The 57,671-nt window shown below is 41.9% G+C and carries 56 protein-coding genes and 1 riboswitch (1 of these 57 running past the window's edge); of the genes, 37 read left to right on the top strand and 19 right to left on the bottom strand.

Annotated elements, in window-relative coordinates; genetic code table 11:
- From CWB72_RS07670 to CWB72_RS07640, 7 genes are all read right to left on the bottom strand, one after another.
- Window positions 1-585 carry the 5' portion of a phospholipase A gene (locus CWB72_RS07670; RefSeq protein WP_138630375.1) on the bottom strand. The gene continues 435 nt to the left of window position 1, outside the view, so the window shows 585 of its 1,020 coding nt (coding positions 1-585); the start codon lies at window positions 583-585; the stop codon falls past the left edge of the window.
- A gap of 169 nt (window positions 586-754) precedes the next feature.
- On the bottom strand, window positions 755-1,867 hold the full coding sequence (locus tag CWB72_RS07665) for a succinylglutamate desuccinylase/aspartoacylase family protein (RefSeq protein ID WP_138630373.1): 1,113 nt from the start codon (window positions 1,865-1,867) through the stop codon (window positions 755-757).
- An 8-nt stretch (window positions 1,868-1,875) separates the two neighbouring features.
- Window positions 1,876-3,081, bottom strand: coding sequence for a PLP-dependent decarboxylase (locus tag CWB72_RS07660; RefSeq protein ID WP_138630371.1), 1,206 nt, complete (start codon window positions 3,079-3,081; stop codon window positions 1,876-1,878).
- Complete coding sequence (locus CWB72_RS07655; protein WP_138630369.1) at window positions 3,081-3,821, bottom strand: 2,3,4,5-tetrahydropyridine-2,6-dicarboxylate N-succinyltransferase; 741 nt, start codon at window positions 3,819-3,821, stop codon at window positions 3,081-3,083. The genes CWB72_RS07660 and CWB72_RS07655 overlap by 1 nt, the downstream gene beginning before the upstream one ends.
- Window positions 3,822-3,832: 11 nt before the next feature.
- Window positions 3,833-4,717: a 4-hydroxy-tetrahydrodipicolinate synthase gene (gene dapA, locus CWB72_RS07650; RefSeq protein WP_138630367.1), complete on the bottom strand. Its 885-nt coding sequence runs from the start codon at window positions 4,715-4,717 to the stop codon at window positions 3,833-3,835.
- 114 nt (window positions 4,718-4,831) lie between these two features.
- Window positions 4,832-5,024, bottom strand: a riboswitch (Lysine riboswitch).
- Window positions 5,025-5,218: 194 nt separating this feature from the next.
- Window positions 5,219-5,839, bottom strand: a complete 621-nt coding sequence (locus CWB72_RS07645) for a hypothetical protein (RefSeq protein ID WP_138630365.1) — start codon at window positions 5,837-5,839, stop codon at window positions 5,219-5,221.
- Between the two features lie 139 nt (window positions 5,840-5,978).
- The gene (locus CWB72_RS07640) at window positions 5,979-6,863 is read right to left on the bottom strand and encodes a TraB/GumN family protein (protein WP_138630363.1); all 885 of its coding nucleotides are present in this window, start codon (window positions 6,861-6,863) and stop codon (window positions 5,979-5,981) included.
- 514 nt (window positions 6,864-7,377) lie between these two features.
- On the opposite strand from CWB72_RS07640, the gene ilvG reads away from it, so the two are divergent.
- The 7 genes from ilvG (at window position 7,378) to CWB72_RS07605 (ending at window position 16,141) form a co-directional block, all read left to right on the top strand.
- Window positions 7,378-9,024: an acetolactate synthase 2 catalytic subunit gene (ilvG, locus tag CWB72_RS07635; protein WP_138630361.1), complete on the top strand. Its 1,647-nt coding sequence runs from the start codon at window positions 7,378-7,380 to the stop codon at window positions 9,022-9,024.
- Window positions 9,024-9,269 carry an acetolactate synthase 2 small subunit gene (gene ilvM / locus CWB72_RS07630; RefSeq protein WP_130254386.1) on the top strand — a complete coding sequence of 82 codons (246 nt, stop codon included), beginning with the start codon at window positions 9,024-9,026 and terminating at the stop codon, window positions 9,267-9,269. Before ilvG ends, ilvM begins: the two co-directional genes overlap by 1 nt.
- Before the next feature lie 53 nt (window positions 9,270-9,322).
- Window positions 9,323-10,243, top strand: coding sequence for a branched-chain amino acid transaminase (locus CWB72_RS07625; protein WP_138630359.1), 921 nt, complete (start codon window positions 9,323-9,325; stop codon window positions 10,241-10,243).
- Window positions 10,244-10,362: 119 nt separating this feature from the next.
- On the top strand, window positions 10,363-12,219 hold the full coding sequence (ilvD, locus tag CWB72_RS07620) for a dihydroxy-acid dehydratase (protein ID WP_130254388.1): 1,857 nt from the start codon (window positions 10,363-10,365) through the stop codon (window positions 12,217-12,219).
- A gap of 2 nt (window positions 12,220-12,221) precedes the next feature.
- Window positions 12,222-13,763: a threonine ammonia-lyase, biosynthetic gene (gene ilvA / locus CWB72_RS07615; protein ID WP_138630357.1), complete on the top strand. Its 1,542-nt coding sequence runs from the start codon at window positions 12,222-12,224 to the stop codon at window positions 13,761-13,763.
- A 79-nt stretch (window positions 13,764-13,842) separates the two neighbouring features.
- A complete protein-coding gene (locus CWB72_RS07610) occupies window positions 13,843-14,925 on the top strand; it encodes an ABC transporter substrate-binding protein (RefSeq protein ID WP_138630355.1) in 1,083 nt (360 codons plus the stop codon).
- A gap of 25 nt (window positions 14,926-14,950) precedes the next feature.
- Window positions 14,951-16,141 carry a methyltransferase gene (locus tag CWB72_RS07605; RefSeq protein WP_138630353.1) on the top strand — a complete coding sequence of 397 codons (1,191 nt, stop codon included), beginning with the start codon at window positions 14,951-14,953 and terminating at the stop codon, window positions 16,139-16,141.
- A 68-nt stretch (window positions 16,142-16,209) separates the two neighbouring features.
- Here the strand turns inward: CWB72_RS07605 and ubiK are convergent, their stop codons facing one another.
- A complete protein-coding gene (gene ubiK, locus CWB72_RS07600; RefSeq protein ID WP_130254392.1) occupies window positions 16,210-16,482 on the bottom strand; it encodes a ubiquinone biosynthesis accessory factor UbiK in 273 nt (90 codons plus the stop codon).
- 152 nt (window positions 16,483-16,634) lie between these two features.
- Here ubiK and rep point away from each other — a divergent pair, with 152 nt between their 5' ends.
- Window positions 16,635-18,650 carry a DNA helicase Rep gene (gene rep, locus CWB72_RS07595; protein WP_138630351.1) on the top strand — a complete coding sequence of 672 codons (2,016 nt, stop codon included), beginning with the start codon at window positions 16,635-16,637 and terminating at the stop codon, window positions 18,648-18,650.
- On the opposite strand, the gene CWB72_RS07590 is transcribed toward rep, so the two are convergent.
- The 3 genes from CWB72_RS07590 to elbB form a co-directional block, all read right to left on the bottom strand.
- Window positions 18,639-21,206, bottom strand: coding sequence for a sensor domain-containing diguanylate cyclase (locus CWB72_RS07590; protein WP_138630349.1), 2,568 nt, complete (start codon window positions 21,204-21,206; stop codon window positions 18,639-18,641). The genes rep and CWB72_RS07590 overlap by 12 nt on opposite strands.
- 154 nt (window positions 21,207-21,360) lie before the next feature.
- Complete coding sequence (locus CWB72_RS07585; protein ID WP_130254395.1) at window positions 21,361-21,753, bottom strand: c-type cytochrome; 393 nt, start codon at window positions 21,751-21,753, stop codon at window positions 21,361-21,363.
- A gap of 166 nt (window positions 21,754-21,919) precedes the next feature.
- Entirely contained in the window at window positions 21,920-22,570 is a 651-nt protein-coding gene (gene elbB, locus CWB72_RS07580; RefSeq protein WP_138630347.1) for an isoprenoid biosynthesis glyoxalase ElbB, read from the bottom strand.
- Between the two features lie 419 nt (window positions 22,571-22,989).
- Between elbB and polA the strand changes: the two genes are divergently transcribed.
- The 3 genes from polA (at window position 22,990) to CWB72_RS07565 (ending at window position 27,490) form a co-directional block, all read left to right on the top strand.
- Window positions 22,990-25,737 (top strand): DNA polymerase I, encoded by a 2,748-nt coding sequence (polA, locus tag CWB72_RS07575; protein ID WP_138630345.1) that lies wholly within the window; start codon window positions 22,990-22,992, stop codon window positions 25,735-25,737.
- Between the two features lie 637 nt (window positions 25,738-26,374).
- Window positions 26,375-26,944 (top strand): YceI family protein, encoded by a 570-nt coding sequence (locus CWB72_RS07570; RefSeq protein ID WP_138630343.1) that lies wholly within the window; start codon window positions 26,375-26,377, stop codon window positions 26,942-26,944.
- A 27-nt stretch (window positions 26,945-26,971) separates the two neighbouring features.
- Entirely contained in the window at window positions 26,972-27,490 is a 519-nt protein-coding gene (locus CWB72_RS07565; RefSeq protein ID WP_138630341.1) for a DUF1285 domain-containing protein, read from the top strand.
- 5 nt (window positions 27,491-27,495) lie between these two features.
- Here CWB72_RS07565 and yihA read toward each other — a convergent pair whose 3' ends face one another.
- The gene (gene yihA / locus CWB72_RS07560) at window positions 27,496-28,158 is read right to left on the bottom strand and encodes a ribosome biogenesis GTP-binding protein YihA/YsxC (protein WP_138630339.1); all 663 of its coding nucleotides are present in this window, start codon (window positions 28,156-28,158) and stop codon (window positions 27,496-27,498) included.
- Window positions 28,159-28,465: 307 nt separating this feature from the next.
- Here yihA and CWB72_RS07555 point away from each other — a divergent pair, with 307 nt between their 5' ends.
- The 6 genes from CWB72_RS07555 (at window position 28,466) to CWB72_RS07530 (ending at window position 32,934) form a co-directional block, all read left to right on the top strand.
- Window positions 28,466-29,098 carry a c-type cytochrome gene (locus CWB72_RS07555; protein WP_130254401.1) on the top strand — a complete coding sequence of 211 codons (633 nt, stop codon included), beginning with the start codon at window positions 28,466-28,468 and terminating at the stop codon, window positions 29,096-29,098.
- 653 nt (window positions 29,099-29,751) lie between these two features.
- Complete coding sequence (locus CWB72_RS07550; RefSeq protein ID WP_130254402.1) at window positions 29,752-30,393, top strand: class I SAM-dependent methyltransferase; 642 nt, start codon at window positions 29,752-29,754, stop codon at window positions 30,391-30,393.
- 15 nt (window positions 30,394-30,408) lie between these two features.
- A complete protein-coding gene (gene yihI, locus CWB72_RS07545; RefSeq protein ID WP_138630337.1) occupies window positions 30,409-31,002 on the top strand; it encodes a Der GTPase-activating protein YihI in 594 nt (197 codons plus the stop codon).
- A complete protein-coding gene (locus CWB72_RS07540) occupies window positions 31,002-31,517 on the top strand; it encodes a DUF2489 domain-containing protein (protein ID WP_130254404.1) in 516 nt (171 codons plus the stop codon). The genes yihI and CWB72_RS07540 overlap by 1 nt, the downstream gene beginning before the upstream one ends.
- Window positions 31,518-31,607: 90 nt before the next feature.
- On the top strand, window positions 31,608-32,255 hold the full coding sequence (locus tag CWB72_RS07535; protein ID WP_138630335.1) for a hypothetical protein: 648 nt from the start codon (window positions 31,608-31,610) through the stop codon (window positions 32,253-32,255).
- Window position 32,256: 1 nt separating this feature from the next.
- Window positions 32,257-32,934, top strand: coding sequence for a hypothetical protein (locus CWB72_RS07530; RefSeq protein WP_138630333.1), 678 nt, complete (start codon window positions 32,257-32,259; stop codon window positions 32,932-32,934).
- A 318-nt stretch (window positions 32,935-33,252) separates the two neighbouring features.
- On the opposite strand, the gene CWB72_RS07525 is transcribed toward CWB72_RS07530, so the two are convergent.
- The 3 genes from CWB72_RS07525 to hslR all read right to left on the bottom strand — a co-directional run bounded on the left by CWB72_RS07525 (window position 33,253) and on the right by hslR (window position 36,319).
- A complete protein-coding gene (locus tag CWB72_RS07525) occupies window positions 33,253-34,791 on the bottom strand; it encodes a phosphoenolpyruvate carboxykinase (RefSeq protein WP_058031243.1) in 1,539 nt (512 codons plus the stop codon).
- A gap of 261 nt (window positions 34,792-35,052) precedes the next feature.
- The gene (gene hslO / locus CWB72_RS07520; protein WP_138630331.1) at window positions 35,053-35,898 is read right to left on the bottom strand and encodes an Hsp33 family molecular chaperone HslO; all 846 of its coding nucleotides are present in this window, start codon (window positions 35,896-35,898) and stop codon (window positions 35,053-35,055) included.
- A gap of 10 nt (window positions 35,899-35,908) precedes the next feature.
- Window positions 35,909-36,319: a ribosome-associated heat shock protein Hsp15 gene (gene hslR, locus CWB72_RS07515; RefSeq protein ID WP_138630329.1), complete on the bottom strand. Its 411-nt coding sequence runs from the start codon at window positions 36,317-36,319 to the stop codon at window positions 35,909-35,911.
- Window positions 36,320-36,531: 212 nt separating this feature from the next.
- On the opposite strand from hslR, the gene gspC reads away from it, so the two are divergent.
- The 13 genes from gspC to CWB72_RS07450 are packed head-to-tail and all read left to right on the top strand — an operon-like array spanning window position 36,532 to window position 48,517.
- Entirely contained in the window at window positions 36,532-37,425 is an 894-nt protein-coding gene (gene gspC / locus CWB72_RS07510; protein ID WP_138630327.1) for a type II secretion system protein GspC, read from the top strand.
- Window positions 37,426-37,449: 24 nt separating this feature from the next.
- Window positions 37,450-39,516 carry a type II secretion system secretin GspD gene (gspD, locus tag CWB72_RS07505; protein WP_138630325.1) on the top strand — a complete coding sequence of 689 codons (2,067 nt, stop codon included), beginning with the start codon at window positions 37,450-37,452 and terminating at the stop codon, window positions 39,514-39,516.
- Window positions 39,517-39,550: 34 nt separating this feature from the next.
- Window positions 39,551-41,059, top strand: a complete 1,509-nt coding sequence (gene gspE, locus CWB72_RS07500) for a type II secretion system ATPase GspE (RefSeq protein WP_171037245.1) — start codon at window positions 39,551-39,553, stop codon at window positions 41,057-41,059.
- A gap of 2 nt (window positions 41,060-41,061) precedes the next feature.
- A complete protein-coding gene (gene gspF, locus CWB72_RS07495; RefSeq protein WP_138567524.1) occupies window positions 41,062-42,291 on the top strand; it encodes a type II secretion system inner membrane protein GspF in 1,230 nt (409 codons plus the stop codon).
- A 55-nt stretch (window positions 42,292-42,346) separates the two neighbouring features.
- Window positions 42,347-42,775, top strand: a complete 429-nt coding sequence (gene gspG / locus CWB72_RS07490; RefSeq protein WP_130254414.1) for a type II secretion system major pseudopilin GspG — start codon at window positions 42,347-42,349, stop codon at window positions 42,773-42,775.
- Between the two features lie 5 nt (window positions 42,776-42,780).
- The gene (locus tag CWB72_RS07485) at window positions 42,781-43,377 is read left to right on the top strand and encodes a prepilin-type N-terminal cleavage/methylation domain-containing protein (RefSeq protein ID WP_130254415.1); all 597 of its coding nucleotides are present in this window, start codon (window positions 42,781-42,783) and stop codon (window positions 43,375-43,377) included.
- The gene (gspI, locus tag CWB72_RS07480; protein WP_171037241.1) at window positions 43,374-43,751 is read left to right on the top strand and encodes a type II secretion system minor pseudopilin GspI; all 378 of its coding nucleotides are present in this window, start codon (window positions 43,374-43,376) and stop codon (window positions 43,749-43,751) included. Before CWB72_RS07485 ends, gspI begins: the two co-directional genes overlap by 4 nt.
- Window positions 43,751-44,494, top strand: coding sequence for a type II secretion system minor pseudopilin GspJ (gene gspJ, locus CWB72_RS07475; RefSeq protein ID WP_436409849.1), 744 nt, complete (start codon window positions 43,751-43,753; stop codon window positions 44,492-44,494). Before gspI ends, gspJ begins: the two co-directional genes overlap by 1 nt.
- A complete protein-coding gene (gspK, locus tag CWB72_RS07470; protein WP_252371509.1) occupies window positions 44,491-45,495 on the top strand; it encodes a type II secretion system minor pseudopilin GspK in 1,005 nt (334 codons plus the stop codon). The genes gspJ and gspK overlap by 4 nt, the downstream gene beginning before the upstream one ends.
- A complete protein-coding gene (gene gspL / locus CWB72_RS07465) occupies window positions 45,492-46,697 on the top strand; it encodes a type II secretion system protein GspL (protein WP_130254417.1) in 1,206 nt (401 codons plus the stop codon). Before gspK ends, gspL begins: the two co-directional genes overlap by 4 nt.
- Window positions 46,694-47,167 (top strand): type II secretion system protein GspM, encoded by a 474-nt coding sequence (gene gspM / locus CWB72_RS07460; RefSeq protein ID WP_130254418.1) that lies wholly within the window; start codon window positions 46,694-46,696, stop codon window positions 47,165-47,167. Before gspL ends, gspM begins: the two co-directional genes overlap by 4 nt.
- Window position 47,168: 1 nt before the next feature.
- On the top strand, window positions 47,169-47,927 hold the full coding sequence (locus CWB72_RS07455; RefSeq protein WP_130254419.1) for a type II secretion system protein N: 759 nt from the start codon (window positions 47,169-47,171) through the stop codon (window positions 47,925-47,927).
- A gap of 8 nt (window positions 47,928-47,935) precedes the next feature.
- Entirely contained in the window at window positions 47,936-48,517 is a 582-nt protein-coding gene (locus CWB72_RS07450) for a YecA family protein (protein ID WP_138630321.1), read from the top strand.
- Between the two features lie 28 nt (window positions 48,518-48,545).
- Here the strand turns inward: CWB72_RS07450 and CWB72_RS07445 are convergent, their stop codons facing one another.
- Together CWB72_RS07445 and CWB72_RS07440 are read right to left on the bottom strand one after the other, a co-directional pair.
- Complete coding sequence (locus tag CWB72_RS07445) at window positions 48,546-48,755, bottom strand: hypothetical protein (protein WP_130254421.1); 210 nt, start codon at window positions 48,753-48,755, stop codon at window positions 48,546-48,548.
- Window positions 48,755-49,114, bottom strand: coding sequence for a hypothetical protein (locus CWB72_RS07440; RefSeq protein ID WP_138630319.1), 360 nt, complete (start codon window positions 49,112-49,114; stop codon window positions 48,755-48,757). Before CWB72_RS07440 ends, CWB72_RS07445 begins: the two co-directional genes overlap by 1 nt.
- A gap of 233 nt (window positions 49,115-49,347) precedes the next feature.
- On the opposite strand from CWB72_RS07440, the gene ccoG reads away from it, so the two are divergent.
- From ccoG to CWB72_RS07415, 5 genes are all read left to right on the top strand, one after another.
- The gene (ccoG, locus tag CWB72_RS07435) at window positions 49,348-50,772 is read left to right on the top strand and encodes a cytochrome c oxidase accessory protein CcoG (RefSeq protein WP_138630317.1); all 1,425 of its coding nucleotides are present in this window, start codon (window positions 49,348-49,350) and stop codon (window positions 50,770-50,772) included.
- A gap of 68 nt (window positions 50,773-50,840) precedes the next feature.
- The gene (locus CWB72_RS07430; protein WP_138630315.1) at window positions 50,841-51,815 is read left to right on the top strand and encodes a serine/threonine protein kinase; all 975 of its coding nucleotides are present in this window, start codon (window positions 50,841-50,843) and stop codon (window positions 51,813-51,815) included.
- 16 nt (window positions 51,816-51,831) lie between these two features.
- Entirely contained in the window at window positions 51,832-52,461 is a 630-nt protein-coding gene (locus CWB72_RS07425; protein WP_130254425.1) for a thiol:disulfide interchange protein DsbA/DsbL, read from the top strand.
- A 13-nt stretch (window positions 52,462-52,474) separates the two neighbouring features.
- A complete protein-coding gene (locus tag CWB72_RS07420; RefSeq protein ID WP_138630313.1) occupies window positions 52,475-53,104 on the top strand; it encodes a thiol:disulfide interchange protein DsbA/DsbL in 630 nt (209 codons plus the stop codon).
- Between the two features lie 57 nt (window positions 53,105-53,161).
- On the top strand, window positions 53,162-53,626 hold the full coding sequence (locus CWB72_RS07415) for a DUF523 domain-containing protein (RefSeq protein ID WP_138630311.1): 465 nt from the start codon (window positions 53,162-53,164) through the stop codon (window positions 53,624-53,626).
- A 5-nt stretch (window positions 53,627-53,631) separates the two neighbouring features.
- On the opposite strand, the gene trmA is transcribed toward CWB72_RS07415, so the two are convergent.
- Complete coding sequence (gene trmA, locus CWB72_RS07410; protein WP_138630309.1) at window positions 53,632-54,729, bottom strand: tRNA (uridine(54)-C5)-methyltransferase TrmA; 1,098 nt, start codon at window positions 54,727-54,729, stop codon at window positions 53,632-53,634.
- Window positions 54,730-54,909: 180 nt separating this feature from the next.
- Between trmA and CWB72_RS07405 the strand changes: the two genes are divergently transcribed.
- Together CWB72_RS07405 and murI are read left to right on the top strand one after the other, a co-directional pair.
- Window positions 54,910-56,010 carry a DUF5610 domain-containing protein gene (locus CWB72_RS07405; RefSeq protein ID WP_138630307.1) on the top strand — a complete coding sequence of 367 codons (1,101 nt, stop codon included), beginning with the start codon at window positions 54,910-54,912 and terminating at the stop codon, window positions 56,008-56,010.
- 61 nt (window positions 56,011-56,071) lie between these two features.
- Complete coding sequence (gene murI / locus CWB72_RS07400; protein ID WP_138630305.1) at window positions 56,072-56,842, top strand: glutamate racemase; 771 nt, start codon at window positions 56,072-56,074, stop codon at window positions 56,840-56,842.
- Here the strand turns inward: murI and CWB72_RS07395 are convergent.
- The gene (locus CWB72_RS07395; protein WP_138630303.1) at window positions 56,839-57,312 is read right to left on the bottom strand and encodes an RNA recognition motif domain-containing protein; all 474 of its coding nucleotides are present in this window, start codon (window positions 57,310-57,312) and stop codon (window positions 56,839-56,841) included. The genes murI and CWB72_RS07395 overlap by 4 nt on opposite strands.
- Window positions 57,313-57,671: the final 359 nt, after the last annotated feature.

Below are 57,671 nucleotides of genomic sequence, written 5' to 3'. Positions count from 1 at the left end.
TATGGCCATTTCGTCTCCCCAAAGTACATTTTCATCGTCTAAAAAGTTAATCCAGAATATTTCGGGTTCATAATCCGTTTCTCTGAAAGGAGAAGAGATTTCTTTGTTATAAAACTGCCAATATGATTGTAAAGTAAAAGCTGTGAAGATTGCTTGGTCTGGATCGGCAAAACCTGTATAGACTGGTACTTTTAATGAAAGCTGATACTTAACTTCAAAGTTATCTAGCTCCTCAGTCTGAGTTGGTGCACCTTTTATTTGAAAAGGTGTGTTGTTTGGCTCCGTAATATATGACACAGGTAGCATATAATTTCTTCGATGTGGCGTGAGCACATTACGGTTATTTTGTGTAATTTTCTCTCTTAAGATACGCTCATCTAATGCACTGATATGGTGATCTTTTTTAATATTTTCACACTGCTGTTTGATATCCGCTACTTTAGTATTGTCATCGCTGATAACAAGTGCGTTCAAAATACATTGCTGTACCAAATCTAATTCGTTATCAGTGGTCGATGTATCTGCAAAAGATTGCAAAGAAAAGCAGGCTACTAGGGCTATTGAAATTAATGAATATAATTGCATAGAGTTTACGGTATTTGTCCTTGCCATAGGGCAGTATACATCGGGTAATTGGGGTTGGGGTAGATCAATTACATACTTTTTATTTAAAAAGGCCGGCGGCAAAAGCCGCCATACCTTAGTAAGCGACACTCAATAAAAGGTGCTTACTCTCACGCAATAAGGTGAAGCCTTACAGCTCGAAATAGTTTGTGAAGAACTTATAGAGTTCAGTGCCTTGATTCACGCTGGCCGAAGCAAAATGCAAAATGGTGATGGCATCTGTATCTAACGTGATTTCATGCAATGGCTTTTCTGATAAGTATTGTTCCATGCGTAAAATCTTCGCAATGGTGTCACCGGCTTTTATATGACTACCTAGTTCGGCGTTGTACTCGACCATGCCACCCATAGGGGCATGAAACGCCAAATAGTTATCAAGCATACAGGCATAGCGGGTAATAGGCTTAGGCGTAAACTCAGCACCGATAAACGCTTTTTTGTGGTTTAGGTAACTTAAAATACTTTCGGCATCGAGTTTGGCTTCGGTTAAATTGATTTTCTCTTGTGAGCCAAGTTCAACGGTGAAAGCTTCAACCCATACAGGAATATTGCGACCTTGCGCTTTGTAGGCTTCGCTTAATAGCCACCAAGGACAGAAAGTCGCTTCGTCCATCGCGCCATCAAATTCATTGGGGATCAACAGCACATGTTCAATGTCAAAGTAGCAGGCACTGGCTTTCGCATATTCAGGACAGTACAAATGCTTTGCTGAGATCGGACCGGTATGAAGATCTAACACTATGTCAGCTTCATGCGCTAAACGCTGCAAGGTCACAGCGATCCGTTTGCCGGTATTCACGCGATAAGCGGGTTGATCTAGAAACGCTTGGGTCTGATCAACAAGCAGAGCGCGGAATTTACTTTTGATCTCATCTTCTGGCGCATCTAAATGTTCGCTAACAAATGACTCGATCAGTTTACTGTGATCGTGATACATGCGGTTCCAGTTAGTGCCGGTGATCGGATCAAAACGACCTAAAGTAAACTCCCCCGATTTTTGATTACAGCCGATCGGATTCGCATAAGGCACTAAGGTGATGTCCGAAGCCAGTGTTTGTGTTTTTAGCTGCTCAAGTAATTGGTAAATAACCGCATTACCTTGCACTTCTGCGCCATGCATATTGGCTTGAATATACACTTTAGGGCCACTGCTATTGCCTTGTAAACGATACACAGGAATGGTCAATGGGAGGCCATTGGCAATCTCACCGACTTGAATATGTTCTTCAGTAATTGTGTTCATGTGTTCACCTACACTAAATAACTTGCAGCGTTTTGGCTTTCACGCACGCAGACAACTTGGCCTTGCTCAATCACGTATTCAGCAGGCAATTCATGACATAAAAAGAACGGCATACTTTCGGTATAACCGTAGGCGCCACATTGACTGAACACCACCCAGTCGTGCTCGTTAACATCTTCAGGTAATGAGTGCTTACCCAAACTGTCGAGTGCGGTACATAGTGGGCCATGTACTATGAAGTCTTGTGACGGTGCACTAGATTGGCGTAATAATTCACCCGGAAAAGCTTGGTTTGTCAAAGCAGGGCGTAATACGTGATTAATACCACCTGCGACAATCAGTTGGTGCTCACCATAATTCAGCTTTTGCTCAACAACAGGGTTTATATAATGGCCGATTTCACCTACCGCATAACGGCCAAGCTCCATCCACAGTTCTTCAACCCCAGCCGCGGCTTTAATGGTTGCCAGTGCATCGACTAATTTAGACCAAGCGAGGCGATCAGCATCGGTTGTGTAAGGAATACCTAAACCGCCGCCTAAATCTAAAATTTGGCATGTAAAGCCAAGTTGCTCTGCTAAATTGGTCAGTGGCGTGATCATTTGTGACCATAGCTCAGCCAATTTTTCGGTGCTGAGCATATTGCCCCATTGGAAAATATGCAGGCCAACGAAATTAAGCGCAGGGTAGTCTTGAATACTCAGCTGTTGCCACTCTTCAAGCCCTAAACCAAATGGCGTTAAGCTGTCACCACCAAGTGGGTTCTTTTCGCTATCGGGCCAGCGCAATTGCACACGCAGTAGAATGCGCAACTGCACCTGATGTTCTGTCGCAGTTTGGTTTAACCAAGCTACTTGATTCAAACTTTCTGCCACGAAGGTGCGTACACCTTGTGACAAAAAGTGTTGGATCTGCTTTTTAGATTTAGCAGGTCCGGTGTTGAGCACACGGTTAGCAGCCACGCCTTGACGCAATACTTGGTCAAGTTCGCCACTGCTTGCTACGTCAAAGTCAAAGCCCGCTTTATCTAAAGTTTGAATCACCTTAGAAAGTGGATTGGCTTTAACGGCATACCATAACTTCACCACAGATTGCTCTGTCAGTGGTTTTAAATGCGCGTATAACGCATCTAGGTCATAGACAAAAAACGGTGTGTCGTTCTGTTCACTGATCGCAGTGATATGCTGACGTAGCTGTGTGCTCAAAAAGCTCATTAGCGTAATACCTCTTCAAGGATTAAAGACGCATCGCTTTGCTCATCGCGGTATTTAACAATTAAAGCACATGACATGCTTAAGCCCTGCTCGCGGCCCCATGCACTTGAAGATGGACGAGAACCCGGAATAACAATCGCATTCTCAGGAATTGGCTCGCCTTTTTCTAATACGCGCTCGTTCACACAGTCATAAACAGGAATGGTTGCAGATAAACGGACACCTGGTGCAAGTACAGCCCCTTTCTTAACAACTACACCTTCAACGATCACACAGCCTGCACCGATGAACGCATCGTCTTCGATAACCACTGGGCTTGCGCCAACAGGCTCTAATACACCGCCTAGTTGCACTGCTGCACTTAGGTGAACGTTTTTACCTACTTGTGCACATGAGCCAACTAGCGCATGGCTGTCTACCATAGTACCTTCATCGATGAATGCACCGATGTTTACATACGCTGGTGGCATAATGATTGTGCCAGATGCCACATAGGCGCCGCGACGCACACTTGAACCACCTGGTACCATACGTACGTTTTGTTCTGCATTGAAACCTTGTGGTGCTAGGTTGTCTTTATCAACAAAGCCACCTGGATACTCAGTATTTTTGCCGTTTCTGAACGCTTCTAAAATGCCTTGCTTAACTTCAACATTTGCGTGCCAGTTGCCTTGCTCGTCTTGAGTTGCCGCACGTACGCTACCGTTTTCTAAATTGTTTAATAGTTCTAACCAGCTCATGTTTTACTGCCTTAATTCCAAGATAAAATTGTGTCGTTTGCACGCTCAATCGCTGCATTACATTGCAGTTCTAAGTGCGTAAGAGGAGGACGAAGATTCGGTGTTGCCAATGTTCCCTGTTGGTGCATGAGCACTTTGACAGGAATTGGGTTGGCGACACTAAACAAGCTATTTACGGCTTGCGTCCAGGTGGTGAATAAGTTCGGATAAGTACCTGCTAAAGAGCGGCGGACGAATTCAGCGGTTTGCTCTGGCCAGGCATTGGCAGCAACCGAGACTAGGCCTTTTGCCCCAGCCTGAGCAAAGTAGGGGATCAACCCATCGTCGCCACTGTAAATGGCCAGTTCAGGGGCAGCTTCACGGAATTGCTCAAACTTACTGATGTCACCGCTGGCTTCTTTTAACGCCCATAAGTTGTCGTGGTGTGCGAGGTTCTTTAGTACTTTTGGTGACACTTCGACGGCACTGCGACCCGGTACGTTGTAAAGCATACAAGGTAAGTCAGTGGCGTTAAGTAATGCATCAAACCACTGAGTCTGACCCATTACACCCGGTTTGGCATAAAGCGGTGAACCAAGTAGGTAAGCGTGAATAGGGTGCTGATTGCAAAACTCAACCCAAGCTAATTGTTCTTGTAAGTTGATACCACCTACCGCGACCATAAGGGGTACGTTAGGGGTCAAGTTACAAACAAATTCAACAATCGCTTGTTGTTCAGACAGGGTAAGTGCTAAGCCTTCACCTGTGCTACCAAGCAACAAAATGCCATTGCCTGCTTGTTCTTGCTGACGGACGAGTGTTGTAAGTGTGTCAAAGTCAACTTGGTCTTGCGCGTCAAAAGGCGTCACCAAAGCTGTCCATAAAGGATAGTTGGATAAATCGTATTGTGATTTCATCTCTACCGAACTTATAGCATGTTCGGAGTAAGGAGGGTGTCCATACTTCGAACAATTAAAATTCGAAGAGCAATGGACTTAAAAAAGATAAGGCAAACTGGCCTTATTTATTCTAAGACCAGAAGCTCTCCACCAAAATTCTTGCGTCTTGCGCAATTGGTGACAGTCGCTGGGATTCAGCCCAGTCGCCCGAAGTAAACGTTTAGCAAATACGTTTGCTTCTCGGCGTTAATTCCCCTCGCTACGGCATCAATGGAGTTTGCTCTCCTCAACCGCGCTACCTGAATAACGCACCTCTTCCAGCCCTGGCAGCCGAGCCAATGCTCCACTGCGCTCAAATAGGGTGAGGCGGCATTGAAACATTTTAGCCGTCTAGGTGTCAAGCAAAGGGGATTAAAAAATCATCTCTTTAAAACCTGAGGTTATAACCATGGGTGTAAAAGAGATCAAAAAGCCCGGTGCAAGACCGGGCAAAGGGAGTTTGTAACTTAGGGTCGTGGCTTAGTGGCGCACTTTGATATTGCCTACACCCACTTCAACTTCTAAGTTGTATTGGCCAGAGCCGAAGTATTCTGTTTGTGAGCTGACCATTTTCTTATGAGACTGAGCTTTGCCCGCAAAACCAGATAAACTTGTTTTACCTACACCGGATTCAAGGTTAACTTGTTTGAAGTCATCAATGGCGGTGTCGATACGCACTTTGCCCACACCTACTTCAACATCCGCTGTATTTTCAAGTGCTTGTATTTCAATTTTACCGACACCAACTTCAACATCTAGACGCATACTTTTAGGCACTTTGACCTCCCAAGTTTGCTCTAAATTATCATCATCAATAGACAGTGATAACTCTTGGCGTTGACGCGAAAATTTGAGTTGTACTGCACTTAAGTCTACTTTGTCAGTAAACCAGCCATCATTATCTTTTGGCTCTAAACGAATTGTGACTTGGATTTGATCGCCATCGTAGCTCGTCATTTCTAGGCTGCCGACTGGAAAATCGATTTCTAATTCAGTGCTGTTTTCAAGATTAAATGATTGTTCAATGGTTCTCGTGTCTTCGGCCCAAACTGGCGCAGAAATAACAGCAGAGGTTAAAGCAGCTAATAATAATTTTTTCATCGTCGTCACCCTGATTGATGTTGTTTAATAAGTTAGACGACAGGTGGGTTGAAAAAGGTTTAAAAGAATTTAAAAAATTTTTAAGGCAACAGCGAAAAGAAATGCGATTGCCTTAGCGGTAGCTTTTTAACTGGCTGATTTATAAGCGAGTTACATTAAAGCCTTGTGCTTTTAATTGAGTGATTAAGCCATGCTTTTCAGGTAAGTGCAGGGCACCCACAGCAATAAATAACGACTCTTTTGTTAATCTTGGAGCTAATTGTTCAACCCAATTATTATTACGCTGAGTCAGCATTACCTCTTCACTGAACTTACCATAGTCTGAATCATCAAAGCTAAGTTGGTAATACTTGTTTAAGGTGTCCATATCGCCTTTTTTCCAGGCATTAACCAAATCAAGAAAGTACTGTTCAACATCTTTTAATTGCGCAAGCGTAGTGCTTATCATCAAGTCGCTTTTTACGCCTAGTGAACTCAGCATTTCAAGTTGTTGCTCTAAAGTTTCTAACTCGCCGATAGGTTTATTGTGCTTTTTAGCATGGGCAATGACCTGTTTGTCGATCCCATAGTCTTCTAGATAGCCCAGATTTTGATACTCCATCTGCATTATAGTGACCATCACAGCCCAAGGTGCTAGATTTTCAAAAAGCGCAATATTGATCTGTTTTGCTGCAAAGTACTGTTTTAATGCTTCGAAGTGCTCGGTGCTTATTTCATCTTTTAACGTTCTACCGTGCGGTAAAGTCATAAAAGGAATGGAGCGTTTTTGAACTTCAAACGTATTGAGTGCCTCAATATTTACTTCAACGATGACTTCATCAGTTCGCTCAATCGCTTGTGTGATTTTTTTTGGTAAACCATTCATGTTTTTATCACCAACATGCACCGTGCCAAATAAATAAGATGTGACACCAGCTTTTTCGACCTTGAACAGAGCCGGAGAAAGTGCAAAGGAGTGATTAGAAAAGCCAATTAAAATGATAAAAAGAAGTGTGAAAAATGTGCGGTTGAAAGAGCTGAACATAAGATTCCCTTTTTAGAAAAATTTCCCTGTATGATAACAAGTTTGTTTATAAATGGCAGAAATGGTTATTTTCTGAATAAACAAAAAATGTGTTGTGAAAATTTATATGTACCAGAAAAAAGGGTTTCAATTTAAATTTTTTGGATATTATTTTCTTAAAATTGGCTTTGTTGGATATTATTTTCCTTTTAAGAGCGATTTCACAAGCAAATAACATAGGGTTTGCTGTTGACTTAATAGGCTACTCGCGGTACTAATAGAAAAAGAACGCAACGCTGTCAATTTTGTATACCGTTGCGAAAATTAATTCAGGTGATTTTTAAATGCTCAAAACAGCACATTCTCTACTAGTCGTGATTATCAACGTGGTGATTATTATTACCGCGGGGGCTGGTTAGTGCTGAAAGAAAAGTATTAAGCAAAAAGCCCCCCGCACTGAAAAGTTCGGGGGGCTTTTTCGTTTTAGGGTCGAATTTAAGTTAAACAGCAGTCAGATTGGGAATGAGGAACGAAGATGACAGGCGCAGAGTTACTAATAGATTTACTAGCCAAACATGGCGTTAAAGAGGTATTTGGTTACCCAGGTGGGGCAATCATGCCAATCTACGATGCGTTGTATGGCGCGCCTGTCAAACATTATCTGACTCGTCATGAGCAAGGCGCAGGTTTTGCGGCAGTAGGGTATGCCCGTAGTACTGGTAAGTTAGGCGTATGCTTTGCTACGTCGGGCCCAGGCGCAACTAACTTAATCACCTCACTTGCCGATGCCATGATGGACTCAGTGCCTGTGTTGGCAATCACAGGGCAAGTACCGACGGCGGCTATCGGCTCTGACGCATTCCAAGAAGTCGACGTGTTAGGTATGTCGCTTTCTTGCACTAAGCACAGTTATATGGTTGAACGTGCTGAAGATTTAGCTGAAGTATTGCAAGAAGCCATGCATTTAGCATTATCAGGTCGTCCGGGTCCTGTGTTGGTTGATATTCCAAAAGACATTCAGTTAGCACAAGTACCATTTCACCCTTGGCTTGCGCTTGAAGAAGAAACCCCCGAGCTCGACATGAACGAAGTTGTCAAAGCAGAGCAACTGCTAGCACAAGCGAAAAAGCCGGTGGCTTATGTGGGTGGTGGGGTGCACAACGCCAATGCGCAAGCTGAGCTGATGCAATTTTTAAATAAAACGCAAATGCCAGCTGTTTCAACATTAAAAGCGTTAGGCAGTGTATTACCAGATTATGAATATGACTTAGGCATGTTAGGTATGCACGGTGGTCAAGCTGCCAACATTGCTGTGCAAGAGTGTGACGTTTTAGTCTGTATCGGCGCGCGTTTTGATGACCGCGTAACGGGCAATCTTGCTAAATTTGCCTCGAAGGCGAAAGTGATTCATCTTGATATCGACCCTGCAGAGATCGGCAAGCGCAAGCCCGCTGCGGCATCTATGATTGGCGACCTTAAAGCCACCATTCCTCATCTAGCGTGTTTTGTGACAGATGCGCAGTGGTTAGCACATACTTTGGAAATGAAAAAAACGCATGCTTGGCGTTATGACTATCCAGGCGAAAAAGTCTTTGCGCCTTATCTTCTAAATGAACTAAGCAAGCGTATGCCAAATACTGGCGTGATGTGTTGTGATGTGGGCCAGCACCAAATGTGGGTAGCGCAACATATGAAATTCACCAGCCCTCATAACCATTTAAGTAGTGGCGGTGCGGGTACCATGGGCTTTGGTTTACCTGCGGCAATCGGTGCACAAATCGCGCGTCCTGATGACATGGTGATCACCGTCTCTGGTGATGGTTCAATCATGATGAACATCCAAGAGTTGGCCACCATCCGCAGAAATAATCTTCCTGTAAAGATCTTAATATTAGATAACCAAAGACTGGGTATGGTAAGGCAGTGGCAACAACTTTTTTTTGAAGGGCGCTACAGTGAAACGAATTTATCGGATAACCCTGACTTTGTGCAGCTAGCTGCTGTTTTTGGTATTCCGGGGCAAACCATTACCCATGCAAGTGAAGTAGATGCGGCGGTGGATGCGCTAGTCGCATCTGAAGGGCCTTATATCTTACACGCTTGTATCGATGATAAAGAAAACGTATGGCCGCTGGTTCCACCGGGTGCCGCAAATGATGAAATGATGACGGAGAATGCATAATGAAACACCAACTAAATATTGCTGTAAAACAACAAAGTGTCGCAATTGAACGTTTCTTACGTGTGGTCCGTCACCGTGGATTCCAGTTATTAGATTTAGCCCTGGAAGGACAAGATGAGTTGTTTCAAGTCAAAATGACTGTGGACAGTGAAAAACCCATCTATCTATTAACCTCGCAACTGAGTAAGCTGGTTGAGGTAAAACAGGTTGAGCTGCAACCGATGCAGCAACAGGCTATTGGATAATTGCTCTGCTATAAAGAGCAAGAGAAAAGAATAATTAATACAAGGTAATAAACATGAGTAATAAATCTGACCTGATCTGGTTCAATGGTGAAATGGTACCGTCTGAGCAAGCGACGACACACGTATTAAGCCATGCGCTTCACTATGGTAGTTCAGTGTTTGAAGGTGTGCGTGCCTATGACACACCAAAAGGTCCGGCGATTTTCCGTTTACAAGATCACACTAAACGCTTATTCGACTCTGCAAAAATCTATCGTATGCAGATCCCTTACAGGGTTGAAGAAATCAATGAAGCGTGTAAAGCGGCGGTTCGTGAGAATGGTTTAAAGAATGCCTACTTACGTCCATTCGCATTTTTAGGCAATGTGGGTTTGGGTGTAAATCCTAAATCACACAAAGCCGATGTTGCTGTTGCAGCAATGGAGTGGGGCACTTACTTAGGGGATGGTGCATTAGAGGCGGGTGTTGATGCTTGTATCTCATCTTGGAATCGTTTAGCACCAAACACCATGCCTACGGCGGCTAAAGCTGGTGGTAACTATTTATCTTCACAGTTGATCTCAGGTGAAGCAAAGCGTAATGGCTATGTTGAAGGTATCGCACTAGACGTGAACGGTTACCTAAGTGAAGGTGCGGGTGAAAATTTATTCGTGATTAAAAATGGTGTGTTATTCACACCGCCTACTACTGCGGCAATCTTACCGGGTTTGACGCGTGACACTATGATGCACCTTGCTCGCAAAGCAGGCTTAGAAGTGCGCGAGGAATCAATTGCACGTGAAGCACTTTATCTTGCCGATGAATTCTTCATGACAGGGACTGCAGCGGAAGTAACGCCGGTTCGCAGCGTAGATCAAATTGAAATTGGCACAGGTAAGCGTGGCGAGATCACTGAGCTATTACAAACCGCTTATTTTGATTTAGTAAAAGGTCAAAGTGAAGACGAGAACGGTTGGTTAACTTATATCGACTAAGACGCTTTTGGCGTTTAAGGTCTGGCTGCGACCTTAATAGCAGCCAATGAATTGAATATTGGGAATGAGGAAAGTCGGCAAGCAACCAGAAACTGCCGCATATTATTGAGGGCTAAACCATGGCTAAACTTCGTAGTAAGACCACCACTGAAGGTAGACAACGCGCAGGTGCTCGCGCACTTTGGCGTGCAACAGGGATGACAGACAGTGACTTCGAAAAACCGATTATTGCTGTTGTGAATTCTTATACGCAGTTTGTACCGGGTCATGTACACCTCAATCAGCTCAGCGACTTAATGGCGGATGCCATTCGTGAAGCGGGCGGTGTTCCACGCGAATTCAATACCATTGCTATCGACGACGGTATCGCTATGGGTCATGGCGGAATGCTTTACTCACTGCCTTCACGCGACCTAATTGCTGACTCAGTTGAGTACATGGTGAATGCCCACTGTGCCGATGCCATGGTATGTATCTCTAACTGTGACAAGATCACCCCAGGGATGTTACTCGCGGCACTGCGTTTAAACATTCCGGTGATCTTTGTTTCTGGTGGCCCTATGGAAGCGGGTAAAACCCGTTTAGCCGATATTGATATCAAACTCGACTTAGTAGACGCCATGGTAAAAGGCGCAGATCCCTCGGTGAGCGATGAAGACTCAGAAAAAGTTGAGCGCTCGGCTTGCCCTACATGTGGTTCGTGTTCAGGCATGTTTACCGCGAATTCGATGAACTGTTTAATGGAAGCGCTAGGGTTAGCGTTGCCAGGCAATGGCACGACCTTGGCAACCCATAAAGACCGTCATCAACTTTATATGGGCGCAGCTAAACGCATTGTTGCCTTATGTGACGAGTATTATCGCAACGACAACGATGCGGTATTACCTCGCAACATTGCTAACCAAGCAGCATTCACTAATGCCATGACTTTAGATATCGCTATGGGTGGCTCTTCGAATACGGTTTTACACCTGATAGCAGCGGCGCGAGAAGGTGAGGTTGATTTTGATATGAGTGATATCGACCGTCTATCACGTACTACGCCATTCTTATGTAAAGTTGCCCCTGCGACTCAGCAATATCATATTGAAGATGTGCACCGTGCTGGTGGCATCATGGGCATCCTGAATGAGCTCGCCAAAGCTGAAAAGTTAGACCTGTCAGTAGGCCATGTAGCAGGTGGCTCATTGGGCGATGTGTTACAGCGTTGGGATGCCACTGACAGCAATAATGAACGTGCGCAAACCTTCTACCGTGCAGGTCCTGCGGGTATTCGTACTACACAAGCAATGAGCCAAGAGTATCGTTGGGACACCCTTGATATTGACCGCGAAAATGGCTGTGTGCGCAGTGTTGAACATGCTTTCCGTCAAGATGGCGGGTTAGCGGTACTTTCAGGTAACCTGACCCCAGATGGTTGTATTGTAAAAAGTGCCGGTGTAGTTGACGAAATGCTTGATTTTACGGGTCCTGCCGTAGTGTTTGAATCGCAAGATGACGCAGTTGATGGCATCTTAAATGGTAAAGTGCAAAAAGGTGATGTGGTTATCATCCGCTACGAAGGGCCAAAAGGTGGTCCGGGTATGCAAGAGATGCTTTATCCGACCAGTTATTTGAAGTCGATGGGCCTAGATAAAGATTGTGCACTCCTAACGGATGGCCGTTTCTCGGGTGGCACATCCGGTTTATCTATCGGTCACGCTTCGCCAGAAGCGGCCAGTGGTGGTGCGCTTGCGCTGGTTGAGAATGGTGATCGCATTCACATCGATATTCCGAATCGCGGTATTCATTTATTAATTGATGATGCTGAAATGGCTGCGCGTCGCGAAAAACAAGCAGCCCGTGGCAAAGACGCTTATAAGCCATTAGATAGACAACGCGTAGTGTCGCCAGCATTAAAAGCCTATGCTTTATTAGCAACCAGTGCCGATAAAGGCGCGGTGCGTGACTTAGCGAAACTCGAGGAGTTAAGTTAGTCATGGTGGCACAAGAGCTCGATTACTTTCGGGCCATCATCCAAGCGGATATGGCTCCGCTCGCGAAAGTCACAGAGGTCAGCGAGCTGACCTCGCTTAGCAAGCAACTTAACCAGCAGGTGTTTTTAAAACGCGAAGATCAACAACCTGTTTATTCATTTAAATTACGTGGTGCTTACAATAAGCTTCGCCAATTGCCTAAGGGCAGTAAAGTAATCACCGCATCTGCAGGAAATCACGCCCAAGGTGTGGCGCTGAGCGCGGCGCATTTAGGTCATCAAGCGACCATAGTGATGCCCGTTACAACGCCTGATATCAAGGTAAACTCAGTATGTAATCTTGGTGGTGAAGTGGTTTTACATGGCCATAATTTTGATGCCGCACAAGCTCACGCCTATGCGCTGACTGAACAGCAAGGCGCGGTATTTGTGCCGCCGTTTGACGATCCAGATGTGATCATCGGACAAGGCACAGTTGCTCGCGAATTAATGCAACAATTACACAACCTCGACGCGGTATTTATACCTGTTGGCGGCGGTGGTTTGCTTGCGGGAATGGCGGTTTATATCAAGTCGTTACGACCAGACATTAAAGTCATTGGTGTTGAGTCAGCTGAGAGCGCCTGTTTAGATGCGGCGCTGAAAGCCGGTGAGCCAGTTGAGCTTGAACAAGTTGGCAGCTTTGCAGACGGTGTTGCAGTGAAAATCATAGGTAAAGAAACTTTTCGTTTAGCGCAAAAGTTCTGTGATGAAGTTGTGACGGTGAGCTCAGATGAAATCTGTGCTGCAGTGCAAGATATCTTTGTTGCCACACGCGCTATCGCTGAGCCATCAGGTGCATTGGCCACGGCGGGCTTAACTAAGTGGAGCAAACAATGTGGTCAGACTGGACTTAAACTTGCTGCAGTTTTGTCGGGTGCTAACTTAAACTTCGATCGCTTACGCTATATTGCTGAGCGCACCGCGTTGGGAGCAAAAAGTGAGGCACTTTTTGGTGTCACGATTAAAGAAGAAAAAGGCAGCTTTAAGCGCTTTTGCCATGCTTTAGGGGGCAGAGCCATCACTGAGTTTAATTACCGTTATGCTGGTGAAGGTGATGCTCAAATCTTTGTAGGCGTTGGCTTACGCGGTGGGCAGCCTGAGTTAGATGAAGTGAAGTCAGTCTTGCAAACTAATGGGTATGGCTTTGAAGATCTCTCTGATAACGAGCTGGCTAAATTACATATTCGTTATATGGTGGGTGGCAAGCCGCCAGTTCCTATGAATGAACATTTGTATCGCTTTGAGTTCCCTGAATACCCTGGGGCATTGGCACGTTTCCTAGAGACCCTTGGCAGTGAGTGGAATATCACCTTATTCCATTATCGCAACCACGGTGCTGCTGAAGGTAATGTGCTTGCTGCATTTGATATAGCACCAGAGCAGCTACCTTTGTTTAATCATCATTTAGCAAAGCTGGGCTATAAATACTGGAACGAAACCAATAACCCATGTTTTGCTCAGTATTTACAAAGCCAAGAATCAATACAGCAACAGGCTTGTTAATTGCCTTAGTACTTGCAAATTCTCCTTGTTTTTCTATAGTTTAGTCACTCCTAATTAACTAGAAAAACAAGGGAACTTCATGCTCAAACGGTGTAGCTTCTTGAGCTTACTGTTATTTTTCTTATCTCCAGCTTTTGCATTAGAGTCTGTGGTGCTGCAATTAAAGTGGACCCATCAGTTTCAATTTGCAGGCTATTATATGGCGGTGGAAAAAGGATTTTATGAGCGTGCAGGGTTAGATGTTTCAATTATTCCTGCGGATGTTGAAGATCCAGACACCCATTTTAAAGTTCTCTCAGGGCAAGCACACTTTGGTGTGACTCACTCAGGCATTTTATCAGAACGGCTACAAGGTAAACCCTTAGTAGCCATTGCGGCGATCCTGCAATCATCTCCCTATTGTTGGATGGTCAAAGCAGACAGCGATATCTACAACCCTATAGATTTTAAAGGTAAACGTGTCAGCCATCTAGGTGTGGCAGAGCTCACTGTTATGTTAGCGCAAGCAGGAATTGGCCAAGATGATATTTCTTTATATGCAGGTTTTGAGCCTATCGCTGATTTTAAAGCCGGTAAATTTGATGCCCTGCAAGTATATACCTCGAATGAACCTTTTGAGATGCAGCAACAAGGTATTGCCATTCGGCAAATTTGTCCAAAGCAATATGGTTTGAACTTGTATGCAGATATTCTCTTTACCAGTGAAAACGTATTACAGCATCGACCTGAATTAGTAGAGAAGTTTAAGTTAGCGAGTTTACAAGGGTGGCGATATGCGATGCTGCATTTACAAGAGAGTATTGAACTGACTCATCAAAAATATGCGACGCACAAAAGTATTGAGCAAATTGCTTATGAGGCTGACAAGTTGATACCTTATATTTCACCTCCGGGCGTGACGATTGGAAACATGTCAGAGTTACATTGGCGTTGGATTGGTCAAATCTATGGTTTAGATATGGCACAATACGATAGTGTGCGTGAGCGTTTCATATACGAGCTTAAACAACCAGAACCTTTATTGCCTTGGTCTTGGATGTTAATTGCCGCATTCGCTGTAACGTTTATCAGCATTCCTCTTTATTTGCATCTTATTTTCACTAAAAAGCGTCGTTATAAACTGAATGAATCAGAACAAGAAAATGAAAACGAGGTAGAATAGCGATTTTTACCCCTGGAGAGCAGACGTGCAGCTATCGTCTTTATTCACTGAGTTGGATCAATGTTTACAGCATACTCATAAATATTGGCAATGTGTCGCTTTTGATTTCAACGAGTTTCCTTGGCAAGACGATAAGCTAACGCAATTTCTCACAGAGCTTAGTGATGATCAAGTACGTGAATTAGACTCTGACCAAGCTCGCCTATATAAAGTCTTTGCTGATTTTATTCCAGCAGTCGCAGAGCTATCCAAATTGACTTCCCTTCCTTTTGTTGAAAAGCAAAGAACAGAACTGCCTTTTTGGTTAAGTAACGGCATAAAGGGGCGTAAGCTGCTACAGTTACAAGATTTTGTTTCACACCTCGACAATGGCGAGCAACCAGTCTTAGAGTGGTGTGCAGGTAAAGGACATCTAGGCCGTATATTGGCGCATCAGGGCGCAAAACATGTGCAAAGTGTAGAGTTACAAGCCAACTTGTGTGAACAAGGGCAACATAGCGCAAAACAGCAAGGCTTAAATATGAACTTTCGCTGTGCAGATGTACTGCAAGACGACACTGATGAATGCTTTACCCAGCAGCAGCATGCTGTGGCCTTGCATGCTTGTGGTCGATTGCATCAGGTCTTTATGCAGCAGGCCATCAAAGCTGAGTGTGACAAAATTAGTTTATCGCCTTGCTGTTATCACTTGTTTACCGAACCGGCTTATCAGGCCATGAGTATTGAGGGAAAACAAAGCGCGCTGCAATTGACCCACAGTGATATGAAATTAGCGTTACAAGAAACAGTAACTGCACCAAATCGTGTTGCTAAAGTACGTCAAACAGAAGTCACCTGGCGTTTGGGCTTTGATGAACTGCGCCGCGATGTAACAGGGGTCGAACAATATATTAGTGTGCCCTCTATTAATAAACAGATTTTTTCAGGCGAGTTTGCTGAGTTTTGCCAGTGGGCAGCAGAAAAAAAACAAGTAGAATTACCAACACAATGTGATTACTCACATTATTTAGCGTTAGGTGAGCAGCGAAAGAAAGTGACAGATCGTATTGAGCTTGTAAGACATATTTTTAGAAGAGCTATTGAGCTGTGGTTAATACTTGATAGAGCACTGTATTTACAGCAAGCGGGTTATGAGGTTCATCTAAGTGAGTTTTGTGAAAAGTCACTCACGCCAAGAAATATTTTGATTCAGGCCCATAAGGCAGGAGTTAGTTAAAGCGTTACTTTTAGTAATGAAGAAATGAAAAGGAGCCGATCGGCTCCTTTCTCAATTATAGGATTGGCTTACTCTGCCTTATCAGCTGAATCTTGTTCGGTAAGCTTTGCCTCAAGCTGAGCAACTTTTTCTTCTAGCTGCATCAGCTTTTCACGGGTTCTGATCAGTACTTGTGACTGAATATCAAACTCTTCTCGGCTGACAAAATCCATCTCAGTTAACTTATTCTGGATAGCTTGCTTGGTTTTTGACTCGAAAGTTTCTGCTAGAGTTTTTACACCCTGTGGCATGTTGCTAGAGATCTGCTTGGCGATCTCTTCAATTTTAGCTGGGTTGATCATGATTGATTACCTGATATGGAGGCGATTAATTAAACTTACGCCATAGTAGCAAATTCGGTTTAGTTTCGGCACCTTTCTAGATCAAATGAGTTCTAGAGACTCACTAGGCTTTACGATAGAATTATTGCCCCAGAATTTCGGACCTGCCAAAAATGAAACTCAATCCAAAACAAGATGAAGCGGTTAAATATATCAGTGGCCCTTGCCTCGTTTTAGCGGGCGCAGGCTCAGGTAAGACGCGCGTAATTACCAACAAAATTGCTTACCTTGTGCAACATTGTGAATACCAAGCGAAAAACATTGCTGCGGTAACCTTCACCAACAAAGCAGCAAAAGAAATGCGCGAGCGTGTAAGTCAAACGCTCGGCAAGCAAGAGGCAAAAGGTCTATGGGTTTCTACCTTTCACACCTTGGGTTTAGAGGTCATCAAAAAAGAGCTTAAAACACTGGGATTTAAACCTGGCTTTTCATTATTTGACGATCAAGATACCCACCAACTTTTGGCAGAGTTGACCGAAAAAGAATTAGATAGGGATAAAGATTTACTGAATTTGCTGAAGATGCAAATTGGCAGTTGGAAGAACGAGCTTATTTTACCTGAGCGCGCTATTCGCGAAGCCCGAGAACCACAGAAAGCCTTATTCGCGCAACTATACGCCCGTTATGCGGTGCAGTTACGTGCATATAACGCGTTAGATTTTGATGACTTAATCATGATCCCTACTTTATTGTTGGCGCAAAACCCGGATGTAAGAGAGAGTTGGCAGGCGCGTTTTCGTTATTTGCTGGTGGATGAATATCAAGATACCAATACCAGCCAGTATCAGCTAGTTAAATTGCTGGTGGGTGAGCGCGCGCGCTTTACCGTGGTAGGCGATGATGACCAATCGATTTATTCTTGGCGCGGGGCGAAGCCGCAAAACCTGGTTTTGTTGTCGAAAGACTTCCCTGGATTACGTTTGATTAAGTTGGAGCAAAATTACCGAAGTGCGGGTCGAATTCTAAAAGCTGCGAATATTTTGATCGCTAATAACCCTCATGAATTTGATAAAAAGCTGTTTAGTGAACTCGGTTATGGTGACCCAATTCGAGTGATAGCGACCAAAGACGAAGAGCACGAAGCAGAGCGCGTAGTAGCTGAAATCATCTCCCATAAGTTTATGAAGCGTACCAGCTATAAAGATTACGCCATTTTATATCGCGGGAACCACCAAGCGCGAGTGTTTGAAAAAGCCCTAATGAGTAACCGCATTCCTTACAAAATAAGTGGCGGCATGTCGTTTTTTGCACGCAGTGAAATTAAAGACATCATGGCGTACTTACGTTTGTTAGTGAATCAGGACGACGACAACGCATTTTTACGTATTGTGAATACACCAAGACGAGAAATCGGCCCGGTTACGCTCGAAAAGTTAGGTAGCTTAGCGAACGAAAAACACATCAGTTTATTCGAAGCATGTTTTCAGCCAGAACTGGCAAGCCGACTAGCGGGGCGTGGCTTTAATGCGCTGATGGGCTTCGCTCGTTGGGTGGTTGAGCTATCAGATAGGGCAACGCGTGGAGATACGCTCGAAGCGGTGAAAGACATGGTACGTGAGATCAATTATGAAGCGTATCTATATGAGTCATCGCCTAGCGCAAAAGCAGCAGAGATGCGGATGAAAAACGTCTCTGAGCTATATCGTTGGATCACCGATATGTTAACGGGTGATGCAGACAACCCGCCGATGACTTTACCTGAAGTAGTCAGCAAACTGACACTCCGCGATATGTTAGAGCGTAACGAAGAAGAAGACGACAGCGATGCGGTGCAGTTATTAACGCTGCATGCCTCTAAAGGTTTGGAATATCCGCATGTCTTTATGGTGGGGATGGAAGAGGGCTTTTTACCGCACCAGACCAGCATTGATGAAGACAATGTAGAAGAAGAGCGCCGTCTTGCCTATGTTGGTATCACCCGTGCGCAGCAAACTTTGACCATGACTTATGCGAAAAACCGCCGTCAGTTTGGGGAAGTATCGACGCCCGAGTTGAGTCGTTTTGTGCAAGAACTACCGCAAGACGATTTACAAATTGAAGGTCAGAAGAAAACCGTGCAATCGCAACAAGAGCGTATGCAATCAGGCCAAGCACGCGTTGCAAACTTACGTGCTATGTTAAAGCGATAAGGGTCTAGAAGAGCGTTCTAACAAGGTGTTACCAAGGCTTTTTTTATCGTAATTCACTTGCTTTCCAAAGAATAATTGCAAGCCGTGGTTTTCTAATAAGGTTCTGAAATTTAAAATAGCAGGGCCTTTTGCAATGACTTTACATTGACGTATTTTCGTGACGGCCAACACACCTTGCAATTGAACTTCGTAGCAGGGCTGTTGTAGAACACGTTTGCTGAACGTGGAGCTTAACAACAAATAGCTGAAATCAATTTTACTAATTAGGCTTAAATCACAACGATCTTTACCAAAATCAGTTAAACCTACAACAAACTCCATTTGGGTCAGTGTTTCTAAATTTTGAAGTTGGGTATTAGAAACAAACCTCAGTTCTTCTTCACTAAATAGTAAACACACGTTGTGAGAGTGTTGCTTTAGCAAATGACATAAATGTGAAAAGTTATCGTTTTCTAACAATACAGTAGCACTGCTAAACAACAATTCTTGTTGATGAGTTTCGCTAAGTACTAAAGCTTTTCTAAGAAGAGCAAACTCTAAGTCAATAAGCTCACTTTTCTCTGCGGTAAACTTTTTGAGTACTTCAAAGCTAGTGCTGCCCAAAATGGGATGATCACCAAATATTTCAAGTAATTGTAGTTGTACCTTGTTATTAGAGAAGTCGACCACATCAGTTGAGCGAAAGTGTGTAGATAAACTACTTAGATTATGTTGTTCTGTATCTGCTTTATTACTTGCGCTGCCAGCAGTTAGTAACGGGTGATAAAATTCATAGCGACCTTTACCTGCATTTTTAGCATAATACATAGCTGCATCAGCATCGCGAATTATTTCATCTATGTGTTGATAGCGTTTGTTTGAGTAGGTGATACCAATACTGGCACCACTGTAAACTGTTTGTCCTTTCATAACGAAAGGCTGTTGCATGACTTTGATGATACGCTTAGCAACATCCTCGGCTTGTTGTTTATCACTGAGATGATCTAATAAAACAACAAACTCATCCCCAGCAAGACGAGCAAGTAAATCATGATCTCTAATACATTCTGAAAATGCTTTGCTCACCCAAATTAAAAATTGATCCCCAGCTTGATGTCCAAGTTCATCATTAATATCTTTAAATTTATCTAAATCAATGAATAAGACTGAAAAATTGTAATCAGGATGTCTTTGATACTTATTTAATGTCTTTTCTAACTGGGTTAAGAATAAACTACGGTTAGGTAAACCAGTTAATGGGTCATGATGTGCATCATGGTAGAGCTGCTTTTCGACTTTTTTACGCTCTTCAATTTGCATTTGTAAGTGCAAATTACTTTGCTGTAATGCCTTAGTTTTATCAGCAACGCGCTGTTCTAGTTGTTGGTGACTTTGCTTCAGTGCTTGGTTTGCAAGATGAGTTTGAAGTACAGATGCGATTTGGTTTGAAATGAATGAAATAAGTTCTAAATCTTCATGGGTAAACTCGTACTGATCATCATAAGCTTGACAAGCTATTAGACCGATAACACCATTCGCGGTTTTCAGTGGTGCGCCCATCCAGCTACTTGCTGGCTTCTGACTATCATCATCAATTCTTATCACAACCCCTTGCTGAATGAGTTGTTGTGAACGCGCACTATTAATAAGCTGACTTCTTTCTGTGCTGATCACAAGTTCACTATATCCACTAGCAAAGGGTCGAGGACAATAGTCACCTACTTCATCAATACAATAAGGGAAACTTAACCAATTGGACTCTTTATCATATAAAGCAATATAGAGATTATCGGCAAAGATAATTGAGCGAATAATACGGTGGACTTGTTTGTAAACGTCATCAATATCAGTAAATTGCGTAGCGAGTTCAGAAATCTTGAAAAGAATCTGCTGTCTATCTAGTGCGCGTTTACGGTTCTCAATTTCTTTATTTAGCGCTTCATTACTTTGCATTACCGCACGAGTGCGCATTTTCACTTCTGATTCAAGTAACTCTCTTTTTTTTACACGCTCAATAGCGGTACCTAAATAAAGTGAAATAAATTCAAGGAGATCAACTTGATGTTCGTTGTATGCGAGTGACACATCGTAACTTTGCGTTACCATTACACCAATAATTTGTTGGTTTTGTTTAATTGGTACACCCAACCAGTGCTCAGCCGGTGTGCCAAGCAGTTTAAATTGTTCTTCAGCACTTAAACGAGCCATATCATGTTTATCTATATGGACTGTTTCACCTTTTCTAAAGGTAAAGCCTGTAATTCCTTCAGAGAAGTGATGAGATTCTTGAATAGGAACTGAAATTCCATCTTTTTCATCAACGAAATACGATAGCTCTAGGGATTGGGTATATTGATTTTGTAAAACAACATAGAAGCTGTTGCTCGGTAAATATTGTTTTAGAATTTCATGAATAGCAGGGTAAAGCTGCGTTAGCTCTGCAACAGTATTAGCCAGCTCAGACAATTGTATGAGAGCGTGCTGTAGTTGGTTTCGCTGCTTGTATTTTTGTAAGAGCTTATTGAGCTTCTTATTTTTATACGAGGCGCGATTAGCTAAAGTTGCGGGATCTTCCAATGATTTTACCCAGTTATTATTAATCTTGCTTATTTATTAAACGTATAATTTCACTTTTGCAGAAAGGGGTCAAGGGGAAAATAGGGAACAAAAAGGGGAGTTGAGAAAAATTGAATTTAAATGAGAGGTGATAGACACCTCTCATTAAAAAGTATTATTTTTTAGTCATGAAATCAACGGCTGCCGCAATCTCTTCATCAGAACAATCCATACATGTACCGCGAGGAGGCATTGCATTAAAACCATTAATCGCATGCTCTACTAATAACTCACGCCCTTTGGTTAAGCGCACTGCCCAATCGTCCGCTGTTTTTGGCGCGCCTAATGCACCAGTTCCGTGACATGCAGCACAAGAAACTTGATAAACTTGTTCACCAGAACGAGGGCCAGTTGGCGCTGCTGGTGCAGCAGCTTGTGCACCTGCTAAGTATACAGAACCTACAGGGGCTAAACGTTTTTTAATGGCTTCTTCAGTTAAAGCATTATCAAAAGGTTGTGCGTAAACAGTTGTTGATAGCAATAATAAAGCTGCTGAAAGTTTTTTCATTTGTCTTGCTCACTTCGTTGGTGATGTGCTCAATCACGATAGATGACGGAATAATCACGCGATTATAACGCCACCTATTGATTTATAAAACGTTAACTTGGCAAATTAGACTAAAAACTGATTATTTTTTGCGTTAACGCAATTTTAGTCACTGGCTTAGAGCGGATTAAGCTAACTCTACAAGTTTGGCCATGGCTTTTTGAATACCTGCGGATGCCTCTGAAATAGACTGAGCAAGCATGTAGGCTGGCGTACTAATTACCTTTTGAGCTTCATCAATAACAATGTCATCAACACTACAATTAATATGTTCAGCACCTAATGCAGACATAGCAGCTGCGGTATCTGCGTCATTGCCAATGGTTGCTTTGATGCCTTTAGCATGTATATGGCCAACCAGTGCAGGTGCAATACAGACATAAGCGATAGGTTTATTTTGTTGATTAAATTCCTCGCAAGCCGACTTTAATGAAGCAAGAATAGTTGAATCACCGCCTTTAAACGCAAAGTCACTTAAGTTTTTCGCTACGCCAAAACCACCAGGGATCGCGAGTGCATCAAAGTCATTTGCATTAAGCGTCTCAAGGTCATGTATTTCACCTCTCGCAATCCGTGCAGCTTCAATAAGTACGTTGCGCTTTTGGTTCATTTCTTCGCCGTTAAGATGATTAACCACATGGTGTTGATCAATATTTGGTGCGAAGCATTGGTAGCTTGCTCCTGCCATTTCTAAATGCAACATAGTTAGAACAGACTCATGGATCTCGGCACCATCAAACACGCCACAGCCACTTAGTATTATCGCGACTTTCTTCATGGTTTTTCCTTCTTTAAAGTTGATAAATCTATTTATATTGAAAGTAGTGTATGTTCAGATCAAAAAATTATAAAGGATCTTGTTTGATCTCTGATCAAATCTTGGTAGTATGTCTGCCCGCTTTGGAAGAGTGGTAAATAATAACAGTGGCAATGACCGCCAATAAATTAGCTTTTCCACATTTCGCTTTATATTTCTGTTTAAGCGCAAAATGTTAAACCCCCTTAAAATCAAAGGTTTTAGGGCTGTTTTCTCGATCTTGAAATTTACATCCTGAATATTTACATCTTTATCTACAAAGTTATCCACAGATTGTTCTACTTCTAATAGGCTTTATCTGGACATAATTACTCGAGTTATCCGCTTGCTTATGGCATTCTTACTGGGTTTTTAAAAGTTCATTTAGGATCCACTAAATTATGTCTCAGATCCCCGAAAATCCTTTGATCTTGGTCGATGGTTCTTCTTATTTATTCCGTGCGTATCATGCTCCACCGCATTTAACCAATTCAAAAGGTGAAGCGACGGGTGCCATCTATGGTGTGATCAATATGTTGAAGAGCCTGGTTAGGCAATTTAACCCGAGCCATATGGTTGTGGTATTTGACGCCAAGGGTCCGACATTTAGAAATGAAATGTACAGCGAATATAAAGCGCACCGCCCGCCGATGCCTGATGATCTGCGTACGCAAATTGAACCGATCCATGAGATCATCAAAGCGATGGGTTTACCTTTAGTCAGTATCACAGGCGTTGAGGCCGATGATGTGATTGGTACTTTTGCGCGCATTGCGTCTGAGCAACAGCGTCATGTGTTGATCAGTACGGGCGATAAAGACATGGCTCAACTCGTGAATGAGCATGTCACCTTAATTAATACCATGACTGACACCGTACTAGATCCACAAGGGGTGGTTGATAAGTTTGGTATTGGTCCTGAGCTTATCATTGATTATCTAGCCCTGATGGGTGATAAGGTCGATAACATCCCAGGTGTACCTGGTGTGGGTGAAAAAACTGCACTGGCTATGCTGCAAGGCATTGGTTCTATTAAGTCACTCTATGAAAGACTAGATGACATTGCGGGTCTTGGGTTCCGTGGTTCTAAAACCATGTCCAAAAAGCTAGAAGAACATAAAGCGCAACTAGAACTGTCTTATGAATTAGCGACCATTAAATTAGACGTTGAAGTAGAGCAAAACCTAGAGACTTTCGCGATTGCCGATATGAATAAAGATCGTTTGATCGAACTTTATGGGCAATGTGAATTTAAGCGTTGGCTCAGTGAGTTACTCGACGGAAAAGAAGCGCCTAAAACTGCAGCAGAGCAAGCACAGCCTGAAGCGAAAAAAATCGAAGCACATTACGAAACCATTTTAACTGAAGCTCAGTTAACCGCTTGGGCCGAAAAGCTTAAAAGTGCAGAGCTAATAGCATTTGATACCGAAACAACCAGCTTAGACTATATGCAAGCTGACTTGGTTGGTATGAGCTTTGCCGTGACAGAAGGGGAAGCTGCTTACTTACCGATTGCGCATGATTACATGGGCGCACCGGAGCAACTTTCGAAAGAGCTAGTATTCGACGTATTAGGTCCAATTCTGGCTGACGACAGTGTGAAAAAAGTGGGCCAGAACCTTAAATACGATAAAAGCGTATTAGCTAGAGCTGGTTTAGAACTGAATGGCATCGCTTTTGATACTATGCTTGAGTCTTATGTATTTAATAGTGTGGGCACACGTCATGATATGGACTCGCTGGCACTAAAATATTTAGGCCATAAAAATATCAGTTTTGAAGAAATTGCCGGTAAAGGTAAAGCGCAACTTACATTCAATCAAATTGAGCTAGAGAAAGCTGCACCTTACGCCGCAGAAGACGCAGACATTACATTACGTTTGCATAATCAACTTTGGCCTATGCTGAAAGAGCAATCAGAGCTGCTCCCTGTATTTAACGACATTGAACTGCCGTTACTATCTGTGTTATCAGATATCGAGCGCACCGGTGTGAAAATTGATAGCCAAATGTTGGCCGAGCAAAGTGTCGAAATCGCTGCGCGACTAACTGAGCTTGAAAAAGAAGCGTACGAGATTGCAGGGGAAGAATTTAACTTAAGTTCGACTAAGCAATTACAAGCGATCTTATTCGATAAGCTTGGCTTGCCGGTATTGAAGAAAACCCCTAAAGGTGCCCCTTCAACGGCTGAAGAAGTACTGCAAGAATTAGCACATGATTATCCGTTGCCGAAACTTATCATTGAACATCGTGGTTTAGCTAAGCTTAAGTCTACTTATACTGAGAAGCTGCCTAAGCTTGTGAACCCTGAAACGGGTCGTGTGCATACCTCTTATCATCAGGCTGTGACTGCAACAGGCCGTCTAAGCTCAAGCGATCCAAACTTACAGAATATTCCAATTCGTAACGAAGCTGGTCGTCGTATTCGTCAGGCATTTATTGCCGATGAAGGGCACGTGATCTTGGCGGCGGACTACAGCCAGATTGAATTGCGTATTATGGCGCACTTGTCACAAGATGCCGGTTTATTGAAAGCATTCGCTGAAGGTAAAGACGTACACAGTGCAACGGCTTCAGAAGTATTCGGTGTTCCGCTTGAAGAAGTCACCTCGGACATGCGTCGTAAAGCAAAAGCGGTTAACTTCGGTTTGATCTACGGCATGAGTGCCTTTGGTTTAGCGCGTCAGCTCGATATTCCACGTAATGAAGCACAGCATTATATGGATAAGTATTTTGAGCGCTTCCCGGGTGTACTCGAATATATGGAGCGAACGCGCGAAGAAGCGGCTGAAAAAGGGTATGTCGAAACGCTATTTGGCCGTCGCTTGCATTTGCCAGATATCAAGGCAAGAAATGGTGCGCGTCGCAAGGCGGCAGAACGCGCAGCGATCAATGCACCAATGCAAGGCACCGCTGCTGATATCATCAAAAAAGCCATGCTGAAAGTGGCGGATTGGCTCGCTACACAAACGACCAATGACATCAAACTGCTTATGCAAGTACACGATGAATTAGTATTTGAAATAGCGAAAGATAAAGTTGACGCGTTTAGCGAACGCATTTGTTCTTTAATGAGCGAAGCGGCCAGTTTAGATGTGCCATTGTTAGTTGAAGCTGATTACGGCGATAACTGGGAACAAGCACACTAATTAGCTTACTAGAACTTTAAAAAAGAGGCTTTATGCCTCTTTTTTTATGTCTGAAGAAAATAGAGCAATTAAGTTAGTGCTCAGATATAGCGGGGCTTACAAGGGCTATAAAGTAAAAAAAGCGTAAACTTAGACAACAGAATGTTTAAAAAATATCAAATTGGCCTAAGTTTTGCTTTTTAGCATTTATTTTTTTGTATCCATTTGTTACAGTGCGCGCGTCCTCATCCTGTAGGACATCCTGTTGATGATGTATCTCTCGCAAGAAGATACAGAGTATTGATAGCTTCTCCCCAGAATTGCTATAGCGGCCTTCCTAGTTTTCGAGGGCCGTTTTTTTCTTGGCGACTTTTATTCTTTTTAATTCCTTCATAATTCTTCGACAGTTACACTGTACCGTTCTGACATTAATTCAATTTTTGCGAAATCGGTTTTCAAATTTATACCGTGATACCAATACTCTTAATAAAGCGATCTATTTTGAGGCAAAGAAAACTCGTTGCTAGCAAGGCGAAAATTTTGCTGTTTAGTTGTTCTAAATAAGAAATTTTCAACGTGGGTAGCATCAGTTTTAATCCCTGAAAATGATTGAGGATTGGTATAATCCGCTAACAAATAATTTTAGATAGGACTCGTCATGCTTAAACCTTTACTTCTTTCTCTGTCTTTACTGTCGACTCAAGCATTTGCAGCCTGGCAATTAGATAATGATGCAAGCCAACTGAGCTTCACTTCTATTAAGAAAAACAGCATTGCTGAAAACCATCATTTTGGAAAACTTGCAGCGCAGATAGATGACAATCAATTAAGCATGGTGATTGAGTTGGCGAGTGTTGAGTCGCTGATCCCTATTCGTAATGAGCGCATGCAAAAAATGTTGTTTAATGTCGCGCAATTTCCTAAAGCTGTGATTGAAGCCGATTTAGTGCCGTATTTAGGCAGCTTAAAATTAGGCCATCAAGTACTAAAATCAGTACCAGTGACACTTAACCTGCATGGTCAAAAGCAACAGCTCATGTTAGACCTTGCGGTTGTGCAAACGGCAAGGCAATTAATCGTTAGCCCGACTAAAGCTGTTTTAGTGAATGCCGCTGATTATAAACTTGAACAGGGTATCGAAGCGCTGCGTAAAATTGCAGGGCTAGATAGCATTGCGAAATCTGTACCTGTGACCTTTACTTTGGTATTTAACCAGCAAGATTTTTAGTTATCCCGAGCACCTGGTTAGATAGAAATGCATAGCCTGAATGAATTACAAGCGGCGTTACTGACGCCGCACGCGCCAACCGAAAAGTGGCCACAACAAACTTGCAGTAGCGGTGATATTCGCATTGATAAAGAAGGGCGTTGGTACTATCAAGACTCCGAAATTAAAAGGCAGGCACTTTGTCGGTTATTTGCCAGTGTATTGCAGTGTCAGAATAGTGTTTATACCGTTACAACACCTGCAGAACAATGTGAGGTCGATGTAGAAGATGTGCCATTTATCATTGTTGGTTGGCGAATAATAATTTCAGAGCAAGGTAATGTAATTGTTTGCCAAGATAATCTTGAACGAGAATGGCCAATATTGGGTGAATTTGAAATCGAAATTCGTTTATATCAAGGGCAAGAAGTACCTTATTTAAAGTTGAACTATGGCTTGGCGGCGAGGGTAAATAGGGCGGTTTATTATCAGTGGGCAGAAATCGCTGAGCAAGATAACAAAGGTCTTTATCTTAACTCAGCGGGACAGTCATATTATCTGACTTAAAATACTTATTCAGAGTCTGGCTGCTCAGGCTCTGACTCTGTTTCAACGTCATCTTCAGGCTTATAAGGGCCTAAGTACCAGTCATCAAGTTTCCAAGCTAGCTCTTTTAAGCCAATGCCTTTTAATGAAGAGAAAGCACACACGGTAATGTCTGCGTCGAGTTCAGCTAATTTCTTTTTAATCTGAAGCACTTCAGCTTTACGCTTACCTTGCTTTAATTTATCTGCTTTGGTTAATAGTGCCAATACTGGGATTTCTGAATCGACCGCCCAGTTAATTAGGTCCATATCCAAATCTTTAAGAGGATGGCGAATATCCATGAGTACAACGATACCTTTGAGGCTCTTTCGCTTTTGTAAGTATTCGCCTAGCGCGCGTTGCCACTTTTTCTTCATCTCTAATGGGACTTTTGCAAAGCCATAACCCGGTAAATCGATTAAACGTTTCTCTTCATCTAATTCGAAGGTGTTAATAAGTTGCGTTCGACCCGGTGTCTTACTGGTTCTTGCTAGCTTTTGATCGGTCAGTGCATTTAATGCACTTGATTTACCCGCGTTCGAACGGCCAGCAAATGCGACCTCAATACCAGAATCAATTGGTAGACGGCTGATATCTGGTGCACTGGTAATAAATGTGGCTGTTTGGTATTTCATACGTGACTTGATCACGGGCTCTCCTGACAGATTGAAGATATTAATTGTGCTATTTTATACCAGTTAGTTATTTGGCAAAAGCAAGCATTTACACTTGATATAGTGATTACAGTGGCTTTTTATTGATTTTTAAAATTAATCTAGGTCAAAACCCTATAATTTATAAGTCTAATATGAGTAGAAAACGTGCCAGAAAAAATTAAATCGTGTAGAATAGCCAACTAGCAAAGTAAAAATAGCATTGATTTTTCCCTAGCAACCCTGAAAATAGGCGTTTCAACTGCTAGGTATTAATTACAGGGTCGGAAACAGAGAATTTACCATGAAAAAAATAGCATTAACTTTAACAATGTTGCTTGGTAGCTTGTCAGCGAGCAACGCACTAGCATTTGACGGCGATGCCGAAGCAGGTAAAGCGAAAGCTGCTACTTGTGCCGCGTGTCACGGCCCTGATGGCAATGCTCCTGTAACTATCTATCCAAAAATTGCAGGCCAACATGCAGATTATATCTATAAGCAGCTGAAAGAGTTTAAGCTTGGTATGACTTCTGGTGGTACTGAAGGGCGTATGGATCCAGTGATGAGTGGTATGGCTATGCCACTATCAGATCAGGATATGAAAGATTTATCTGCTTATTTCGCGTCATTGTCAATGAGTGCAGGCACAACTCCTGAAGATGTTGTGGTTGTAGGCAAAAAGCTTTACATGTCAGGTGATGCTGAGCGTGGTATTCCTTCATGTGCAGCATGTCACGGACCAAGAGGTAACGGCACGTCATTAGCTAACTTCCCTAAAATCTCTTTCCAGCACCCTGAATATATCAAAGCACAGCTTGAAAAATTCCGTGATGGTAAGCGTAATAATGACATGAATGGCATGATGCGTGATATTGCTTCAAAGCTAACTGATAAAGATATTGAAGTCTTATCTAAATACTTAGGTGGCTTGCACTAATCGCTAGGCTACTAAAGTAGTATAGTTTAGATATCTTTCTGATAATAAACTATATCTTAGTCAAAAGGCAGCACTGGCTGCCTTTTTTGATCCCTGATTGTTTGTTAGACAATTCCTACCAATAGTGTAAGACATTTGCCATTCCATCCTGTGAGACTTTACTTAATTTCATCCTTTTTTATATTCTATGCTGTTGTTTTTTATGGTTTTCTTAATGGTTAATAAACTTTTTTTTAAAAAAATGTTTATTAACCAGTTGTAACGAAATTATTAAGGAGTAGATTACTACGTGTTGCCAAGACAACAAAACAAAACGGAAACATCGCAACTGGAAGCGTAGGCAGCAATAGTTAGTACTAACTTGGTACTCTATGGATGAACAACAAAGCGTTAGGAAGACCGAAAATAAAAAATAGTCTCATGGAAGTATAAAATAAAAACAATATGGACTATGTATGGAAGCACTAATAAAAATACGGATAGTAAATAAAAATAATAATAAGGCTTAAAAAAGTCGAAGGGAGAAGTGTCCAAGTTTGTGACGCTCAGATTAGATAGGCGGTAGAGAGCAATCTCTGCCGCCTTTTTATTTGTGCCGCGTTGCTTTGCTGGTACAATAGCCGACCAATTCTAAAGTCGGTATCTTATTTATCATGTCAGTATGTGGTTTATGTGGCTCAGAGGAGTTACAGCCTTATCACCAAGATAAACGTCGCCGTTATATACAATGTACGCAGTGTGCACTTGTGATTGTTGATGAGCGAGATCGTTTATCTTCTGAAGATGAAAAAGCCATCTACGATACTCACGAAAATAGTTTACATGATGAAGGTTATCGCCGTTTTTTATCTCGAGCTTTTGAACCGACGATAAAAAGAGTACCTTCGCGCAGCAAGGGCTTAGACTTTGGTTGTGGGCCAGGGCCTTTATTGGCAAAAATGTTTAAAGAAGTAGGCTTTGAAATGGCTTGTTTTGATTTGTTTTATGCAAACGAGCCTGAAGTGCTGACTAGAACGTATGACTTCATAACGTGCACAGAAGTGATTGAGCATCTATCTCAGCCCGGCGAAGTGTTAGCAAAATTGTTATCACTACTTAATGCTGGCGGTCCTTTAGTATTGATGACTAAACTGATTATTGATCAAAATCGGTTTGCTCAGTGGCACTATAAAAATGATTTAACCCATATCGCATTCTTTAGCCGTGAAACATTTGACTATGTCGCGGCGCGCTTTGACTGTCAGGTTGAATTTATCGGCAATGACGTCATTGTATTAACTAAGTCGAAAAAGTAACGACAGAGAAGATTTATGACTAGAAAGAAAAAATCACGTAAGGTAGCTCAAACGGGTACCCCGCGTTTAAGTAAAGAAAAGCTATTAGAGCTACGCGCTCTAAAAGACCAGCGCAAGAAAAAGTCTAAGGGCGCTAAAGCTGGGTCGCGTAACGCACCAGAAGTGCTCAAAGAAGACAAGCAAGTAACTACTGGCTCGAGCAACAAAGATAAGCGTTTAGGTAGTAAAAAGCCAATTAGCTTGAAACCAGAAGTGGTAAAGCCTGAATCAGCTGAGCCTAAGATGATGCGTCACTTAAAGCCTCAGGTTGAGTTAAAAGAAGTGAAGCCATCACTCACACCTGAGCAAGAGTTAGAGCAGCTTGAGAATGATCCACGCCTAATGAAGCTACTGGAGCAGCATGAACGTGGTGAGTTGATCACAGGTAAAGATGCGAAGTTCTTCAATCGCTCAGTAGCACGCCACCAAGAGCTGTGTGAGCTACTCGGTATTGATGATGAGTTTGAAGAAGACGACATCATTGAAGATGATCCATTAGAGAACTTCATGTCAGACGATTTGGCTAATGAGTGGTTTGATGACGACGGTGAAGAGGAAGAGTATAAATAATGGCAACTGAGTGGATCATTGCACTGGTTATTGGTGCACTTATTATTGCTGGTTTATCTTTTTATGCAGGTAAGCTGATTTGGCAAGTGAAAGCTCAAAATGAACTCATTGCCAAAAAACGTGCAGAACATGAAGCTGAGCAAAAGAAAAAGCGTCAAGAGCGTAATGCCAAGCTTGCTGACAGTATTAATCTTATTGCTAAAGCAATGAATCAAAAGCAATGTGAGTATTCTGAAGGGTGTTTGCGTATATGGGTTCTTATCTCTCAATATGGCTTTGAGAAAGAAGTTAATCTAGAAGAAACTTACCCGGGCATTCATCAAATGTATGAAGTGGTAAAAGACATGCCGACACACGATGCACGTAAGAAGTACTCTAGAAAAGAAGTCTTCAAAATGGACACTGAACGCTGGCGTGCTGAAGAGCGTCTTGAGAAAGATATTCTTAAAGATTGTGAGCAACTGATTAGCGAGTTCCAAGCCTTACCTGGCAGTGAAAATGTGGTATTCCAGTAATCACTTTAAAAAGTAAAAGAAACGCGACCAAGGTCGCGTTTTTTGTGTCTGTTCCTGTAATGATATAAACTAAAAAGAAAAAGTATAAATATGGATCATTTAGCACGACTTTATTACTTTCGTTATTTTCGCCAGCTTATAGAGCTTAAACGCTTTGTGAAAATCAACCCCAGCTTACTTCCGCTCATTGCTTATCTCATCTCAAGTGCAGCCGGTTTATTCTATTTAACGAATTTGTTAGCTTATTTTGGTTTTGATGGTCTGCAACATATTCGACTTGGGGACTTCTTTACAATTATCTTTTCAAGTTTAGGTTTAATGTTAACTTTCGTAGGCATTGTTATTTTTTGCATTTTTATCATCCCCTTAGATAAAAAACTAACAGGCATCAGATTCCTTGGTCTTGGTAAAATATTCTTCAAAATGAATCTCCCTTTTTTGAAAGCACCTTTACTTTCAGCTTTTTGCTCAGCTCTAATTGCTGTATTCGTCAATGCCTTTACTATCGCTAAAATTGATGCGAGTCATATAAAAAACAGTCAGGAAGGTTTTGTGACTGTGAGTTTTAACTACCCTGTGAACTGGCTTGGTAAAACGACAACCAAACTGGAAGAGGCTAAAATAATTGCAAGCACAAGTTACTATGCATTTATCTTTCATCAAACCACCAAAAAATCTGTCGTTGTACCATTAAGTAATATCGCTACAGTATTCAAAGCACAGCCAAAAGGACATTAAAGTGAATAAAATTACCTCGGATATCGCTTATTTAGATTGGTTCAAGCGTTCAAGTCGTAAGCTATTCGAGTTTCTATATTTTCAACCCGGTTTGGTATTATCGATCCTTTACTTGATTATGAGTCTGAGTGGCTTACTGTATTTGTTTGTATTAGGCAGAGAGTTTGGCCTAGAAATTGTTAAGTATCTTGAATTAACTGACTTTTTGATGACCTTTCTTGCTACGCCCAGTATTCCTCTTGCGCAACTTGTAGCAATAACACCTACATTTATTGCTTTTTATTTTAGTTTTAAATTTGTAGAAAAAGAAAAACAAAAGCGGGTAGCCTTAACAGGTTGGAAAAGCTGGCTGCTAACTAATCGACTCTTTTATAAGATCAACCCACTGGTTTTGGTCTTATTTACGACACTATTTCTTCCGCCAATTTTGTATGCCGGGCTTTTTGCAAAGGATGAAGCACAACGTATCATTTCAAGTGAAGGAGAAAGATATGATTTGGACTTGGTCAATCCAGTAATTGTTCATAAGAAAATTATACTTGAAATTAAAGAGTTAAGCGTAATAACTGAAACAGAAAGGTTTATATTCTTTTACTCATCAAACCAAAAGCAATCTTTGATTGTGACTAGAGATAATATTGCAAGCATGCATATTACGAGTCAAAACCCTGATAACTAATATTTCACCTCTCCCTTTGTGGATTCTTGATGTTACTAGCTTTAAAGAAGCGTAGTGTTGTTAGAGAGTGAAAGTCGTATCTCACACTGTTGACATCAATCCGCAATAACACTTAATCATTTTGAGGGATTAAACCTTACGATAGCAGGATGCGTTAGCGGTGCTACTAACAAGATTTTCTTACCTCAAAATAGAATACCTAGCTAAGCGAGCTGGTATTAGTCTTGCGAAGGTATAGAAATATGTTAAGTAGAAATGAAAAGGTACAAAAAAACGCCCAACGAGGGGCGCTTTTGATAAAGGAATTGGTTGTGCTAATTAGCCGCGAGGACCAGCTTGCTTAATCGCTTCTGATACATCGTACTTCTCAAAGTTAGCTTGGAAGTCAGTTGCTAATTTAGCTGCGTACTCAGCGTACTTCTCTTTGTCTTCCCAAGTATTAATGGGGTTAAGAAGTTCAGTTGCAACACCAGGTACTGCTACTGGTACGTCTAGGTTTAGTGACTCGATGTGTTGAGTTTCAACATCAGCAAGGTTACCAGATACGATTGCATCAACAACAGCACGTGTTGTAGGGATGTCAAAACGCTTACCAATGCCGTAAGGACCACCAGTCCAACCTGTGTTAACTAGGTATACTTTCGCGCCAAATTCACGCACACGCTTCATTAGAAGCTCTGCGTAAACGCCAGCTGGACGTGGGAAGAATGGTGCGCCGAAACAAGTTGAGAACGTTGACTCGATGTCAGACGTTGAACCGATTTCAGTTGAACCTACCTTCGCTGTGTAACCACTTAAGAAGTGGTAAGCCGCTGCTTCTTCAGAAAGTACAGATACTGGTGGTAATACACCACTTACGTCACATGTTAAGAACACTACTGCTTTTGGCTCACCAGCACGGTTTTCAACTTTACGCTTTTCAACGTGCTCTAGTGGGTAAGCTGCACGCGTGTTTTGCGTTAGGCTTGTGTCGTTAAAGTCTGGTACACGGTTTTCATCTAGTACTACGTTTTCTAGAATTGTACCGAACTTAATTGCGTTCCAGATAACTGGCTCGTTCTTTTGCGAAAGGTCGATACATTTAGCGTAACAACCGCCTTCGATGTTAAATACGCTGCCTGGTGCCCAACCGTGCTCGTCATCACCGATAAGGAAACGTGTTGGATCTGCCGATAAAGTTGTTTTACCAGTACCAGAAAGACCGAAGAATAGTGCTGTGTCGCCAGCTTCACCAACGTTTGCACTACAGTGCATTGGTAAAACACCTTTTGCAGGAAGTAGGAAGTTCTGCACAGAAAACATCGACTTCTTCATTTCACCGGCGTAATGCATACCTGCCAGTAGTACTTTGCGCTGTGCAAAGTTTATGATAACTGTACCATCGCTGTTTGTGCCATCACGCTCAGGGTCACATACAAATGAAGGTACATTTAAGATCTGCCACTGAGGTAAATCTGATGCATTGTATGATTTAGGTTCAATAAACATGTTCTTAGCGAAGATGTGGTGCCATGCTGTTTCAGTTGTTACAACAACTGGAAGGTAGTGTTCAGGATCTGCGCCTACTTCTAGGTGAGAGACGAAGTGGTCATTTTCCTGTACGTGTGCTTCTACACGTGCCCATAGCGCATCAAACTTTTCAGCATCGAAAGGACGGTTAACATTGCCCCATTGGATTTCAGTTTCGGTGCTTGGCTCTTTAACGATAAAACGATCACTTGGTGAACGACCTGTACGACGGCCTGTTTTAGCTACGAAAGCTCCATTTGCGGCTAAAGTCCCTTCGCCACGGCTAATTGCGTGTTCGACAAGTTCAGCTGCAGTTAAATCGACAAAACGAGTAGCGCTTGATGTCATGTTATTACCTAAATGTGAGAATTGAACGGGATAGCTCTGAGTTCTTAATACTCTTAAGCTGAAATTATAGTAACAGATGAAATTGAGATATTCGAGCTTTTGGAAGGGGGAAAAACGTATAAATTTGTTAAAAAACTTGAATAATTTCAATGATACCGGTGTCATAAAAAAGTCAGTTTCAATGACACCGGTATCATTTTTTAGCCATGAAAAAACCGTCAAAATGACGGCTTTTCAGGATCTGACGAGTCAATACAACTTTTAGTTAAAAATCGCTTTGATTTCTTGTTCGTTAAATCGGTAATTTGTCAGACAGTAATGGCAGCTAATGTTTACTGCACCTTCCTCTGCTACCTGAGCCAGTAACTCATCTTGACCAACATTAACCAGCGCATTAATCGTCTTGTCACGGCTGCAGCCACACACAAAGTTGATCTCTTGTGGTTCGAATAGCTGTGGATTGTCTTCATGATAAAGACGAGTCAGAACAGTTTTAGCATCTAAATCCAGTAGTTCTTCGTCTTTGATGGTGTTACTTAAAGCCTCTAGGTGGGCAAAGTCTTGCTTTGACTTCTCTTTGTTTACAGGTAATACCTGAAGGAATAAGCCTGCTGCTTTTAAGCTCTCACCAGAAGTCTTAGTGGCAAACCAAAGGCGAGTTTTCAGTTGTTCAGATTGTTCAAAGTAATCTTCTAAGCATGCAGCTAGGTTATCAGAAGTGAGAGGTACTATACCTTGATAACGCTCACCCTTAGTTGGCGTTATCGTGATCACCATATAACCTTTGCCCATCAGATCTTGGATACTATTACCTGTGATCTCACCTTGCATACGGGCAATACCACGCATATTTTGATTATGCTCCCCATTGATAACAGCATACTTTACCGGACCATCACCTTGCAGTTGCACCGCAATATCACCTTCAAACTTAAGTGTAGCGGTAAGTAAACTGGTGGCAACAAGCAGCTCTCCCAGTAATTGCTTCACTGGCTCTGGGTAATCATGTTTACCGATAATGTCATTAAACGTTTGCTCAATTTGTACCAGTTCACCACGAACGTCTAACTGGTCAAAAATGTAACGGTGTAATAAATCTGATTGCATTTATAAAATCCTAGCTTGATTTTAACTTTAGTAATTCGCGACGTTGTTTTTTATCCGGCTTGGTTTCCGGGCGCGGCGCAAAAAAGCTGTTATTCTTTCTAGCGATGGCATTTTGCTCTCGCTTTTCTATACTGTGCTCAGCTTCTTCATATAATAGCTGAGCAAGTGGCGAGGCCTGACGCTTGTCATAGACCTTTAAAATCGTCACTTCTTTTTCTTCATAACCCTGAGCCAGGTTGACAGTCGCACCAATTTCAACCGTTTTACTGGGTTTACAGCGCTGACCGTTATAGTGTACTTTACCACCTTGGATCATTTCTCGAGCTATGCTGCGAGTTTTATAAAATCGTGCAGCCCAAAGCCACTTGTCTAAGCGAACAGCTTCGGTTTGGCTGTTTTGTTCGGGAGATTGTTTCTTCACAACGAGAATACCATCAAGGATTGAGGGATTTGTGAGGTGAAATTTATCATATATTAGAGTCCAACAAAAGCGGGCGCTGTTCACCCTCCCTTCAATGTAATGTGGTTAATCTTACGTAATACAAGTGTCACAAAGTTTCACATTTGCACGCTTGTTGAATTAATTTCGTCGCGGTACACTTGGCTGCTCAACAGAATAAGAAAAAGTCTCATATGGAATTACAATTACAACAGTTGACGAGCATATTTCAGAAGTTGCCTCATGCCAAGCTGAGTCGTTTGGTGGTTGTACTGACTGTTGTATATATTGCTTATCTATCAGCTCAGTTGGTTTGGCTATTTTGGCCGCAGCCGCAAAGTGCAAACCTTCCTCAGTTATCAAGTTCAATCAATAGCAAAACGAATAGCGTTAATACCCAAGCAATTATTCAACAAAACTTATTTGGTGTTGCCAACGCAAAGCCAAAAGAGCCAGTAAAGCCTGTGTCTCGAGTATCTGATGCGCCTAAAACAACGTTAAATGTGAAACTGACGGGTATTGTCGCTGTGAGTTTAAATGACACCGCAGGGTTAGCAATTATTGAATCGCAAGGCCGTCAAGAAACGTATGAAGTAAAAGATGTTATTACAGGTACGCGTGCTAAGTTAGCGCAAGTATTACCTGATCGGGTTTTGCTTGATGTCAGCGGTCGCTTTGAGACTCTGATGTTAGATGGCCTTGAATATACTAAACAGGTCGCGATGCCAGTTTCGGGCCCGAGAGAAGCACGCCCATCACCAAAAAAAGCCGATATCGATAGGGCTGAGCTTGCTCAACGTCGCAAAGAGTTATTAAAAGAGCCAGGAAAGTTACTTGATTACATTCGCATTTCTCAAGCTAAAAGAAATGGCGAGTTGATTGGCTACCGCTTAAGTCCAGGTAAAGATCCTGAACTATTTAAAAAAATGGGTTTAAAGAATAATGATTTAGCCATTGCTATTAATGGTTATCAATTAACGGATATGAGACAGGCAATGACGGCCATGCAGGAGCTGAGAGAAGCCACTGATGCCACCATTAGCATTGAACGTGACGGTCGAGTAATCGACGTACAATTTAGCCTGTAAGCACAATTTTTGGAGTTAAAAATAATGAGAAATAAGCTAGACCTCAAAAAAATCAAAAAAGGGTTAGCTAAGTATGCGGCTCTGATGTTTGCAGCTGGGTTATCGTTATCTGTTTCAGCTGTAGAGTATGCGGCGAACTTTAAAGGTACTGATATTAATGAATTTATTAATATCGTAGGAAAGAACCTAAACAAAACCATCATCATTGATCCTAACGTGCGCGGCAATATAAATGTGCGCAGTTATGAGTTAATGGATGAAGAGCTATATTATCAATTCTTCTTAAATGTACTTGAAGTATATGGCTATGCTGTCATTGAAATGGACAGTGGGATTTTAAAAATCTTACGTAGTTCAGATGGTAAAAAAAGTAATGTACCTCTAGTACAAGATAATAAAGCAACCGCAGGTGATACATTAGTCACACGTGTTATCCGTGTTAAGAATGTTTCTGTACAAGAACTTGGCCCACTAATTCGTCAGTTTAGTGACCAAAAAGATGGCGGCCACGTCACTAACTTTAGTTCTGCTAACGTAATGATGTTGACAGGTCATGCAGCTTCAGTAAATCGTCTTGTAGACATTATTAAATCTGTGGACCAAGCGGGTGATACACTCGTTGAGATTATTGAGCTGAAATATGCAACCGCAGATGATGTGGTCAAAGTGGTCGAAAGCATTTATAAAAGCTCAGGCAAAAACAGTATACCTGATTTCTTAATTCCTAAAGTTGTTGCTGATAACCGAACTAATAGCGTCATTGTTAGTGGTGAAGGACAGGCACGCTCTAGAGCGGTTGACTTAGTCAAACGCTTAGATGGTGAGCTTAAGAGCCAAGGTAATACACAAGTGTTCTACCTTGATTATGCGAAAGCTGAAGATCTTGTAAAAGTGCTACAAGGTGTCAGTAAAACGCTGCAAGAAGAAGCGCAAGGCGGTAATAATAAAGCCCGTAGTCGTAGCAACAAAAACGAAACCAGTATTGAGGCACATCCTGACTCAAACTCATTAGTGATCACCGCGCAACCAGATACTATGCGTTCGCTGGCGTCGGTAATTGAAAAGCTAGACATTCGCCGTGCACAAGTTTTAGTAGAAGCGATTGTTGTTGAAGTACTAGAGGGTGATGGTATTAACCTAGGCCTACAATGGATTTCTGAACAAGGCGGCATGCTACAGTTTAATAATGGTAGCAATGTGCCAGTTGGTTCATTAGCGGTTGCAGCAGAGCAAGCACGCGATAAAACCATTGAGAAAACAGTAACAGGTAGTGAAACCGGTACTACAACACCTTATACAGAAACACAAGAAGGTGATTTAGGCCCGCTGGCTGCGTTACTTGGTGGTGTCAACGGTCTTGCTGCTGGCATTATTAAGAATGACTGGGGTGCGATCATTCAGGCGATTTCGACAGATACGAAATCAAACATTCTAGCGACACCTTCTGTAACCACAATGGATAATGAAGAAGCATCTATGATCGTGGGTCAAGAAGTGCCAATTATCACAGGTTCTACAACGGGTGGTAATAACTCAAACCCTTTCCAAACGGTTGATCGTCAAGAAGTCGGTATCAAGTTAAAAGTGACACCGCAAATTAATGATGGCACAGCTGTACAGTTAACGATTGAGCAAGAAGTATCAAGTGTCAGTGGTGCAACTGCCGTTGATATCTCAGTGAATAAGCGTGCGATTAATACAACGGTAATTGCCGATGACGGTGGTATGGTAATTCTGGGTGGCCTGATTGATGAGGACGTACAAGAAAGTGTGTCTAAGGTGCCACTGCTCGGTGACATTCCGATACTAGGTCATTTATTTAAGTCGACAAACACAACTAGACGCAAGCGTAATCTGTTGGTATTTATTCGTCCGACTATTCTTCGTGATAGCCGCAGTATGAACGAATTAAGTCATGCTAAATATAACTTCATTCGTGGTGAGCAAAATAACCAGCGTGATGATGGGATTGACTTAATGCCATTCGAAGAAACGCCGGTTTTACCTGAATGGAATGATGCCATGGTACTGCCGCCAACGTACGAAGAATATTTAAAAGAGCAAAATAAGAAAGAGCGCAACAATGATTGAGACCAGCACTCAACTAGATAATGAGCAAGTTGATATGCTTGCTGATGCGCCGGAGCAAGATGTGCTCAAAGAGGTTGCGCTTAAGCTGCCATTTTCTTACGCGCGACGCGTCAATATGTTACTCACCGAAGATGAAGGCAATCTAGTTGTTTTTTACACCGGTGACTTAGATATAGCGAATCTGTTAGAAGTTCGCCGTGTTGCTGGGGCTGAATTCAGACTTGAACAACTAGAAGCTGAAAAGTTTGAGTTTATGCTAGAAGAAGCTTATCAACGCGATAGCTCTGAAACTCAACAGATGATGGAAGATATTGGTAATGAGGTTGACCTATTTTCATTAGCTGAAGAGCTACCACAAACTGAAGACCTTCTCGCAGCCGATGACGATGCCCCAATCATCAAATTGATCAATGCAATGCTCAGTGAAGCGATTAAAGATGGTGCATCAGATATACACATAGAGACATTCGAACAAGACTTAGTGATCCGTTTCAGAGTCGACGGTGTGTTAAAAGAAGTACTTAAACCTAACCGAAAACTCGCATCACTGCTTGTTTCGCGTATCAAGGTTATGGCTAAGCTGGATATCGCTGAAAAGCGTATTCCACAAGATGGTCGTATTTCGTTGCGTATTGCCGGCCGAGCGGTAGATGTGCGTGTATCAACCATGCCATCAAGCTTTGGTGAGCGTGTTGTGCTACGTCTACTTGATAAAAATAACGCGCGTCTAAATCTTGAAGATTTAGGCATGACAGAGCGTAACCGAGCGTTGTTTAGTGAACTTATCGCTAAGCCACACGGTATTATTTTGGTTACAGGTCCAACGGGTTCAGGTAAGAGTACCACGCTGTACGCCGGTATGAGCCAAATTAATTCAAAAGACCGCAACATTCTGACTGTTGAAGACCCAATTGAATATGAAATTCCAGGTATAGGTCAAACTCAGGTTAATCCTAAGGTTGATATGACGTTTGCTAGAGGTCTGAGAGCCATTCTTCGTCAAGACCCTGATGTAGTAATGGTTGGTGAGATTCGAGATTTAGAAACAGGTCAAATTGCTGTTCAAGCGTCACTAACGGGTCACTTGGTAATGTCGACGCTGCATACCAATACCGCTGCTGGTGCTATTACACGTATGGAAGATATGGGCGTAGAGCCTTTCTTATTATCTTCCTCATTATTGGGCGTTTTATCACAACGCCTAGTTCGTACTTTATGTCATGACTGTAAAGAACCGCATTTAGCCGATGAGCGTGAATGTGAGTTACTTGGTGTTGATAAAGATAGCCAAACGACTATTTATCGTCCTGTAGGGTGTGAAATCTGTAATTATAACGGCTATAAAGGTCGTACCGGTATTCATGAGCTGCTGGTAGTTGATGAAGCTGTACGTGAACTTATCCACAATGGTAAAGGTGAACAAGCGGTTGAAAAATACATTCGCGCCTTCAGCCCGAGTATTCGACAAGATGGTTGCTCACGAGTTCTACAAGGTCAAACTTCTTTAGAAGAAGTATTACGTGTAACCCGTGAGGAAGGCTAAGCATGGCAGCGTTTGAATATCGAGCGCTCGATGCAAAGGGCAAAGAAAAAAAGGGTATCCTAGAAGGCGATACCGCTAAGCAGATCCGCCAACAGTTACGTGAAAAAGGTATGATGCCTTTAGAAGTAACCCCTGCGGCTGAAAAAGAAAAACAGCAATCTTCTGGCGGTGGTATTCAGTTGTTTAGTGGCTATAAGCCTTCAGTGTCAGATATTGCACTGATCACTCGCCAACTTGCGACATTAATTCAATCATCTTTGCCAGTTGAAGCCGCTGTAATGGCTGTCGCTGAGCAGTGTGAAAAGCCACGTTTAAAGCGTATGTTAATGTCGGTGCGCTCTAAAGTTGTTGAAGGTTATACCTTGGCAGATGGCATGTCAGAGTTCCCACATGTGTTCGACAATTTGTATCGAGCAATGGTAGCCGCGGGCGAAAAATCCGGTCATCTCGATGCGGTTTTAAATCGTCTGGCGGATTACACGGAGCAACGTCAGCATATGCGTAGTCAAATTACTCAGGCGATGGTGTATCCAAGTATTCTTGTCGTGTTTGCGATTGGTATTGTCGCCGTTTTACTTGGTACAGTTGTACCTGAAATCTTAAAAACCTTTGAAAAGTCAAAGCAAGCTCTGCCTTGGACAACTGAATGGGTTATGGCAGCCAGTAACTTTGTTCAAGCTTATTGGATGCCAAGTTTGATCGCTGTGGTTGGTTTAACCATAGGTATCAAGCAAGCGCTGCTGAAGCCCAAGGTTAGGTTTTGGTATGACACACAATTACTGCGTATGCCTGGAATAGGTAAAATTAGTAAGAGTATTAACACGGCTCGTTTTGCTCGCACCCTAAGTATTTTATCATCGAGTGCAGTACCGCTACTTGAAGGTATGAAAATTGCCGGTCAGGTACTTGAAAACGAAAAAATTAAATCTGCGGTAACTGAAGCTGCGGTACGTGTTAGTGAAGGGGCAAGTTTACGTGCCTCTTTGCAGCAAACTAAGCTATTCCCGCCTATGATGCTGCATATGATCGCCAGTGGTGAAAAGTCAGGTGAGCTTGAGCAAATGCTAGAACGTGCTGCAAATAACCAAGATCAAGAATTTGAAACTATGGTGAGTGTGTCATTGAAGCTATTAGAGCCTGCGATGATCGCTACCATGGCCATTATTGTGTTGTTTATTGTTATGGCAATTCTGCAACCGATTATGGAAATGAACAAAGCCATCGGTTTATAGTCAAATAAAGAGTTTAAAAAATAACAGCTACTATATAGCTTAAGAGGTATTCATTGTGAAAAAGCAATCAGGTTTCTCCCTACTAGAAGTAATGGTGGTACTGGTTATCATCGGTATGATCCTATCAATTGTTGCGCCAAACATTATGGGTCAACAAGAAGAAGCAGCGTTAGATAAAGCGAGCTTAGATATTCAACAGCTTGAAGATGCGATGAATATGTACAAGTTGAAGAATAAAAAGTACCCAACCACAGAGCAAGGCCTAGAGGCACTGGTTACTAAAACGACTATTGATCCGGTACCACGTCGTTTTCCTGATGGTGGCTTTATTTCTAAATTACCAGAAGATCCATGGGGCAACCCTTATCAAATGGTAAGCCCAGGTGAAATGGGTAAAATCGATATTTTCTCTATGGGTCCTGACGGTGAAGTGGGCACAGATGATGATATCGGTAACTGGGTTGACGAAGACCAAGAACGTTAATCTTTATGTATTGCGGTACTCAGCAGACACTCCATAAAAATAAGGGCTTCAGTTTACTTGAAGTCCTTGTTGTGCTTGTCATCATCGCGATTTCTGTGAAGATGGTTAGTTACACTTTCGATGACGCTGAGGCCGAAGAGCTAGAAAAACAGGCGCTAAAAGTACATACCGTGATTAATTTAGCGTCTGAATTTGCTGTACTGAATCAAATAGAATTAGGTTTTCACATAGATAAGAATGTACTGGAGTTTCTCGTTTTTGATGGTGAGAAATGGACAGTATTTGATGCTGAAGCATTATATGAGCCGATTACTTTTGGCAAAGAGTATCGCGTTAACTTAAATATCGAAGATTTAGCCTGGTCTGAAGATAACCTGTTAGAACAGTCTAACTGGCGCGAGCTCATGGGCACCAGTGATGAAGATAGCCTACTTGAGCTTAAGAAATTAAAAGTGCCACAGGTGCTAATCTTATCTTCGGGAGAAGTGAGCGCATTTCAGCTTTCTGTTGAACTTGCAGATCGCACTACTGAAGAAGCCAGCTACTTTATTGAAGGCGAATTTATTGCACCAGTGAATTTACGAGTGGAGCCTGCATCATGATAAAAAAATCAGCAGGTTTCACATTACTTGAAGTCATGGTGGCTATGGGCATTTGTGCTATGGCCGGCATTGCAGCCATGCAAGTGACGGGCGAGCATGTTTCGCATATCGCTGCCATTGAAGAGCAAACTTATGCTTCATGGGTCGCAGAAAATCGTTTGGTGATGATCCGTTCGCAAGGCAGCAAATGGAGTGGGAAAAATAATAATAAAGGCGAAGAAGAACTTGCGGGTATTACTTGGTACTGGCAAGAAAAAGTCACTAAAACCACTGGCGATCCAAACTTTGTTAAAGTCCAAGTCGAAATATTCAGTGATCCTGAATATCAAAACTCGTTATATGACTTAAGTACCTTTATTTTGAAGGGCAAATAATGGGGCACTCTTTATCTCCTCAAAAGCGTTCCAGAATGCGTATTCAACAAGGCTTTACCTTGTTAGAAGTGATGGTTGCCTTGGGTATTTTAGGCTTTGTAGTTTTAGCCACGCACCAAATTCTCAATTCAACCATTCAAGCAAAAACAGGCTCTGAAGAAGTTATTGCTGAATTAGATTCACTTAACACCACATTCCGCTTAATGGACCAAGATTTCAATCAAATGACCAAACGTGAAACACGCAATGAAGCAGGCGATTTCACACCGAGTTATATTCTGCATGGTCGTTACAACTTAGACAGCCAGTATGACGGCATTGCCTTTGTGCGTGATGGCTGGACCAACCCAATTAGTTTATTGCCTCGTTCTGAGTTGCAAGCGGTCGGCTATCGTGTTGTCGACGATAAGTTAGAACGCCTTTATCGCGTTTATGTTGATCAACTGGATGGCACAGAGCCTCGAAGCCAAGTGCTATTAGAAAACATTGAAGACTTAACTTTTGAGTTCTTAGACGATAAACAGAAATGGCAAGAAAATTGGGAAAAGAAAGCATTACCGTTGGCTGTATCTGTGACGATTAAGTTGCAAGAAATGGAGCCAATCAAGCGGTTATTCTTAACACCAGGTGACGGCAAAGTTGCGACAGTGAGTTCAAGTTCAAACAATAACAACTCAAATAACAACTCAGGTAATAAAGATCAGAATGATGATAATCGTGGTGGCGGGAGTACTCGACCATGATGAGGTTACAGCAATCACCAGTCTCTAAGCAGCGAGGCGCTGCGTTGATCATCGTTTTGTTCATTGTTGCATTGGCAGCGGTAATTGCGGCTGAAATGGCAACAAACTTAATGATCCAAGTACAGCGAGCGCAAAATATTCAAACTCACCAACAAGCTAAGTGGTATAGCTATGGTGCAGAAGAGCTAGTAAAGAAGGTACTGATTGATAGTAAAAATAAAGATCCTGATAAAGTGCACTTAGGACAGCCATGGGCGTTAGAAGAAACGCCATTCCCAGTTGATCATGGTACTTTAAGTGGTAAGGTCACCGACTTACAAGCGTGCTTAAATTTAAACGCACTGCGAGCCCCAAAAGCTCAAAATGCCACTCGAAACGACACAAACCCAGCGCATAAAGCCTTTTTAGAGCTATTGAATAACATTGAAGACTTACCGTCAGATGAGAGTGAAGAGTCACTTGCCGATAGTGTTTTTGACTGGCTAGATGCAGACAGCAGTACTCATCGCTCAGGTGCTGAAGAAGACGAATATATGTCGCTTCGTACCCCTTATTTAACAGCAAATAACTACTTTGCGTCTGTGTCAGAGTTACGCGTTATTAGAGGGTTTAATCCTTTAGTGATGGAGAAAATTCTGCCCTATGTCTGTGTTATCCCTGGCAGTGAAGAATTAAAGATTAACGTGAATACCATTTTGCCTGAACAAGCTTTATTGTTGAGCGCGCTTATTGAAGGATTGAGTGAATCAGATGCGCAGGGCATTATTTCTTCTCGTCCAGAAAAAGGGTATGACAAAATAGAAGACTTCTTAACTGAAGCGACCAATCAGGGCGCTCAGAATATTAATCAAGTAACCGATCTATTTACTGTAAATAGTGACTATTTTAAGTTGCGCGCAAAAGCCATGTTTGACGATAGGCTTTTCACAATGACCTCAATTATTCAAATAAAACAAGGTCAAGCGAGCATACTGGCGCGAAAATTCGGAGGCGTACAGTGACAGAAAAATTATTGATCCGTATTGATCAATCAGCAAAACAAGCCATTCATTGGCTGATTTATTCTACCGATGAGCAAATCATTGCCAGTGGTGAATATGAAAGCATTGCTGAACTTTCACAGTTATCAGAAAAAGCTCAGGGCAGAGAAACCGTTGTATTACTTTCTGCTGCTATGGTTCAACTGAAAACCATTGAGTTACCGGCTAAGTGGAATCGCAAGTTAGAGCAAGCCCTTCCCTTTATGCTAGAAGAGCAATTGGCGAGTGATGTCGATGATGTATTTATCGCTATTGGTGAGCCAGGTTCGCAAGATGATAAGCCGACAATTAACATTGCTTTATGTGAACGCGAGAATTTTGCTGAATTAATCGCTTTACTTGAAGAGCATGATATCCAGGCTAAAGAGATTATCCCTGATGCATTGTTACTTCCTGAACAAGCGCAGGGAGAGTTGGCTACGATAGAACTAGATGGTCAGTGGTTGTGTCGTTTAGGGCAGTGGCATACATGTGTCATTGAACCAAGTTGGGGCTCAGATTATTTGCATGCCTTGTCTCCGGAGCAAATAGTACATTTTAGCCCTGCTGATGCGTTACCAGATATTGCGCCTAAAGTTGCCAAAGAAGAAGAATATGAACTGCCATTAGCCTTTCTAGCTAAAAACCTCTCGAGTAATACCTTTAATCTTCGCCAAGGGCTATTTACCCCGAAGAAAAGCACACCACAGTGGTGGAAAGATTGGCGCTCAGGTCTGATCGCTGCCTCTGTTGCTTTGGTTGGGTTTATCGCAGCACAAGGCTTGCAAGTGGTACAACTGAATAAACAAGCTGAACAACTAAAAAGTGAAGCGGTTGCGACTTATCAAAAAGCATTCCCTCGAAAAAAAGTGAGAGTGGCTCTATTAAGACGACAAATTAGTAACGAATTAAAAGCCATTTCAGCAACTCAGCAAGGTGGTTTTTTAGATTTGGCCGATAAATTTGTATCAGTTTATAGCCAAGTAAAAGATTTTCAGCCAGAGACATTACGCTACGATCACAAACGAAATGAGCTGCGTATACGAGTGAAAGCTAAGGATTTCCAAGTTTTTGGGCAGGTGAAAACCATCCTTGAGCAAAAAGGTTTAACGGTACAACAGGGCTCGTTAAATAACGACGGTGATGCAGTAATTGGTGAGATCAGATTGCGAGGTGAAGTGTGAAACAGCAAGCACTCAACTATTGGGCTTCTTTAAAGGAGCAAGAGCAAAGATTATTGATGGTCGCCGCAGGTGTCTTTGTGGTGTTTGTATTAATCATGGGTATTATTAAGCCGCTCAATCAAGCTGTCGCGGATGCAGAGAAAGCAGTTCAACGCCAACAAGAACTTAAAAGCTATGTTGAGCAGAGTGTTGGCAAGCTAAAAGCTGCAGGAAGCTCTGCACGCGCTGCGTCAGGCAATTTGTCTCAGTTAGTTAATCGTAGCCGAGGCCGTTATGGTATTCGAATCAGTCAAATGCAGCCAAGTAACGATAGCTTGCGTGTGAATATTGAGAATGTTGAGTTTAACAAGCTAATGGGCTGGTTAGATGAACTTACAAATCAACACGGTGTAACAATTGCCAACCTAGACGTGTCACAAGGTGATGAAACTGGCTATGTTCGTGTAAGTCGATTGGTGATTGAGCAGTAATATGAAACAAAAAATCTTTTTAGTTCTTTTATTTATTTTTTCATTCTTGGTTTTTGCGCTTTCCCAATTACCCGCTTCAGTGGCTGCTCAACTTGCACAAGGGCAATTACCTAAAAATGTGAAGCTAGGCAGTTTTGCTGGCACGATTTGGCAGGGGCAAGTCAGTGAAGTTCGCATTAACCGAATTCAAGTCTTCAATGTGCGATGGAGCTTAAAACCACAGGCATTGTTCATGGGTAAACTGGCTGGAGATGTTAAGTGGGGTAATCCGCGTGCGGCTGACGAGATGTCAGGCAATACTGATTTCAGTGTGGCTTTATTATCAAAACAAGCGCATTTAACCAAAGCTGTTATGCGTTTTGAGGTTGAGCAGTTGATAACTCAGTTGAACTTACCTCTTCCTGTAAATGCGACGGGTCGAGTGATCTTTAATATCGACGAATACCAAAGTGGCCTGCCATATTGTCAGCAAATAACAGGGGATGTGTTTAGCCCGAATGTACGTGTTGAAGGTTTATCTGGCTGGTTTTCTATTGGCGAGTTAGGTGCCGATTTAAGTTGTAAATCAGGAGATCTAGCGGCTGTTGTTCAACCTGATAATTTATTAGGCTTGAGAGCTGATGTGAGTTTAGGCGATAAGTTGCAATTTAAAGTGGCTGGTAATGTAAAACCCGACGCCTCTTTACCTAAAGAAGTCCATGATGCAGTTAAATACCTAGGTCGCCCCGATGCAGAAGGCCGTTACCCGGTTAACTTATAAGGCTTATTATGCTTGAGTTTTCGTACACAGAAGCGCACCAGACATTACTAAAGGCTTACCTATCTCAGTCAGAGCAAGCGATGCCTTATGCATTGTGTGAAGGATATTTGTTTGCGACGATTTGTAGTCCTGCCGGCATTGAAGCCGAGCAGTGGTTAACGGCTGTCAGTGGCGGTGATGAACTCATAGCTGAAGAGCAAGTCTTTGCTTTGATGGCACTGCACCATGATATCAGTGAACGGGTATTTAACGGCTCATTTCAGTTGTCGTATGGTATAGCTGAATTTGACTCTTTACAGCAATGGTCTCAGGGGTTTTTGCTTGGTATTGAGCATTTTTATGCCGACTTGGCGAATGCTGAACCATTAACTGATGAGTTGCGTCAGGCCTTGATTTCAGCGACAGAGCAATTAGGCTTTTTTTCGTTAGAGCAAACGCAAATTAAGCAGTTCTGCGAATCAAATAACTTAGAGCTAGCAAATTTTTGTGCTGAACAACATACCATTGCCAATGAATTTGCCCCAGCGTATGTGCAAATAATTGAAAATGCCGCTGTTGCCAGTGGTTTATATAACGAAGAGATCGACTAAATTGACTCAGCTAGGATAAGCGTCAAGCTTATCCAAGTTCTAACTCTATATGTGTGCAACCTTTTCCACAGCTCACCAAGCCTTGATGCTTATCAGTCTGATTTAAATCTAATTGTAGAGGCTGTTTACAGTGTTCACAAAACAGCGCTTGGCCTTTACTTAGTTTCTTCAATATTGTTTTATGTTGATTAAATGCTGCTGCGCGCTTTTTATTAAAAGCATCAATATCAAACTTCATTACAACGATTTTCCTTCAAAGATTGATTCACCTGCAATACGGCAAATTTCATTTAACTTGTTGCCATAGAAATACAAGTTCAAATCATTTTCTTTGCAATAACGAAGGTGGAATGCTTTTAATTTATCGTCAGTACTGAGTGCATCATTAAGATACTCAAGCTCAGTTTCATCGAGCTCAATTTTTTGTGTGATGTGGGTCCTGGCTATTTTAGCAGCAGTGCTTCGTGCAACTTTGCTCTGCTCACCGAGTAAGTCTACCCCTTCACCGAGTATAGATTCTCTGTGCTCCTTAATGACGGGATGATCTATAGTGAAAAATGCTAGAACTAGAACAACGAGTAATAAAAACTTTTTCATTGGATACCCTAAACTTGATCTAAATAGGAAGTCACAGTAGAGAGTGTAATAAAATGGTGCTTTCAAATGCAAGTGATTAAGCTATAACCACACCAAGCTAGTGCCTAATAAAGGAAATTTCAATAATTTCTGAACCAATTGTACCCAGCTTGAGCTGGCTTGCATATAATAACCTTATAGATAAAAAGGTCACTGTAGCAAGTACCTGTCGATCACAGCCATAAGGAGCCGAGATGGACAAACAAATTAAAGTCAAAAATATTCCAACCGATGTGAAGATCCAAAAACCGGACCTGCAGCCTGATAGGTTTAATCCAAGAAACCGCATTTATGTTCGAGCGGTGAAAGGGTTACACCAGCAGTTAAGAAAGCGTTTAGGCTTTATTGGCATGCTGGCGTTTATGCTTATGCCTTGGGTTAACTTTGAAGGTCATCAGGCGGTCTATTTCGATTTAATGGAACAAAAGTTCAACATTTTTGGTTTGACCATGATGCCTCAAGATTTCACTATCTTGGCATTTTTATTAATGATCGCTGCCTTTGCTTTATTTGTCGTGACCACGTTTTATGGCAGAGTTTGGTGTGGTTATACTTGTCCACAAACCGTTTGGACTTTCATCTTTTTGTGGTTTGAAGAAAAGTTTGAAGGCAGTGCCAATCAGCGTAAAAAACTAGATAGCCGGAAAATGGACTTTGATAAGTTCTGGCGAAAAACTGCAAAGCACAGTAGCTGGATTTTATTTTCTTTGTGGACAGCAATTAGTTTTGTCGGCTTTTTCACACCTATTCGGGATTTAGTGCCTGACTTACTTACTTTGAGTGCGGGCAGTTATGCGGTCATCAGCATCGTAGTATTTACGGCATGTACTTATGGTAATGCAGGCTGGATGAGAGAGATTATGTGCTTACACATGTGTCCTTATTCACGATTCCAATCTGCCATGTTTGATAAAGACACTTTTACGGTAAGCTATGACGCAAGTCGTGGTGAGTCTCGTGGCCCACGTTCACGCAAACAAGATCCGAAAGAAATGGGCTTGGGTGATTGTATCGACTGTAATTTGTGTGTTCAGGTATGCCCTACAGGCATCGATATTCGTAACGGCTTGCAATATGAGTGTATCAATTGTGGTGCTTGTATAGATGCGTGTGATGGGGTGATGGATAAAATGAATTATCCACGTGGTTTAATTTCTTATACCACAGAGCGAAACCTTGAAACACCAGATAATAAGACCAAAGCATTTAGAGGCAAGTTAGCGGGTTACTTATTGATCATGACAGTGTTAATTGCTGCCCTAGTCGTTAATGTTGCCATGCGTAAACCGATGGAGCTCGACATTATTCGTGATAGAAATCAGCTTTACCGAGTTAACTTCGATGGCTTAGTGGAAAATACGTATACCCTAAAAGTGATTAACAAAACACAACAAGTGCAACAATACGATATTGCTGTTGAGGGGCTTAATAATTTTAATGTACTGGGTAAATTAGCGGTTGAAGTGCAAGCGGGTGAATCTATGAATGTGCCACTTTCTGTGATCATTGACCCTTATGACCTTAAAAAGCCAGTGACTGAATTTCATTTTAGAGTTCAAGTTAAAGGCGACCCTACAGTGTCATTATCACAGCCTACTAACTTCTTTAAAGGTAAATAATTAGATACACTAATTAAACCAAGCAAAAGCGGGTATTTCCCGCTTTTTTTATGCCAAATGAGGAATGCATGAGCGAGTTTAGTTTTGCGAATTTAAATCCAGATCGTATTTTGGATGCCATTGAAAGTATTGGTGTCTACCCTGAAACAGGCTTGCTACCTTTGAACAGTTATGAAAATCGCGTTTATCAGTTTAAAGCCGAAGACGGTAAGCGCTATGTCACAAAGTTTTATCGTCCAGAACGCTGGAGTGAGGCGCAAATAAAAGAAGAGCATGCTTTTGCATTTGAACTCGCCAGTGAAGAAGTACCAATTGTTGCGCCTACTCAGATAGAAAATACAAGTTTATTTGAGCATGCCGGTTATAAATTTGCGCTCTTTCCGAGTGTTGGTGGGCGCCAGTTTGAAATCGACAATTTAGACCAGCTTGAAATGCTTGGCCGTTATATCGGACGACTGCATCTAGTTGGAAAGAGTAAACCATTTCAACATAGACCGAGTATTAATACGCAGAGTTACTTATTTGATGCCAAGGACGCTATTCAAAATAGCAAGCTTGTGCCAGTACATCTAGAAACCGCGTTTTACACTATTTTAGAACAGGTTATTTCACAAACAGCGCAAATGTATCATGTTGATAAGCCGATTCGTTTGCATGGCGATGCACATGCTGGCAATATTCTCTGCACTGGCGATTCATTGACCTTAGTCGATTTAGATGATTGCCGCTCAGGCCCAGCAATCCAAGATTTATGGATGATGCTTAATGGTGATAAAAATGAGCAATTAATTCAGCTCGATACACTATTGATGGGGTATGAAGAATTTAACTCTTTTGATGCAAAAGAGCTGCAACTGATTGAGCCACTGCGAGCAATGAGAATGGTGCATTACATGGGGTGGCTAGCTACTAGATGGGAAGATCCTGCTTTTACACGGAACTTTTCATGGTTTGCTACAGACAAATACTGGGAGCAGCAGATTTTGGCATTAAAAGAGCAACTTGCAGCGTTACAAGAACCTGCGTTACAACTATTTCCATAAAAATTGAGATATAACTATGTTGAAAGCGTTAAAACTATCTATCTTATTCCTCTGTTTGCCATTACTAGCCATGGCTGCAGAATTTGATTTTAAAGAAGGTGAGCACTACCAAACTTTAACTACTCAAAAAAGCGAGCAAGCAAAAGTAACTGAGTTTTTCTCTTTTTACTGCCCGCATTGCTTCCGCTTTGAACCCGTTGCAAAGGCGTTAGAGCAAAGCCTGCCTGAAGGGGCTGTGTTTGAAAAAAGCCATGTAAATTTCTTAGGTGGCTTACCTGCACAAGTTCAGAGCAATTTAAGCTATGCCTATATTGTTGCAAAGCAAATGGGCAAAGGTGATGAAATTGCAGCTAAAATCTTTGATAGCATCCATGTGAAGAACGCGCCATTAAATGACATTAAAGACGTTAAAAAATTACTTGATATTAATGGCATTAATGAAAAGCAATTTGATGCTGCGCTAGCAAGTATGCCTGTTATTGCTGCTGAAAAGTTGATGCAGGATGACCAAAATCGCTTTTCTAAGGCGGGTGCCTTATCTGGCGTGCCTACATTTATCGTCAGCGATAAATACAAAGTAAATACCAACAGTTTAAAAAGCCAAGAGCAATTCAACGCATTGGTTAAACATTTATTAGCGAAATAATACGGAGAATAAGATGTTAAAGCTAATTAAAGCCGCAGCGCTGGCTCTAATGCTACCAGTAGTTGCAAATGCAGCTCAGTTTGAAGAAGGTGTTCACTACGAAGTAATTGCAGAGCGTGGCACTAAAAAGCCAGAAGTCACTGAGTACTTCTCATTTTTCTGTCCAGCATGTAATGCATTTGAACCTTTAATTGACCAAGTTAAGCCGAAACTTAATGATAGTGTGAAGTTTAAGAAAAGCCATGTTGATTTTTCAGGGCCAAGAAATCCTGAAATTCAGACAATTATGGCGCAAGCCTTAGCACTTGCAGATGTGTTACCACAAAAAGATAAAATCATTGCGGCAATTTTTACACACATTCACGCCAAGCGTAATAAGATCAATGAACTTGCGGATATGAAAGACATCTTTGTCGCACAAGGTGTTGATGGTACGAAGTTTGATAAAATGTACAAAAGTTTTTCAGTACGTACTAACACTTCTAAAATGGCGCGTATGCAGCAAAAGTGGCAAGAAAAGCGTGCGCTTACGGGCGTACCAACGTTTATCGTCAATGGTAAATACAAACTTCGCCTACGTGAGTCAAAAACGACGACTCCAGAGCAGATCAGTGCACTGATTAATTATTTAGCTGCTAAATAATTAACTATGGATTAGAATAAAGCCTCGCACTTGCGGGGCTTTTTTATTGGAAAAGACATGCATAAAATTTTGGTTTCAAGCTGTTTGCTCGGACAACCCGTCCGTTATGATGGGCAATCTAAATGTTTAAAAAATGACATCTTGACTCTGTGGTTGCAAGAAAAGCGAGTTGTTGCATTTTGCCCTGAGGTTGCAGGTGGGTTGCCAACCCCAAGACCACCTGCAGAGATCAATGCTGCAAAAGTGGTAACCGCAACAGGTGAGGATGTCACTGGTGAATTCCAGCTAGGTGCCGAACAAGCCCTCGCATTATGTAAAGCGCAACAAATCAAATTTGCGTTGTTGAAAGAATCTAGCCCTTCGTGTGGTCGTAATACTATTTACGATGGGTCGCATAAGGGAATTAAAGTGGCTGGAATGGGTTTAACTGCTGAAAAGCTCGTAAAAGCAGGCATACGGGTTTTTAGTGAAGAGCAATTACCAGAGCTAGTCAGTGCTCTGGCAATTGCTGAAAAGAATTAGCGGGATTATTTACGCTGTAAAAATACACCAGACTCCACATGATGTGTATATGGGAACTGGTCGAAAATCGCAATGCGAGATACTGAGTGAGTTTCGCATAGCATGTCTAAATCACGCTCTAGTGTGTCTGGGTTACATGAGATATATATAATGTTGTCGTAGTTAGACACTAAACGGCAAGTCAGCTCGTCCATACCAGCACGAGGTGGGTCAACCAAAATAGTTTGGCAGTTGTAGTCTTGAAGGTTAATGCCATTTAATCTTGAGAACTGACGTTCACCTTTCATCGCTTGCGTAAACTCTTCACTCGACATACGGATAATATCTAAGTTCTCAACCTTATTCGCTGCAATATTAATTTGTGCCGAGTTTACCGACGACTTTGAGATTTCAGTCGCTAATACTTTATTAAAGCTGCCTGCTAAGGCAATAGAGAAATTACCATTCCCACAATATAGCTCAAGTAAATCATTCTCCAGTGGCGCACAAAGGTCTTGCGCCCATTCCAGCATTTTCTCATTTACTTTCGCATTTGGCTGCGTAAAGCTATTTTCAACTTGCTGGTACTGATACGTTTGGCCATTTACTGTCAACTGCTCTGTAACAAAATCATTGCCTAACACAATCTTTTGTTTGCGAGCGCGACCAATAAAGTCAATCTTATAGGTTTTCTGAAGTTCAGAACGTAATGCATTAATTGCCGTTAACCATTCATCATCAAGCTGTTTGTGATAAAGCAGGCTTACCAGGATCTCACCACTTAGCGTCGATAAGTAATCGATTTGGAAAAGCTTACGACGAAGTATCTCGTTATGACGTAACTTCTCCATCATAACTTGCATGATTTCACTAATAAGCGGCGCGGCAGGGTCAAATGTTTCCACGCGAATTTTTTGTTTGCTCTCTTGGTCAAACATAATGTGGTAGAGATCGTCACCATCGTGCCATACTCTAAACTCAGCACGTTGACGGTATTGCGTTTTTGCTGAGTCAAAGACTTCAAGCTCTGGTGCGTTAAAGCGAGCAAATTGAGCACTAATACGCGTTTGCTTTTCAGCAAGCTGCTGTTCATAAGTGGCGGTATCAATAGTGATGACTGGCATAGTTAAACTGACCTTACAAATTCGAGAGCGGCTATTGTAGGGGGCATAGGTGATTTGTCCAGTTTCTCGCTAAAATTTGTTGTTTTTTTATACTAAACACTCAAGGGTCATTAATTTTTGCCGATAAGTAGAAAATAACCGAGCATCTGCTTGGCTACCATTATTTCTGGGAGACAGATCATGAAAATTGGACAACTTAACCAGCTTTTTAATCCTACTATGGCAAATAAGGCGAACAATAAAGCTGCCTTTAAGCCGACCATGCATTTAAACCCAGATAGTTATCATGGTGATAAGAGTAAAATAGCGGCTAAATTATTAGATGATAAATTGGCAGAAGCTTTAGGCATCGAAAAGACAGAGAAAGAGAAAAAGCCATTATTTGATTTTGAAGCCATCGTTAAAAATGTACTCGACTTTGTTAAAGGAGCAGTTAATAAAGCAAAAGCCGATGGCAAAGATGACGATACTTTAAAAGATATGTTGGGTGCGGCACGAAAAGGTGTCCAAATGGGCATCGATGAAGCCACTTCGGAGTTAAAAGAAAGCGCGCTTTTTAATGATGATATTGAAGAGGGTATAGAAAAATCCCGAGAAGGCATTTTCAAAGGACTCGATGATTTTGAAGAAGAGTTATTTAACCCTAAACCTGCTTATATGCAGGTCAGTGCAGCACAGTATGCAAGTTTGTCGAATCAAGCAGAATATAGTTTTACAACTGCAGAGGGCGATGAAGTAACTATTTCACTGAGTGATGCTCGTTCAAAAGGTCAAGCAGCCAGCTATGCTCAAAACGGTGATAATTATGGTTTGGCTGTTTCAGAGCAATCGAGTGAGGAAGTCAGTTTTTCAATTAGTGTGGATGGCGAGCTTAATAAAGAAGAGCAAAAAGCCATAAATGAAATGATGAAAGACATTCGCAATGTCAGTGATTCATTTTTCTCTGGTGAATATGACGATGCATTTGAAAAAGCATCGGCATTAAATATAGAGAGCGATCAAATTACCAACTTCACGATGGATTTGCGTCAGACAAAAACAACCGCTGCAATTGCACAATATCAACAAGCCAACCCCATAAAAGAGTTAGAACAAGCGTTTCAACCTCTAGATAAACAATTAGAGAGTATTCATTCAGAAGGTAAAGCATTAGGCATTGAGCAGCAATTGCCAGATATCATGGCTTGGATGAACGATGGACAAGCAAGAATGGCTCAGCTTTTAGATTATGCGCAAAGTTTCTTCAATCAACTTGATAATAAGTCAGAGAAATCAGCTTAAGTGACTTGGCAACTTATATAGGCTCGGGCAAACTTGCACCTCTATACAGAGGAGTCTTAGTTTGCCGCACATTTTAGTTTTTGATTCAGGTATTGGTGGGACCAGTGTCCTAACACATATCCAAAATACCCTACCAGGGGCAGACTATACCTACATAATGGATAATGATTTACTGCCCTACGGTCTTCAGACTGAAGAAACAATTCAAAATAGACTGGTAAGTCTCGTTAATAAAATATCTTCAAATTTTTTTGGGGAAGTTGACTTAATAGTGATCGCTTGCAATACAGCTTCAACTTACGCACTGGCACATATTCGCCAGTTTACTCAAATTCCGATTGTTGGCGTGGTGCCTGCAATAAAGCCTGCTGCACAAATTAGTACTAGAAGGCATATTGCTTTATTAGCAACGCCTGCTACCTCAAAGAACCAGTATACGCAATCTTTAGTGAGTGAGTTTGCTCAAGATTGCCAAGTAAGTTTCTACCACTCAACAGAGTTGGTAAGGTTAGCAGAGCGTAAATTCTGGTTAAATGAAGATGTGCGAGAGGGGGTTAATAAGGAACTATCAGCTATTAAGGTCGATAATCAAGCTGATGTTCTGATTTTAGGGTGCACACATTTTCCAATATTGAAGTATGAAATAGCAGAGTTTTATCAGACGCAATGTGAATTAATCGACTCCGGAACTGCGATAGCAAAAAGAGTGCAGCACTTACTGGCTGGCAGTATAGGTGAAATAGAAATAAAAAAGCCGCTACAGTTTTATGCAACGGCTTTAAATGAGGTCCCGATTAATACAGGATACGATGTGAAAAGTTTACATCTTTAACTTGCAACAGCTTCTTCTGATGTCTCTGGTTTTTGTTTTGCAGCTCTAACCTTCAACGTACGTTGTTGGAACTCTTTTTCATTCAATGCTGCAATGGCTTTATCAGCATCAGCTTCTGCCATCTCCACAAAACCGAAACCACGACGTTTACCTGTATTTTTATCTTTTAATAAACGAACGTTGAATACACGGCCCTGTTCAGAGAAAAGCTCTCGAACGACACTTTCATTTGCTTTATAAGGTAAGTTACCTACATAAAGCGTTTTTGTTTTTACTTCAGCATTGTCAGATTTTGGGGTTACATTACTTGCTGACATAACAGTTGCAATGAAACCACCGATGAGTGTGCCAATAGAAAAAGTAGCACCAAGATTAAGAGAAGAGTCTGCAAGAAGAGCATTAGCAGCAAAATAGCCGATTATCGCAATTGCTAAAACAATAAAAAGAGACTTTTGTTGAGTTGGGTTCATAAGGATCTACCAATATACAATGGGTATACAATAATTTAACAAACGAGCTGCTATCTTAGCGTCTTAAAATGTTTAAGCAATAATTAAAAAGAGAAATTAGCCATTCGAAGTGGGTAAATAGAGCGTTTTTTATTCTAACAAGTCTTTTTTGTTCTCTTTTTGAGCGGTTGAGCGCGTTTCTTAAAATTAATTGAAAAAAGGGCTTGCGTAATTTTCTGCTCTCCCTATAATGCGCACCCACTGACATGGGGCGAGACGCTAAAAAGCAAATCAAAACGATGTCGAGTCAAATAAAACTTAGCTTTAAACTTTCTCTAAAGAAAAAGATTAAAATTAAGTGTTGACATAAAAAGTGAAGT

The organism is Pseudoalteromonas phenolica (assembly GCF_005886345.1).
In the GTDB taxonomy this organism is placed as follows: Bacteria; Pseudomonadota; Gammaproteobacteria; order Enterobacterales; family Alteromonadaceae; genus Pseudoalteromonas; species Pseudoalteromonas phenolica_A.
The sequence above is the reverse complement of the archived record's forward strand: the minus strand, read 5'-3'. Positions and strand labels throughout refer to the sequence as shown.

What these genes read in the sequence shown, in the direction of transcription:
- CWB72_RS07455 (WP_130254419.1), top strand. Translation starts at nt 47,169, where the DNA reads ATGAAACAAAAAATCTTTTTAGTTCTTTTATTTATTTTTTCATTCTTG.
- ilvM (WP_130254386.1), top strand. Translation starts at nt 9,024, where the DNA reads ATGAAACACCAACTAAATATTGCTGTAAAACAACAAAGTGTCGCAATT.
- gspK (WP_252371509.1), top strand. Translation starts at nt 44,491, where the DNA reads ATGATGAGGTTACAGCAATCACCAGTCTCTAAGCAGCGAGGCGCTGCG.
- CWB72_RS07525 (WP_058031243.1), bottom strand. Translation starts at nt 34,791, where the DNA reads ATGACATCAAGCGCTACTCGTTTTGTCGATTTAACTGCAGCTGAACTT.
- CWB72_RS07655 (WP_138630369.1), bottom strand. Translation starts at nt 3,821, where the DNA reads ATGAGCTGGTTAGAACTATTAAACAATTTAGAAAACGGTAGCGTACGT.
- ilvG (WP_138630361.1), top strand. Translation starts at nt 7,378, where the DNA reads ATGACAGGCGCAGAGTTACTAATAGATTTACTAGCCAAACATGGCGTT.
- gspI (WP_171037241.1), top strand. Translation starts at nt 43,374, where the DNA reads ATGATAAAAAAATCAGCAGGTTTCACATTACTTGAAGTCATGGTGGCT.
- CWB72_RS07570 (WP_138630343.1), top strand. Translation starts at nt 26,375, where the DNA reads ATGCTTAAACCTTTACTTCTTTCTCTGTCTTTACTGTCGACTCAAGCA.
- gspF (WP_138567524.1), top strand. Translation starts at nt 41,062, where the DNA reads ATGGCAGCGTTTGAATATCGAGCGCTCGATGCAAAGGGCAAAGAAAAA.
- yihI (WP_138630337.1), top strand. Translation starts at nt 30,409, where the DNA reads ATGACTAGAAAGAAAAAATCACGTAAGGTAGCTCAAACGGGTACCCCG.
- hslO (WP_138630331.1), bottom strand. Translation starts at nt 35,898, where the DNA reads ATGCAATCAGATTTATTACACCGTTACATTTTTGACCAGTTAGACGTT.
- CWB72_RS07645 (WP_138630365.1), bottom strand. Translation starts at nt 5,839, where the DNA reads ATGAAAAAATTATTATTAGCTGCTTTAACCTCTGCTGTTATTTCTGCG.
- polA (WP_138630345.1), top strand. Translation starts at nt 22,990, where the DNA reads ATGTCTCAGATCCCCGAAAATCCTTTGATCTTGGTCGATGGTTCTTCT.
- gspJ (WP_436409849.1), top strand. Translation starts at nt 43,751, where the DNA reads ATGGGGCACTCTTTATCTCCTCAAAAGCGTTCCAGAATGCGTATTCAA.
- CWB72_RS07430 (WP_138630315.1), top strand. Translation starts at nt 50,841, where the DNA reads ATGAGCGAGTTTAGTTTTGCGAATTTAAATCCAGATCGTATTTTGGAT.
- CWB72_RS07450 (WP_138630321.1), top strand. Translation starts at nt 47,936, where the DNA reads ATGCTTGAGTTTTCGTACACAGAAGCGCACCAGACATTACTAAAGGCT.
- CWB72_RS07660 (WP_138630371.1), bottom strand. Translation starts at nt 3,081, where the DNA reads ATGAGCTTTTTGAGCACACAGCTACGTCAGCATATCACTGCGATCAGT.
- gspE (WP_171037245.1), top strand. Translation starts at nt 39,551, where the DNA reads ATGCTTGCTGATGCGCCGGAGCAAGATGTGCTCAAAGAGGTTGCGCTT.
- CWB72_RS07625 (WP_138630359.1), top strand. Translation starts at nt 9,323, where the DNA reads ATGAGTAATAAATCTGACCTGATCTGGTTCAATGGTGAAATGGTACCG.
- CWB72_RS07610 (WP_138630355.1), top strand. Translation starts at nt 13,843, where the DNA reads ATGCTCAAACGGTGTAGCTTCTTGAGCTTACTGTTATTTTTCTTATCT.
- gspD (WP_138630325.1), top strand. Translation starts at nt 37,450, where the DNA reads ATGAGAAATAAGCTAGACCTCAAAAAAATCAAAAAAGGGTTAGCTAAG.
- ilvD (WP_130254388.1), top strand. Translation starts at nt 10,363, where the DNA reads ATGGCTAAACTTCGTAGTAAGACCACCACTGAAGGTAGACAACGCGCA.
- CWB72_RS07665 (WP_138630373.1), bottom strand. Translation starts at nt 1,867, where the DNA reads ATGAACACAATTACTGAAGAACATATTCAAGTCGGTGAGATTGCCAAT.
- CWB72_RS07485 (WP_130254415.1), top strand. Translation starts at nt 42,781, where the DNA reads ATGTATTGCGGTACTCAGCAGACACTCCATAAAAATAAGGGCTTCAGT.
- CWB72_RS07550 (WP_130254402.1), top strand. Translation starts at nt 29,752, where the DNA reads ATGTCAGTATGTGGTTTATGTGGCTCAGAGGAGTTACAGCCTTATCAC.
- CWB72_RS07445 (WP_130254421.1), bottom strand. Translation starts at nt 48,755, where the DNA reads ATGAAGTTTGATATTGATGCTTTTAATAAAAAGCGCGCAGCAGCATTT.
- CWB72_RS07555 (WP_130254401.1), top strand. Translation starts at nt 28,466, where the DNA reads ATGAAAAAAATAGCATTAACTTTAACAATGTTGCTTGGTAGCTTGTCA.
- CWB72_RS07395 (WP_138630303.1), bottom strand. Translation starts at nt 57,312, where the DNA reads ATGAACCCAACTCAACAAAAGTCTCTTTTTATTGTTTTAGCAATTGCG.
- ubiK (WP_130254392.1), bottom strand. Translation starts at nt 16,482, where the DNA reads ATGATCAACCCAGCTAAAATTGAAGAGATCGCCAAGCAGATCTCTAGC.
- gspC (WP_138630327.1), top strand. Translation starts at nt 36,532, where the DNA reads ATGGAATTACAATTACAACAGTTGACGAGCATATTTCAGAAGTTGCCT.
- CWB72_RS07420 (WP_138630313.1), top strand. Translation starts at nt 52,475, where the DNA reads ATGTTAAAGCTAATTAAAGCCGCAGCGCTGGCTCTAATGCTACCAGTA.
- elbB (WP_138630347.1), bottom strand. Translation starts at nt 22,570, where the DNA reads ATGAAGAAAGTCGCGATAATACTAAGTGGCTGTGGCGTGTTTGATGGT.
- rep (WP_138630351.1), top strand. Translation starts at nt 16,635, where the DNA reads ATGAAACTCAATCCAAAACAAGATGAAGCGGTTAAATATATCAGTGGC.
- dapA (WP_138630367.1), bottom strand. Translation starts at nt 4,717, where the DNA reads ATGAAATCACAATACGATTTATCCAACTATCCTTTATGGACAGCTTTG.
- CWB72_RS07585 (WP_130254395.1), bottom strand. Translation starts at nt 21,753, where the DNA reads ATGAAAAAACTTTCAGCAGCTTTATTATTGCTATCAACAACTGTTTAC.
- ccoG (WP_138630317.1), top strand. Translation starts at nt 49,348, where the DNA reads ATGGACAAACAAATTAAAGTCAAAAATATTCCAACCGATGTGAAGATC.
- CWB72_RS07425 (WP_130254425.1), top strand. Translation starts at nt 51,832, where the DNA reads ATGTTGAAAGCGTTAAAACTATCTATCTTATTCCTCTGTTTGCCATTA.
- CWB72_RS07565 (WP_138630341.1), top strand. Translation starts at nt 26,972, where the DNA reads ATGCATAGCCTGAATGAATTACAAGCGGCGTTACTGACGCCGCACGCG.
- CWB72_RS07540 (WP_130254404.1), top strand. Translation starts at nt 31,002, where the DNA reads ATGGCAACTGAGTGGATCATTGCACTGGTTATTGGTGCACTTATTATT.
- CWB72_RS07535 (WP_138630335.1), top strand. Translation starts at nt 31,608, where the DNA reads ATGGATCATTTAGCACGACTTTATTACTTTCGTTATTTTCGCCAGCTT.
- CWB72_RS07440 (WP_138630319.1), bottom strand. Translation starts at nt 49,114, where the DNA reads ATGAAAAAGTTTTTATTACTCGTTGTTCTAGTTCTAGCATTTTTCACT.
- CWB72_RS07415 (WP_138630311.1), top strand. Translation starts at nt 53,162, where the DNA reads ATGCATAAAATTTTGGTTTCAAGCTGTTTGCTCGGACAACCCGTCCGT.
- trmA (WP_138630309.1), bottom strand. Translation starts at nt 54,729, where the DNA reads ATGCCAGTCATCACTATTGATACCGCCACTTATGAACAGCAGCTTGCT.
- CWB72_RS07405 (WP_138630307.1), top strand. Translation starts at nt 54,910, where the DNA reads ATGAAAATTGGACAACTTAACCAGCTTTTTAATCCTACTATGGCAAAT.
- ilvA (WP_138630357.1), top strand. Translation starts at nt 12,222, where the DNA reads ATGGTGGCACAAGAGCTCGATTACTTTCGGGCCATCATCCAAGCGGAT.
- CWB72_RS07640 (WP_138630363.1), bottom strand. Translation starts at nt 6,863, where the DNA reads ATGTTCAGCTCTTTCAACCGCACATTTTTCACACTTCTTTTTATCATT.